Genomic DNA, 57,671 nt, shown 5'->3' with positions numbered 1-57,671 from the left:
GCGAAAGCCAGGTCTACCACTGGCGGAGCCGGACCCCGCTCCGGTCGTACTACGGCGAGGTCGACGAGGTCGTCCCGCCCTTCATCGCCACCCTGCCGATCGGCTTCCAGGACCTCATGGGCGGGGCCGAGACCCGGGCGATGCCCGCCGGCAGCCTGGCCGATCACCGCGGCACCTTCGTCCATGCCGTGCTCGATCAGAAGGCGTGGTTCGACGCGTCCCTCGCGGCCGGCGAAAAGCACGCGGCGACCGCCCCCGGGGAGTGAGCGCCGGCCATCGCCCTTCCGCGGCGGCGGGGCCGGGGAAGCCGGGCTCGCCGGGGCCTTGATCGGCCCGCTACGATGGTTGCGGGACGGTCCGGGACGCGCCCCGGACGTCGACGCATCATCCTGCGAGCCCGAATGATCATGATCGCCGCACGCCGACTCGCCCGGGCCTCGTGTTCCGCCGCCGTCGTCCTGCTCGGGCTGATCGCCGTCGCGGCGTCGGCCCGCGCGCCCGACGACGCGGCGACGGCCTGGACGTCGGGGCCGCTCGACGTCGTCGTCGCGCTGCCCGGCCCCGCCGACCCGGCGGCGGTCGCGGCGCTCGTCGGCCGGACGATCCCATATTACGAGGAAGGCGTGGGGACGCCCGACGCCGCGGCGGAGCCCCTCGGCGCGCTGAAGGTCGCCGGGGCCAGGGCCGAGGACGACGGCCGGACCCTGATCCTGGCGACCGACCCGCACCCGCGGCCGGCGCGTTACGTCCTGCCGCTCGACGGCCTGGGCCGGCTCGGCAAGGTCGTCTACACCCTCGACGGCGTCGAGGCCTCGTGGTCCGCGGGCGCCGAGCCCGGGCCCGAGCCGACCTGGAAGGACGGGCTGCCCGACCTCGACGTCCGCGGATTCGGCCGGCTCGCGACGAGCCCCCGACGGGCCCGCCGGGCCGCCGACCTCCGGAAGCCGGGCCGGCTCCGGCTCGACGCCCAGGTCGTCCTCGACGCCGGCAAGGTCGAGGGGACGATCGGGTCGCCCGCGGAGATCGTCGAGTGCCTCTTCGGCGACGGCGAGAACACCATCGAGAAGACCGAATCCGGCGGGAGCCGGGTGAAGTTCACGATCGCCGACGCCTCGCAGCCGGTCTTCCTGTCGCTGACCGTCGCCACCGGCCCCGACGTCCCGGCCGGCCCCATCCGGATCGATCTCGACGGGGCCGCGCCGGCCGGATCGAAGCCCCCGCGGTTCCTGCTCCCCTGGGTCTCGTCGGCCCTGGCGACCTCGAAGCCCGAGCCGCTGGCGATCCCCGACCTCGCGGGCGGCGACCCGGCGAAGGGGGAGGAGGCCTTCTTCAGCAAGGAGGCCCTCTGCTCGCAGTGCCACGTCGTCCGGGGCAAGGGGGGGCAGGTGGGGCCCGACCTCACGACGATCGGCCGCAAGGGGGTTGAGCACCTGTACCGCAGCATCGCCGTCCCCACCGAGTCGATCACGCCCGACTTCGTCACGTACACCGTCTCGCTGAAGGACGGCCGCGTCGCCGCCGGCGTCGTCCGCGCCGAGGGCCCCGACGCGATCCGGGTCGTCGACGCCGAGGCCAAGTCGGCGACCTTCCCCCGCGCCGAGATCGAGGAATTCCGCCCCGGCACGACCTCGATCATGCCCGTCGGCCTCGTCCCCGTGCTCGGCGAGGCCAGGCTCCGCGACATCGTCGCCTACTTGATGAAGACGTCCGGGAAGTGAGGCCGCGCCCCCGGTCCGAAGGATTACGCTGGCCGGGGTCGCGGGGCGTCTGTTAAACTCCTGTTCAAACGAACGGGGCGAGGGATGGGGGACCGGACATGACGGCGGGCCACACGCACACGCGGGGATTCGTCCGCCGCGAGGTCTTGCAGGTCGGCTTCTCGGGCTTCCTGGGGATGAGCCTGCCCCAGGTCCTCTCGGCGCGGGCGCTGGCGGATCCGACGGCGAAGGCGACGGGCAGGCGGACGGCCGGCGCGCCCCGGGCGAAGTCGATCATCATCGCCTTCATGTCCGGCGGCCTGAGCCACATCGACTCGGTCGACATGAAGCCCGACGCCCCCGACGGCATCCGCGGCGAGTTCAAGCCGATCGACACGGCCGTCGCCGGCATCCAGTTCTGCGAGCACATGCCCCTGCTGGCGCAGCGGGCCGGCGACCTGGCCGTCGTCCGCTCGCTCTCGCACAAGTACACGAACCACCTGAACGCGACCCACGAGCTGCTCACCGGCCACTCGCAGCCCGGCGCGTTCTTCGACAAGATCGCCTCGCGCGACGACTACCCCTGCTACGCCTCGGGCCTGGACTACCTCCGCCCCCGGACCGACGGCGTGCCGACCGGCGTGATGCTGCCGACCTACCTGATGGAAGGCCCGCTCACCTGGCCCGGCCAGCACGCCGGCTTCCTCGGCCCCCGCCACGACCCCTGGCAGATCCGCCAGGACCCCAACAAGCCCGGCTTCCAGGTCGAGAGCCTGGCGCTCCCCGTCGGCTTCAGCGTCGAACGGCTGGGGCGGCGGCAGGCGCTGCTCGACCAGGTCAACGCGGGCATGCTCCCCCAGACCGACCTGGGCCGCGACCCGATGAGCGACCAGCGGGCGCGGGCGATGTCGCTTTTGACGTCGGGACGGGTCTCGGGGGCGTTCGACCTCGACAAGGAAGACCCGGCCGTCCGCGACCGCTACGGCCGCCACATGTTCGGCCAGTCGCTGCTGCTCGCCCGCCGCCTGGTCGAGGCCGGCGTGCCGATCGTGCAGGTCAACCTCGGCCGCGTGCAGCAGTGGGACACCCACTCGGCCAACTTCAAGAACCTCAAGAACAACCTGCTGCCGCCGACCGACCGGGGGATGTCGGCCCTGCTCGACGACCTGAAGGCCCGCGGCCTGCTCGACGAGACGCTCGTCGTCCTCGCCGGCGAGTTCGGCCGGACCCCGCGGATCGGGTCGAGCACGGGGAACAACAACACGGCCGACGGCCGCGACCACTGGTCCAAGGTCTTCTCGGCCCTCTTCGCCGGCGGCGGCGTCCGCGGCGGCCAGGTCGTCGGCGCGTCCGACCGCATCGGCGCCTACCCGGCCAGCCCGCCGTACTCCCCCGGCGACTTCGCCGCGACCCTCTACCACGCCCTCGGCGTCGACCCCGCCTCCGAGCTTCGCGACCGCCTCGACCGCCCCATCCGCCTCTGCGACGGCTCGCCCATCGCCCCCCTGTTCGGGACCTGAGCGCGGTGCCGGGTCGCGTTGACCCCGAGACGTCCTCGCGACTAGGATCGATCGCCAGCGGCCGCCCGCCCCGGGCCGGCCCCACCCTTGCCGCGAGCGCCTTGCATCATGATCCCATGCGCCTCACCGTCGCGTCGCCGCGTCGGGCTGATCCTCTTATCCTGCGTCGTCCTGATCGCCGGGACGAGTTGCGAAGAGCCGGACGACTCGATCCGCGGTGCCGGGTCGATCGACATCCCGGCGGAATCCCTCCAGATCCCACGCACGCCCGACGTGACTCTGGAAACACCCCAGACCGCGCCTTCGCCCCCGACCGCCCCCGTTTCCGCGCCATCCCCATCATACCCGTCTGCCCTGCCTGCCAAGGCCGAAGCCGATCGTGAGGCCGTTTCGCCCCGGGGCCCGGTCCCGGCCGGTCCGCATTCTCCACATAACGGTGGAAGCGATTGACCAAGATGGTGCGATGTAATTAAGATGTATGCGTGCGGACCCCGGGCCGCGCCCGCCGTCAGGGGGCGCGGGGTGGGTTTCCGCCTCATCCCGCCTGGATGACTGCTGGAGACCGTCGCCGTCGCGAAACGAGACGAATCCTCCCCTATCATCTCCCGGGCCCTCGGGCCCGACACGATCCGCCTCCCTCGTCCTGATCCTCCCTCCCGTCAGGGCGACGAAGCGGCGACTCGAAGTCGACCCGCTGCCGAATCATCACCAAGACGCCGATGTTTCTCGCCATTCCATGGCCCGCGTACCGGGACCGACGTACTGGTCCGCGCCGCGACGGAGTTGAAGTCATCCCCATGAATCGTCACGACCTCCTGTCGCGCCGCCGTGCGGCGCTCGCGCTCCTGGGCGGAGCCTGCCTGGCGGCGGGCGTCGGCTGCCAAAAGGACGAGACGGTCCGCGGCGCCGGCTCGATCGACATCCCGGCCGAGGACCTGAAGCTCAAGGTCACGCCCAAGGGCAAGGCGCAGAAGCCCAAGGGCTAGCCCGCCCTTCCGAATCGAACCGATCCGATCCAACGCCCCCCGGCCGCGCGGCCGGGATCCGGCGCGTCGTCCGTCGACGGCGTTCCCGCGCCGGCCCTCACCAGTCGACCCGTCATTCATCAAGGAGTCGGAAATGGAAACGAGCCGCCTTCCGCGCCGAGGGTTCACCCTCATCGAGCTGCTGGTCGTCATCGCCATCATCGCGGTACTCATCGCCCTGTTGCTGCCCGCCGTGCAGTCGGCCCGCGAGGCCGCCCGCCGGATGCAGTGCACGAACAACCTGAAGCAGATCGCCCTCGGGGCCGTGAACTACGAGTCGGCCACCGGCGCCCTGCCGCCGGTGCTGATGGTCCAGGGCGCCGGGTTCCAGACGAACCTCGGCTTCGCGTCGCTGGTCCGCCTCTGCCCGTTCATCGAGCAGAACGCGGCGTACAACGCGGGGAACTTCATGCAGGCGTTCTTCCAGCCCGAGAACTGGACCATCCCGGGCATCGCCATCTCCACGTTCACCTGCCCCAGCGACCCCTCGACCGGCGAGGCCGAGAGGCTCCAGTTCGGCCCGGACACCTTCCGCCAGGTCCACAGCCACTACTCGGGCTTCGTCGGCCCGTGGAACGCCTTCGGGCTGTCCGGCGGCCCCAGCGGCCTCTTCATCGTGCCCGGCCTGAATCAGTACGCCAAGGGCCCCATCATCGCCGACCTCGTCACCCTGGCCTCGATCACCGACGGCACCAGCAACACGATGATGTACTCGGAGAACGGCCACGGCGTCTTCGGCCAGACGACCCGGCCCCAGTTCCACATCTGGAGCGGCAACGACGCCAGCGGGGCCTCGCTGGAGACCCGCTTCGCCCCCAACTGGGGCCGCAAGTACTCCGACCCGACCGGCGACCCGAGCAACCAGGCCCTGCGCAACTGGGCCATCAGCAACGCCATGAGCTTCCACCCCGGCGGCGTCAACGTCGCCCTGTGCGACGGCTCCGTCCGCTTCCTCAAGGACTCGATCGACTCCTGGACGATCACCTCGCCCCAGATCAACGGCCTGCCCACCGGCGGCACGCCCGCCTCGCCCTACGGCATCACCCTCGCCCCGGGCTCGAAGTTCGGCGTCTACCAGGCCCTCTCCACCCGCAACGGCGGCGAGGTCATCAGCGCCGACCAGTATTGATGTGATCTGAAGTATCGCATGCCCCGGCCGGCCCTCGCATCCCGCGACGGCCGGCCGGTTCGCGTTTCGAAACCCGGCCGAATCTCCTTGACGCGCCGATTCTATTTTTATAGAAACCGAATCATCGCGGAGCGAGTCCGGTTCAACCAGGAGCACCCCAGGGGGAAAGGAGGCCCGTGATGGCGAGGAGCCCGAGCGGCCAGCCGACGGATGCGGAGCTGGCGATCTTGCAGGTGCTTTGGGAGCACGGCCCGTCCGGGCTGGGCAAGGTCCACGAGGCCTTGCAGGCGCGTCGGTCGGTGGCGCTGACGACCGTCGCGACGACGCTCAAGGTCATGCTCACGAAAAAACTCGTCCGCCGCGACGACGGGGCGAAGGGGTACGTCTGGGCCGCCGAGACCACGCGCGGGGCGGCCGCCTCGGGGCTGCTCGGCAAGCTCGTGCAGCACGTCTTCGACGGCTCGGCCCGCAGCCTCGTCGCCCACATGATCGAGGAGGGGACCCTCGACGACCGCGACCGCGAGGCCATCCGCGCCCTGCTCGACGAGGCCGACGACGCCGGGCCCGCCCGCAAGCGGAAGGGGGCCGGGAGATGAACATCCCCACGACCTCGCCCGCCTGGACGGCCCTCGGCTGGACGTTCCTGCACATGCTCTGGATCGGCGCGGCCGTCGGCCTGGTCGCCTCGCTGGCCCGCCGGCTGCTCCGCCGCGCCGCGGCCGAAACCCGCCACGCCGCCGCGCTGACGGCCTTGATCGGCCTGGCGATCGCGCCGTTCGCCGCCTTCTTCGCCGTGTACGACCCGGCCCCGCCGACGGCCGCGGCGAGGCCCGCCGAGGTCGTCCCGAGGATCGCGTTCGCGGTCGACGCGAATTCCCGCGTCGCCTACGAATTCGCCCCGTCCCCCGCGCGGCCGACCGGGGCCCCCGAATCGATCAGGATGTTTCGATTCCTCGATCCATGGGTCGCGATCCTGCCCGGCGTCTGGTTCGTCGGCTCGCTGCTGACCCTGGCCTCGCTGGCGACGGGCCTGGTCGGCGTCGAGCGGCTCCGCCGCGCCGGCCTGCCGCTCGAATCGGGGCCGATCGTCGAGCGGTGCCGAGAGCTGGCGCGGTCGCTGGGGATCGCCCGCGAGGTCGGGATCGCGGCCTGCGACCGGATCGCCGCGCCGGTGCTGATCGGGATCGTCCGCCCCCTGATCCTGCTGCCGACCGCCGCGCTGACGGGCTGGGATCCCGACCAGGTCGAGATGGCCCTGCTGCACGAGCTGGCCCACCTGCGACGCCGCGACAACCTCACAAGCCTCTTCCAGAAACTCGTGGAGGCGCTCTTATTCTTCCACCCGACGACGTGGTGGCTCTCGGCCTGGGTCCGCCTGGAGCGCGAGACCTGCTGCGACCGCCTCGTCGTCGCCCGCACCGGCCGCCCCCGCGCCTACGCCGAGCTGCTCGCCGCCCTGGCCGGCGCCCGCCCGGCCGCGCCCGCCGCCGCGTCCCTGACCGAACGCCCGATCGCGACGAGGATCCGTCGCATCCTGCTCAAGGAGGACCGCCCGATGACGATGAAGCCCACCGCCCCCGAGGCCCTCGCGCTGTGCGCCGCGGCCTTGCTCGCCGCCGCCCTCGCGCTTCCCACCCGCGCCGAGCCCCCCGACCCGAAGGCCCAGGCCGACCACGACGTCCGCGCGACGCTGAAGCGGCTGGCCGAGGCCGCAGCGGTCACGCCCGCCCCGAAGGAAGACAACCAGCTGCGCTACACGCTGCTGACGATCGCCGAATCGCAGCTCGGCCGGGACGACCGGCCCGGCGCGTTGGAGACGCTCGGCCGGGTCGTCCCCCCGAAGCTCCCCGATCGGGCTGCGCCGTTCAGGCCCCGGGACCGGGATGTCGTTGAATCCATCGTCCAGATCGCCATCCTTCGCGACAAGGCGGGCGACGCCGAAGGATCTCGGGCCATGGTGCGAGAGTTGATCGGGGCGATCCAGCCGACGGACGTCATGCCGAGCCCTGGGGCCGCCCGGTTGCTGGAAGCGCAGGTCAGCGAGGCGATGAGTCGCTCCATCGGCGTGGCCCCCGACGGCTCTCCCGTCGTGGTCGAGATCCGTCATGACGAGGAAGTGCGTCGGGCCGGCGGGGGCGAGGAGCCCGACGCGACCGCCAAGGAGCTGAACGATCGGATCGAGGCCCTGTTCTCGGTGATGCAACAGGCTCCGGAGATCGTGGGGGCCGGCGAGACGAGACGACTCGTCGACCAGGCCCTCAAGATCTTTGAGCCGGTGCAGGGCCCCGCGAGGCCCGTGGTCCTCGCCTCATACGGACGCTTGCTGCTCCAGGCGGGCGACGTCCCCCGCGGCCGTGAGAGGATCGCGGAGGCGCGACGGCTAGCCCTCGCCCTCCCCGACGCCCGCGAGCGCGACTCCGCGATGCACATCCTCGCGTCCGTGGTGGGCCAGGGCGGCCCGGCCGCGTTCGACGACGGCCTGGCCCTGGCGTCTTCGCTCCAGCCGCCCGCCCGCGCCGCAGCCTTGACGGAGATCCTGAACGGCCTGTGCCACCTCGACACCGCCCTTCCGACCGATGCCGGCTCGATCCTGATCAGCCTCGACGCCCCGCTGAGGCCTTACTCCAAACCACTCGCCCGCGTCTCGCTCCCCAGGCTCGCCGACGCCGCGCGATCGGCCGGCGACGCCAGGTCGCAGGCTCGCCTGCTGTCGACGGTGGCGCGGCTCCAGGCGATGCGAGGGGACGTCGCGGAGGGCCTGGCGACCGCCGAGTCGATCTCCGACGTCCGCCGGGCCGACGACCCCGGCCCGAGCGACGGCGACTACGACGCGGTCAAGCCCGCGACGTTCGCGCACATCGCGCAGGCCCGGTCCGAGGCCGGCGACCGCGCCGGCGCCGACGCGTCCTTCACCCGCTCGGCGGAACTGGCCCGGGGCGTCGTCGCGGCGGACCAGCAGCTCGTCGCCTGGTACGTGCTCGCCCGGAGACTCGAAGCGACGGGTCGCCGGGACGCTGCAAGGGCGGTCGTGGCCGAGGCGATCCCCAAGGCCCTCGCCCAGCCCGAACCCCGTCGATCGCGCCTCCTCTGCCTGTTCGCCGAGGTCCAGATCGAGACGGACGGCGTCGCCCGGGCGACCCAGACCGTCGAGGCGATCCGCGACGAGCCGGGGCTCGAGAAGGCTCGCGGGCTCCGTTCCCTCGCCGTCAGGCTCCGCAAGGACGGCGACGATGATGGATACCAGACGCTCACCCGCCGCGCCCTCGTCGTGCTCGAACCCCGCCCCACCGATCCGCCGCGCGACAAATCGGTGAAGGGCTACGCCTTCACACCCATGGCCTACTACGACCTGGATCGGGAGGTCCCCCCCCGGCTGATCGGCGTCCTCCGCGAATTCATGGCTCACCCGATGAAGGCGACCCTGGAGGCGGAGAAGGCCCCGGCCCCCGACCCCTCGACGCTCTCCCCCGGTCAGCGCGATCAGTCCCGCGCCGCGGCGATCCTGCAGGCCTATCGCCGGTCCGGGACGGCGCCCTCGCCCGAGCAGATCGAGGCCTTCGAGACGCCCGCCGGCCGCCTCGTGGCGCTCCAGTCTCTGGCGTCCAGCCTGTCGTCGGACGTCACGAGGAAGTGAGTCGTCGTCGGCCTGACGGCTCCGCGACTTGAGCAAATCCGGCTTCCCGAGGCGCGGCTCCTGGGATACCATGCCGCGCCTCGGGGAAGGTCCGCGCACGAGGCGCGGGCGGACACGAAGCATGGAGGGGCACGCATGACGTACTACGACATGGCCATGGCGGCGGTCCTGATCGCCGGGATGATCCGAGGGGCGTGGCGGGGGATCACCTGGCAGCTCGCGAGCATCGGGTCGCTGGTGCTGGGATACCTGTTCTCGTACCAGGTCTCGGCGGCGATCGCCCCCATGCTGCCCGGCACGCCCGAGGCGGCCCGCGCGATGTCGATGGCGGGCTCGTACCTCGTCGTCTCGGGCGCGGTCTTCGGGCTGGCGTGGATGGTCCGCAACGTCATCCGCAAGCTGAGGTTCGACGCCTACGACCGGCATCTCGGCATGATGCTCGGCGGCGTCGAGGGGGCGGCCGTCGGGATCCTGGCGACGATGCTCGTCGTCAGCGTCGCGCCCGGCACCCGCCAGCCGATCTTCGCCAGCCCCACGGGCAAGGTCGTCAACAGCCTCGTCAGCAACGTCGGCCCGATCCTGCCGGGCGAGGTCCGCAACGCCCTCGCCCCGTACTGGCCCGGGGCCGTCGCCGCCGCCGAGAGCGAAGCCGCGCCGGAGCCGGAGGCGAGAGATCAGGCCGTCGCCTCGCGCGCCTCCGCCCGGCTCGACGCCGCGGTCGGCCCGCGCCGCGAGGGGGACGCCGACAACTACACGGCCACGGCCGCGCCGGCCTCGACGCGCGACGTCGTGGACAGGCTCGTCGAGCAGGGACGCGGCAAGGCCGAGCAGGCGCTGGTCGAGACGCTCGACCCCGACGGCAAGGCGAGCACGATCCGCGACCTGTTCGAGAAGGACAAGGGCCGCCTCAAGGAGGCCGTCGCCGGCGCGGTCGACGAGACCCGGCGCAACCTGGCCGATCAGATCCAGGACCCCGACGGCAAGGTGCAGGGCAAGGCCGGCGAGGTCGCGAAGCGGCTCGGCAAGTACCGCGACCGCATCGCCCGGGTGCAGGACGACGTCAAGAAGGCCCGGCAGCGGCTGGAGCAGGGGACCGACGGCACGATCGAAGACAGCCGTCGCAAGCTGGAGAAGTCGCTGAGCGACGCCATCGACAAGGGGCTCGACAAGCTCGGCCTGCCCGATCCCGCCCCGGCGGCGGCCCCGCGATGAGCGAGGGCGAGCGCCAGGAGATCCGCCTGGACGTCGGCGACCGCGAGATCAACCTCATCCAGGTCCTCAAGCGGGCCGGCTGCGTGATGACCGGCGGCGAGGCCAAGAACCTCGTCGCCGAGGGCCTGATCCGCGTCAACGGCGAGCAGGAACTCCGCAAGCGCCGGCAGATGGCCCGCGGCGACGTCGTCGAGATCGACGTCGAGGACGGCCCGCGGATCATCCTCGATTGAGGAAGCTCGGCGGGCCGCCGCATCGCGCCGGCGTCCGTCAGGGCTGGCCGGCGTCGCGCATCCCTCGGGACGCCATCATGTCGAGCTGCTGCTTCTGATCCTCGGTCAGCATCTGGTCGAGCGCGCCGTCGACCTTGGCCTGCAAGGCGCTGAGCTGCTTCCGCTGCGCCGCCGTCAGGGCCAGCGCGTCCTGCGCGGTCGTCGACAGGATCTCGGCGGGACGCGAGGACGTGGAGGCGGACGGATTCGTCGTGTTCTGGCCGGCCTGATTCCAGCCGCCGTTCATGCCCATGCCGTTCATGCCCATGGTATTGCTCGTGCCGCTCGTGTTCGTGCTCGCGCCATTATTCATACCCATGCCGCCGTGTCCGCCGCCCATGCCCATCCCATTGTTCATGCCCATGCCGCCCATGCCCATCCCGCCGTTCATCCCGCCGCCGTTCATGACCATACCGCCATGTCCGCCGCCTTGCTGAGGCGGGGCGCCGGCGAAAGCGAAGATCTCGCGAGGTCCGCCGGAGCCCGAGGACGGCCCGGCATCGGGAGCGTACGCGTCGGAGGTCGGTCGGTAACGGGTGGTGCGCGACGACCGGGCCCGCGACGTCGACCGGGCGGCGGCGCCCTCCTTGGCGGCGAGGGCGGCCAGCTCGGCCTTGGTGACGACGCCGTCCTCGTCGGCGTCGGCGCGGGCGAGGACGGCGGCGAGGCGCGGGTCGGCGACCTCGGATTGGGTCAGTCGCCCATCCCCATCCTTGTCGAGGGCCTTCATCCGGGCGAAGACGTCGCGGGCGGAGGCGGTCTTCGGGAGCGAGCGGCCGCCGCCGGGCGACCCCTGGGCGAGCGTCGTCGCCGCGAGCAGGATGCAGATCGTGGTCATGGCGGCCCCTCGGGTCTTCGGCTGCGTGATGGGTAGATCGAGCGTCGTCGCGACGCCCTTCGAAGGGATCGTTCGGGATCCCGCGGAACGCGCGCGGAATCTCGTCGACGGCCGCCCCTCGCGCCCCGGGGGCCGGGCGATTTCGACGATCCTCGCGATTTCCCCCCCAACCCGTCCGGCGTGACCTAGCCTTGCCTGGGCGTGGGCTGTCAGGCCGAGGGGAATATCGAAGGGGGGATTCACCTATGGATTCGATGCCGGTTTACAAGGGCGGGCGGCGGTTGGCGTTGACCGCGGTTGCGGCGGCCGTCGCGGGGATCTCGCTGGGCGTCTGGGCGGCCCGGACGAGCCTCGCCGGGGGGGCGGACGAGCCCTCGAAGAACCGCGCGGTCTCGGAGAAGGTCTGGGTGACGGCCCGGGACGTCGAGTCGCGGTACACGCCCGAGCAGTCGCGGGCCTTCATGCGGCGGGCGATCGCGAATTCGCGGACGGCGGGGGTCGAGAAGCGGACGGGCGGGGCCTTCGGCGCGGTGATCGTCGACCGCCAGGGCGAGATCGTGGGCGAGGGGTCGAACCACGTCGTCGCCAACCACGACCCGACCTGGCACGGCGAGATGGAGGCGATCCGCAACGCCTGCGGCTCGCTCAAGGTGCTCAAGCTCGACGGCTGCGTCCTCTACACGTCGTCCGAGCCGTGCCCGATGTGCCTGGCCACCGCCTACTGGGCGGGGCTCGACGGCATCGTCTACGGCGCGGCCGTCGAGGACTCCAAGCAGTACGGCGGCTTCGACGACGCCTTCATCTACGAGCAGTTCGCCGCGCCCGTCTCCGAGCGGAAGATCCCCGAGGTGACCCTGCTGCGCGACGAGGCCGTCAAGGTCTGGAAGGAATACGCGGGCCTCAAGGACAACGTCGCCTACTGAGCGGCCGTTCCAATGGGCCGGCTGGGTCCGCGGACGACGGCCTTCCCCCCTCGCGGGGGAAGGTGGCCCGAAGGGCCGGATGAGGGGGTGACGAGCACGAAAGCCGCCGCTCCGACATCCGGCCTGCCGGTGGATTCCGAAGGGGCCTCGCGCGGGCTCCCGCTCATCCGACCCCTGCGGGGCATGCCTTCCCCCGCGAGGGGAAGGCCGATCAGCGGGGGCCTGGCCGTCGTCGGCCCGGGCCGCGGCCGGGGGGCGGTCCGCCGGGGCCGGGGCCCGGCCGCGCGGCGGCCTTCAGCTCCGCCTTCTGGGCGTCGGTGAGGATCTCGGCCAGGGCGGCGTCGACCTTCGCCTGGAGTTCGTCGATCTTGCCGCGCTGTTCGGGCGTCAGCTCCAGGGCCTGGCGCAGGGGAGGGGAGAGGACCTCGCCCGGACGCGATGGGGGCGCGCCGGGGAAGCCGTCGAAGCCCGGTCCCCCGCCCGGGGGCGGGCCGAAGTCGAAGTCGGGGGCGTCGGAGTGCTCGGCCTCGGCCAGCGCGGTCAGCTCGGCCTTCGTGACCGCGCCGTCCTTGTCGGCGTCGGCCCGGTCGAACAGGCCGAGCAGCCGCGCGTCGGAGACCTCGCCGCGGGCGAGCTTGCCGTCGCCGTCCTTGTCGAACGCCGTCATCCGCGCGACGACGTCCTGGACGTCGGCCTCCTTCGAGAGCGACGGCCCGCCCCCCGGAGGCCCCTGTGCGAGCGCGGCCGCCGCGACGATCAAAAATCGGATCATGAAATCACCTCGCAAATTCTGGATGTCGAAGACGTGCCGGTTCAGGCGTTCCGCGGCCGTGCGTCGCGGAGGGCGTGCAGGGCGTGGTCGTCGGGCGTGCGGCCGAGGATCACGTCGAAGGCCGCGGCCAGCTCGCCGGTCTTGGAGTCGGGGATGGGCTTGAACTCGGCCATGAGCAGTTCGCGGTCGAAGACGCCGATGCCGCCGAGGACGACGCCGTCGACCTTGTTCCCGGGATGGCCGGCGATGTTGATCTGCGAGGTCAGGAGCGTGCGGTCGCCCTTCTTGATCTTGAAGTGGATGTGAGGCGCGGGGCGGCCGGGGTAGGGGACCGGCTTGATCGTGCGGAACCGGTACTCGCCCGTCGCGCCGGTGGTGAACCGGCCGAAGCCCTGGAAGTTCTTGTCCTGCTTCTCGGCGTTGCGGCCGCTGTCGGCCGAGTGCAGGTAGACCTGGTTCGCGTCGCACTGCCAGATCTCGATCGTGGCGTCCTTGATCGGTCCGCCCGAGGCGTCGAGGATCCGGCCGTGGAGCTGGGTGATCTCGCCCACGGCGGGCGTGAGCGAGTCGCCCAGGACGATCAGGTCGTTGTCCTGGTCGAGCGGCAGCTTGTCGGGGTAGAACGGCCCCTCGGTCCGCGCGGGGGTGCGCGCCAGCTCCTCGGCGAAGAGCCCGCGGGTCGTGAAGAAGGCCGCGCCCATCGAGAGGGCGCCGAGGAAGGCCCGGCGGTCGGCCGGCCGGATGGGGGAGGGCATGGCGAGGCTCCTGGAAGGCCGTCGAGACGTGATGGGACGGGGATCGGCGACGCCGCGACCCTGAGGCGGCCGACGTCTCTAAGGGTAGGGGCCCTGGCGCGGGGAATGAAGCCCTTTCGCCGCCGTTTTCGGTAACAGATTGTAACGGGCCCTCGGCTCAGCCCGGGGGCGGGACGGTCGCCTCCCGCGCCAGGGCCTCGACCATCGCCGCGGCGGACTGCCGGCCGAACAGCTTCTGCGACCGTCGCATGTAGGGGTATCCCAGGCGGGTCAGCCACAGGTGGGGCTGGGAGAACGACGAGACGTCGTACCAGACCTCGTCGGTCGCGCCGTCCCACTCGACCTGGAACCGCTCCTCGCCCGAGCCGACGTGGCCCGGGAGCGTGCCGAAGGCGACCCCGAAGCGCGCGGCGGCCTCGCCGTCCTCGTCGACGACGTAGACGACCCGGCAGGCGTTGAGCCACCAGAGGCCCAGGCGGCGCGCCACGATCGCCACGACGGCCCCGGGGCGGACGACCGCGTCGGCCGGCCGGATCTCGGCCCAGCCGATGCGGAACTGGTCCCAGCGCCGGAGGGCCGCCCGGGCGCGTGCGAACGCCTCACGGCCCGCGCCGATCCGTTTGCGGGTATGATTCAGGCGGTAGTCGGCGGGGGGCACGTCGGCCGTCGCGCCGACGGGGGCGTAGGTGAAATCGAGGTCGTCCTGGCCGTCGAGGAACTTGCGGACGGTTTCGGCAGACGGTTTGCGGAACGTGAACATCGACTTCACCGGGGAAGGCCGCGATCCAAAGACTCCAGGATACCCCATGTCGCAAGCGAATCCCGAACCATCTCCGCTCGTTCTCGTCGCCGGGGCCAGCGGCTACATCGGCGGCCGGCTGATCCCGGCCCTCAAGGCCCGCGGCGCGAGGCTCCGCTGCCTCGCCCGCAAGCCCGACGCGATCCGCGCGAAATTCGGCCCCGACGTCGAGGCCGTCGCGGGCGACGCGCTCGACCGGGCCTCGCTCGACGGCCCCCTGGCCGGCGTCGACACGGCGTACTACCTCGTCCACCTGATGACCGACTCCGACGACTTCGAGGCCCAGGACCGCCGCGCCGCGAAGAACTTCGCCGAGGCCGCGAAGGCCGCCGGCGTGCGGCGGATCATCTACCTCGGCGGCCTGGGCGACGACGCCGACCCCGACCTCTCGCCGCACCTGAAGAGCCGCCACGAGGTCGGCGAGATCCTCCGGAGCACGGGCGTCGAGACGATCGAGTTCCGCGCGTCGGCGATCCTCGGCCCCGGCAGCCTGTCGTACGACATGGTCAAGTCGCTGACCGACCGCCTGCCCGTGATGATCTGCCCCAAGTGGCTCTCCACCCCCACCCAGCCCATCGCCGTCGAGGACGTGGTCGCCTACCTGGACGCGGCCCTCGACCTCCCCCCGGGCGCGAGCCGGGTCGTCGAGATCGGCGGGGCCGACGTGGTGAAGTACCGCGACCTGATCGAGGAATACGCGCGCCGGAAGGGCCTGCGCCGGGTCTTGATCTCGGTCCCCATCCTGACGCCCTGGCTCTCGGGCCTCTGGCTCGCCCTCGTCACCCCCAACAAGTTCGGCGTCGGCCGCCACCTGATCGAGGGCCTCAAGAACCCGACCGTCGTCCGCGGCGACGACGCCCGGAAGCTCTTCCCCCGGATCCACCCCGTCGGCGTCCCCGAGGCCATCCGCCGGGCCGTCGCCCAGGCCGAGGCGGCCGCGGTCAAGCCCGCCGCCTGAGGCCCGGGGGGACGCGGATCGGCGTTGCCCGGATCGCCGTCTTAATGTATTGGTGGGCCGTTCCCAGCATGGGGAAGGGGGGCGGCATGGACGACGCGAACTCGCAGAAGGGCTCGGCCCCGGCGGCCGAGCGGACGGTCTCGCCGCTGGGCGTGGCGCGGCTGGCGCTCCTGTTCGGGCTGCTGACGGGGGCGCTCGAGCTGACGCAATGGCTCGTGCGGAACGCGGTCTCGGGCGGGGTGTCGCTCGGCGACTTCCAGATGAGCCGGCACTTCTTCTGGATGATCCCGGCCTCGAACCTCGTCATCTTCGGGGGCTCGGGGGCCGTGCTGGGGCTGGTCGCCTGGCTGCGGCCGCGGTGGGCGGGGCGGGTCGCGCTCTGGGCGATGGGGTTCCTCTGCGGCCTGGCCCTGCTGCTGACGGTCCCGGGGCTCTACGCCTTCGCGGCGGTGGCCCTGGCGGCGGGCGTGGGGGCGATGACGTCCCGCCACGGCTCGACGCACCTGCCGAGGTTCCAGCGCCTGCTCGTCGTCGCGCCCCTGGTCCTGGGCGCCGTCGCCGCCAGCCTCCACGGCTGGGACCGGATCCACGCCGCCCTGGCGGAGCGTCGCCCGGCCCCGGCGCCGGCCGCCGTCAAGGAGACGCCCAACGTCCTCCTGCTGGTGCTCGACACCGTGCGCGCCGAGAGCCTCAGCCTGTACGGCTACGACCGCGACACGACCCCCAACCTCAACCGCCTGGCCTCCCGCGCCGTCCGATTCGACCAGGCGCGGTCGACGGCCCCGTGGACGCTCCCCTCGCACGCGAGCATGCTCACGGGCCGATGGCCCCACGAGCTGGACGTCGGCGAGCGCAAGCCGATGGGCCGGGCCTTCCCGACGCTGGCCGAGGCCCTCGCGGCGCACGGCTACGCGACGGCCGGGTTCATCGCCAACACGTTCTTCTGCAACGCCTGGTTCGGCCTCGGCCGCGGCTTCCAGCACTACGACGACTTCTACGAGGAGCAGACGGCGGTCTCGATGGAAGAGGCCCTGCGCTGCTCGTCGCTGGGCCGGCTGGCCGTCCGGATGCTCTCCGACCCCTTCGGCGGCGTCGAGCGGAGGCGCAAGGACGCCGGGCGGATCAACGCCGCGTTCCTGAACTGGCTCGACCGCAAGGGCGAAGACGACCGGCCGTTCTTCGCCTTCCTCAACTACTTCGACGCCCACGGCCCGTTCGTCCCCCCCGCGGACGCCGACCGCCCCTTCGGCCGACCCCCCGCGGACGCCGACGAGGAGGCCCTGATCCGCGAGTGGGACGTCCGCTCGCGCGTCGGCCTCTCCGACGAGCAGCTCGCCCTGGCGCGGGACTCGTACGACGACTGCCTCGCCTACCTCGACCGCCGAATCGGCGAGCTGTTCGACGAGCTGGAGCGGCGCGGGGCGCTCGACGACACGCTCGTCATCCTGACCTCGGACCACGGCGAGGGCCTGGGCGAGCACGACCTGATCGGCCACGGCCGCAGCCTGTACGACCAGGAGACGCGGGTGCCGCTGCTCGTCTTCCTGCCCCACGGAGCCCGCGGCGGCCAGTCGATCGGCGCGCCCGTCAGCCTCCGCGACGTCCCCGCGACGGTCCTCGACGTCCTCGGCCTGGATCCCTCCGCCTTCCCCGGCGCGTCGCTCGCGCGACGGCCGTCGGACGAGGCCGCCGTCCTGACCGAGGTCCGGATCAAGGAGGAGGTCTCCAGGAACCTCGCCCGCCCCCCCGCCTGGCGCGGGCCGATGGCGGCCCTGGTCGCCGAGGGCTTCTCGTACATCCGCAACGCCGACGGCCGCGAGGAACTCTACGAGGTCGCCGCCGACCCCGGGCAACTCCACGACCTGGCGCCCACCCCCGGGTCCGCGGCCACCCTCGAACGCATGCGCGCCCGCCTCGAAGCCCTCGCTCCCGACGAGGACGACGACTGAGCCGACCCCGCCGCCGCGCCCTCATCCAGGCTCGCGAGGCCCGATTCCGGTCCGCCCCCGAACGGATCGTGCAAATCGGCGCATCCTATCCTGGGAGGGTTCGCCGAACCCACACCTCGGCGGGCCGGGGCCGGCGGATCGACGGGATGATCGGAGACGCACGATCGCCTTTCTTGCAGAAAATCGAGCGCTGCGATTTGTGCGGAATTGCCGGTTTTTCGGGTCTTAAAATTATGCGGCTTAGTGGGTTGCGTCCGATGGGTTCATTGGTCGCGGGTGCGGACGAAGCCGATTCGAAGCCGATCCTCGATCATTCTCGATCGACCTCGATCGGACGGCGAGCGAGAGGCCCGGCCGCCGGCAGGCGTTGCAAGTCGCGCCGGCCGGCCCTATCCTCTCGCCAGGCCCGTTCCTTCCCCTCGGAGGTTTCCCGCCATGACCGCCGTTCGAGCCGCCCTCTTCCTCCTTCTCGTGGTCCTCTCCTCGTCCTGCCCGGCGTCCGACGACTGGACGCCGCTGTTCAACGGGAAGGACCTCGCCGGCTGGAAGTTCCGCAACCCCGACGCCAGGAAGCTCTGGGTCGCCTGCGACGAGGTCAAGCTCGACCCCTCGAACCCCGGCCGGCTGCTGCCTGTCGGCGAGGGCGGCGGGGCCGGCGCCGTCTTGCTGTGCGGCGAGGACGGCCGCGCGTCGGACATCATGACCGTCGAGGACTTCGGCGATTACGAGCTGCACCTGGAATTCACGGTCCCCAGGGGCAGCAACTCCGGGGTCTACAATCGCGGCCTCTTCGAGATCCAGATCTTCGACAGCTTCGGCGCGGCGAAGCCCGCGTTCCACGATTGCGGCGCGCTCTACGAGCGGGCCTCGCCGCCGGAGAACCTGGCCCGGGCCCCGGGCGCATGGCAGACCTACGACGTCACGATGAAGGGCAAGACGATCTCGCTCACATGGAACGGCAAGGTCGTCTATCGCGACATGGACGTGCGTTACGGCGAGACCGACGAGGACGCCTTCGAGCGACTCACGAACGAGAACGAGGGCAAGCCCCCGGAGCTTCGCGTGCGGCTCGAACGGAAGGACGGGAAGTACGTCGGCTTCTTCGGCGAGGGCTGCACCCGCTCCGGATTGGACGGCCCCGACCGTCCCGGGCCGATCCTGCTCCAGGGGGATCACGGGCCGGTGGCCTTTCGCGACATCCGGATCCGGCGGCTCGACTGACGGACGTCGCCCGGGGCGGGCTCGCGGGCGGTCACGCCTCGAGTCGCCGAGGGTCCGGGCCCGAGGCCCGAGGCCGGCTCGACGTTCTTCCGCCGCCGCTCCCGCCCGGCCCGCCCGTCGGCGGGAGCAAGTCGGCGGTCGAGGGGATTCGTCGTCACCCGGCTCGTCGCGTCGCGCCGTCGCGGCTTCCGTGAAGGAGTCCCCGCCGTGACGCCCCGCGAGCGCGGAACGGGACCCGGGCCGAAATCTGTCGCCGACGAGGGCTCGCGCTTTATACTGTTCCGAGCGGCTTGAGGGACCTCGCGGAGGAGGCCGTCGTCCACGACGGGGCGAATGGGCATCCGCCCGTACCAGTGCAAGACTCACCGTCATGACCGAACACCCGGGCCTCGCCCCCGACTTCCAGGCCCTCTTCGAGGCCGTCCCGACCCCGTCGCTCCTGGTCCGCCCCGACGACCGGTTCACCATCGTCGCCGTCAACGCTTCGTATCTTCGGGCGACGCGCGCGACGCGGGAGTCGCTCGTCGGTCGGGGGCTCTTCGAAGCCTTCGCCGACGATCGCGAGCATCCCGGGGCGACTGATGGGCGGGACCTCCGGGCCTCGCTCGACCGGGTCCTGGCCACGCGCGCCCCGGATCACATGGCCGTCCGGAGGCGCGACGTCCCGCGGCCCGGCGGCGGCTTCGAGGAGCGTCACTGGAGCCCGCTCAACGCGCCGGTCCTGTCGGCGGAGGGCGCCGTCGCCCACATCCTCCACCAGCTCGAGGACGTGACGGAGGTCGTCCGCCTGCGGCGAGAGGCTGGCGAGCGGGACGTCGACGCGAGCGCCGCCCCCATCGTCGACGACGACGGCCGGAACGCGGGGGTCGTCGTGACATACCACGACGCGGGCGAGGGGCGGCGTGCCGAGGAGACGACGAGCCGGAGCGAGCAGCGGTTCCGGGCCCTGGTCACGGCCTCCTCGGACGTGATGTATCGCATGAGCCCGGACTGGTCGGAGATGCAGCCGCTCGACGGCCGCGGCCTGGTCGCCAGCAGCGACGCCCCGCTCCGCGACTGGATGCAGCGGAACCTCCCCGCCTCGGAGCACGCCCTCGTCCGGGGGGCGATCCGGGAGGCCGTCTCCGCCAGGCGGATGTTCGAGCTGGAGCACCGGGTCGTGCGAGCCGACGGCTCGATCGGCTGGACGTACTCGCGCGCCGTGCCGATCCTCGACGCGGGCGGCGAGGTCGTCGAGTGGTTCGGCGTGGCGAGCGACGTGACCGCGCGCAAGCAGGCCGAGGAGGAGAACGACCGCCTCGAAGCCGAGGCCGAGCGGCAGCGGCGGATCTACGAGGCCGCCCTGTCGAACACGCCCGACCTCGTCTACGTGTTCGGGCTCGACCACCGGTTCCTCTACGCGAACGAGGCCCTCCTCCAGATGTGGGGCCGGACCCGGGAGGACGCCCTGGGCAAGAACTGCCTGGAGCTGGGGTACGAGCCGTGGCACGCCGAGATGCACGACGGCGAGATCGAGCGGGTGGCGGCCACGAGGCGGCCGATCCGCGGCGAGGTGCCCTTCGCCGGGACCAACGGCCGGCGCATCTACGACTACATCTTCGTCCCCGTCATCGGCAAGGACGGCCGGGTGGTGGCCGTGGCGGGCACCACCCGCGACGTGACCGAGCGGCGGCAGGCCGAGCAGGAGATCCGCGAGCAGGCCGAGCGGCTCCGGGAGAACGACCGCAGGAAGGACGAATTCCTCGCCATGCTCGCCCACGAGCTGAGGAACCCGCTGTCGGCCATCGGCAACGCCGTGACGCTCACGACCCGGAGCGGGCTCCAGGAGCACATCGGGTGGTCGATGGGGGTCGTCACGCGGCAGATGCGGCACCTGACGCGGCTCATCGACGACCTGCTGGACGTCTCCCGCATCAACCGGGGCAAGATCGAGCTGCGACGGGAACTCGTCGACCTGACGTCCATCCTCGCCGCCGCCGCCGCCACCGCGAAGCCGTCGATGGAAGAGAGGGGGCACACGCTCGAAGTCGCGACGAGCCACGGGGGGTTGTGGGCCGACGTGGACCCGACCCGGATCGAGCAGGTGGTCGTGAACCTCCTGAGCAACGCGGCCAAGTACAGCGAGAACGGCGGGCTCATCGCCCTGCGGGCCCGGAACGAAGGCGACGAGGTCGTCGTCTCCGTGCGGGACCGCGGCGTCGGCATCCCGCCCGAGACGCTGCCGCAGATGTTCGAGCTCTTCGCCCAGGGGGACCGCTCGCTCGCCCGCTCCGAAGGGGGCCTCGGCATCGGCCTCACGGTGGTCAAGAAGCTCGTCGAGATGCACGGCGGGACGGTCGACGCCCGCAGCGAGGGCCGCGGCAAGGGGAGCGAGTTCACGATCCGGCTCCCGAGGGCCGCGAGGCCGGTCGCCGCGGCGCCGGAGGGGACGGCCCCGGCCGAAGGCGGGAGGATTCCCTCTCGCATCCTCGTCGTCGAGGACAACGTCGACGCGGCCTGGGGGATGGCCCAGCTCCTGAAGCTCCTCGGGCACGACGTGGCCGTGGCCCACGACGGCCCCCAGGGCATCGAAAAGGCGAAGGAGCATCGGCCCGAGTTCGTGCTCCTCGACATCGGCCTGCCCGGCATGGACGGCTACGAGGTCGCCTCCCGGCTGCGGCGGGAGCCGAGCTGCAAGGACGCCGTCATCATCGCCATCTCGGGATACGGCCGGGACGAGGACCGCCGCCGGTCGAAGGAGGCCGGGTTCGACCACCACCTCATCAAGCCGCTCGACCACGACGTCCTGATCACGCTCCTCGCGGCCCCGGGCCGATAGCCGCGCGGCCCGCCCCCGAACCTCGAAGGGGTCGCGAGGCTCACCCGGATCTCGACCGTCCCCTCGTCGCCCCCCAGGAGCAGGCCGCCGCCCACGACGTCGCCGGGGGCGGGCGCGACGGGCATCAGCCCTTTCGGCTCGAAGGACCCGGGAGGGGCGGCGACGCCGTGCAGGAGGTCGGCGAGATCCCGCCGCCGCAGCCGTGGGCGGCGTCGGCCCGGCGGAGCAAGGGGTCGGCGCACCCGGCGACGCGACGGTCCCGCCCCGGATCGGCGGCCGAACCTCCACGACGGACGATGCGGGCGCGAGGGCCTCCCATCGTTCGGCGCCTCAGGTGGTCTGCGTCCTGCCGGCGAGGCTGGCGACGACGGCCAGCAGCTCCTCCGGGTCGACCGGCTTGGCGACGTGGGTCTGGAACCCGGCGAACAGGGCCCGCCTGCGGTCCTCGGGCCGCGCGAAGGCCGTGAGCGCGGCCGCCGGCAGCTCCTTGGGCGAGCGTCTCGAGCGCACCTGACGGATGAAGTCGTATCCGTCCTCGTCGGGCATCCCGACGTCGCTGACGACGACGTCGGGGCGGAACGACTCGACGAGTTCGAGGGCCTCGCGGACCGAGGCCGCCTGCGCGACCTCGGCCCGGCAGGCCGAGAGCACGCGATGGATCAGGTGCCGGGCGTCGGGCTCGTCGTCCAGGACGAGGACGCGCACGCCGTCGAGCATGTGGTCCTTGCAGAGTCCCTCGGCCCCGCCCCGCGGCTTCGGCGCGGATTCGGGCGGAGTCGGCCGCCCCGGATTCACGGCGGCGATCGGCAGGGAGACGGTGAAGGCGGATCCCCGGCCCTCGCCCGGGCTCTCGGCCTTCAGCGACCCTCCGTGCAGCTCGACCAGCTGCCTGGCGATCGCGAGGCCCAGGCCGAGGCCGCCGTACCGCCGCGTCGTGCTCGAGTCGGCCTGGCGGAAGCGGTCGAAGACGTGGGGCAGGAAATCCTCGCTCATGCCGATCCCGGTGTCGACCACCTTGATCTCGAGGTGCGAGTCGACCCGCCCCAGCGACACCCGCACCGAGCCGCCCTCGGGCGTGAATTTCACGGCGTTGGAGACCAGGTTCCAGACGACCTGCTGCAGCCGCGACGCGTCGCCGATCGCCGGGGCCGCGAGGGGATCGATCATCCTGAGCAGGTCCACCCCCCTGGCGGTCGCCGCCGGGATGGCGGCGGCGACGGCCGCCTCGACGACGTCCTGGACGCGCACCCGCTGGGCCTCGATCCGGAGGTTGCCCGAGACGATCCGCGAGACGTCGAGGATGTCCTCGATGATCCGCGCCTGGGCGACCGAGTTGCGCTCGATGACGGCCAGGCCCTCCTGGATATGCTCCTCGCCCACGCGGCCGGACTTCAGGATCTTCGCCCAGCCCAGGATGGCGCTCAGCGGCGTGCGCAGCTCGTGGCTGAGCGTGGCGAGGAAGTCGTCCTTCATGCGGTTGGCGGCCTCGGCCTCGTCCCGGGCGCCGCGCACGGCGGCCTCGGCCCGCCGCCGCTCCGTGACGTCGTCGTGGACCACGACGACGCGCACCGGGCCCGGCCTGACGAATCGGCTGACTCGCATCGTGAACCAGCGGCATCCGCCGGGCGGGTGGCACGGGTATTCGCAGGCGAAGTCGTCGCGCCGGCCCTCGATGACGTCCAGGATGCCCGCGACGGTCCCGCCGTCCTCGGCCGGCGAGCCCGGCGCCGGGAGGCAGGAGTCGAGGTAGTTCCGTCCCACCCCGGAACCGTCGCCGACGAGGCCGTTCTGCTCGCCGAACCGACGCCAGGCGGCGTTCACGAAGAGGATGACCCCCCGCTCGTCGAGCACGGCGATGTGGCCGGCGAGGGCGTCCAGCGTCTCGGCGAAGAATCGGGTCGTCTCGTCCAGCAGCTCCCGGCTCCGGCCGGCATCCCGCTCGGCCCGCCTGCGGTCGGTGACGTCCTCCATGGCCAGCAGGATCTTCCTGCCGTCCCGGTGGAGCTTCCGCGCGTTCAGGAGCATGGTCTTGAAGCCGAGGCGGCCGAAGTCGTGCTCGACGGCGAAGTCCTTGACGGAGGAATCGCCCGGCAGCACGTCCTCAAGCAGGGTCTTCAACTCCTCGATGTCCCACTGCCGATCGCCGAGGTCGTAGATGAGCCGGCCCTCCACGGACCGCGGCTCCAGGCCGAACGCCTCGTAGAAGGCGTCGTTGGCCTGGTCGACGGTCAGGTCCGCGTCGAGGATGACGAGCGGCTCGCGGACGATGGCGATGACGCTCTGGGCGAGTTCCAGGACCTCGCCGACCGAGGGGTCCTCATCATCCGGGCCTTCGGCCATGGCGTGACCACCTGCTTGAAGAGCGGGACGCGATCCCCTGGTTTGTGGAAGTCTCGATCGTTTTCAAGAAGCTTAACCTTCCTGAAGCAAATCCGGGACCGTCGTGCGGCGAAGCGAGGGCGCCGGTCGTCCCGCCGGGACGGGGAGGGAAGCAGGAAGATCGCATAGGGCCTTCCCCTGGTCGCCCGGCCCGATTACGGTGAGGGTCGAAGCCGGATCGACGTGCGATCGGAACCATGGGGAGGCGACGGGGACCATGGAGACGGCCCAGCGAGGCTTTCGCGCCGGGATGGCCCAGATCCTGGTCGAGGGGGGACGGCCCGACGCCAACCTGGGCCGGGCCGTCCGGGCCGTCGGCGAGGCCGCCTCCCGGGGATGCCGGCTGGTCGTCCTGCCCGAATGCCTGGACCTGGGCTGGACCGACCCGTCGGCGCGCGATCTGGCCCGGGCGATCCCCGGCCCCCACGCCGAGCGATTGGCCCAGGCTGCAGGTGAGCACCGCATCCACGTCGCCGCCGGGCTCGTCGAGCGCGCGGGCGACCGCCTGTACAACGCCGCCGTGCTGATCGGGCCCGAGGGCCGGATCCTGCTGCACCACCGCAAGATCAACGAGCTGGACGTCGCCCTGGGCCTCTACGCCGTCGGCGATCGGCTGGGCGTCGTCGAGACGGACCTCGGGACGATCGGCCTGGCGATCTGCGCCGACAACTTCGGCCGCTCGCTGGCGATCGGCCACGTCCTCGCCCGGATGGGGGCGCAGGTCATCCTCTCGCCCTCGGCCTGGGCGGTGGACGCCGACCACGACGAGGATCGCGAACCTTACGGGGGACTCTGGCTCGACTCCTACGCCGAGCTGGCCCGCCTCTACGACGTCGCCGTCGTCGGCGTCAGCAACGTGGGCCGGATCTCGGGCGGCCCCTGGAGCGGCCGCAAGGTCATCGGCCGCTCGCTGGCGATGGGGCCGGGCGGCGTCGTCCTGGCCCGCGGCCCGTACGGCGAGCGGGCCGAGGCGCTCGTGGACGTGGAGATTTCGCCCCGGCCCCCGATCGCCCGGGGGACCGCGATCGCCGAGGCCCTGGAGGCCCGGGGCTATCGCGGCGTCTGAGGCCGCCTCGCCCGGGGGACGCTGGTCCACGAGAAGGCCCGCGGCCGCCGCGTTCGGGTCGTTCGGTACGCGGCCGAAGTGGACGGCCGTCTGCTCCATCGGTCGATATCCATCGGGGGGACGAATCGCCCGAGCTGATCGACGGGGTCAGGCGCCTGCTGGAATGGTACCGCCTCCAGGGGAAGCGGGCGAGCGAGGTGGAGGCCCACGCCCGGCTGGCCGCCCGGGCCGGCGGAGTCGCCCGCCGCCTGGCCGTCGGGCGAGGGCGTCCGCGCTGAACATTAGGGTCCGGGGCGGCCGGCGCCGTGACCAGCGCGATGTCTCGGATGGACGCTGCGTAGGCTCTTGCAGGTTTCGCAGGCGCCGTCGCGGGCCCCATCCGCGGGGATTCGGTCCCGGCGCCCGCGGCGACCCGGCCGGGCCCGCGACCCTCGTAACCCCCGGAAACGGGACTGTCGAAGCCGACGTCCGATGTCGCGACGTGGGCTTCGTCCTCCTCTCGGAGAGCCTGCGGTCGTCGCTCGCCTGCTGCATTGCGGCGTACGAGGCGATTGAGACGGCGGGGTCGGACCGACCGGCCGGGCTCAGAGCGGCAGTCGGAGCTGCCGACCGTCGCGGGGCTCCGAGTCGACTTCAAGTGACGACAACGTCACGCCGAGCAGGCGGATCCCCTTGCCGGCGGGGAAGAGGGGCTCGAGGAGGGCGGATATGATCTCCTCGAGCACGGCCCGCGACGCGACCGGGGCGTCGACCGTGCGGCTGCGGGTGACCTGTCGGAAGTCGGCGTACTTGGCCTTGAGCGTCGCCGTCCGCCCCCGGAGCGTCGAGGCCTCGCAGTAGGACCAGACCTTGCCGACGAGCGGCTCGATCGCGGCGCGCGCCTCCTCGGCCGTGAAGAGGTCGGCGCCGAACGTCGTCTCCGCGCCGATCGACTTGCGGACGCGGTCGGCGGAGACGGGGCGGTCGTCGACGCCCCGGGCGAGCCGGAAGTAATACGGCCCCGCCTTGCCGAAGTGTTCCTGCAAGAACGACGAGGTCCGGGCCTTCAGGTCGCCGCCGTTCCGGATCCCGAGCGCCTCCATCTTCGCCCTCGTCACGGGGCCGATGCCGTGGAACTTCCCCACGGGCAAGCCCTCGACGAACGCCGGCCCTCGCCTCGGCGTGATGACGAACAGGCCGTCGGGCTTGCGTTCGTCCGACGCGATCTTCGCGAGGAACTTGTTGTACGAGACGCCGGCCGACGCGGTCAGGCCGGTCTCGGCGCGGATCCTCGCGCGGATCTCCTCGGCGATCGCGGTCGCCGAAGCGATCGCTTTCAGGTTCTCGGTGACGTCGAGATAGGCCTCGTCGAGCGAGAGGGGCTCGACGAGGGGCGTGTACTCGGCGAAGATCGCGCGGATCTGCTGCGACACCGCCCGATAGACGTCGAACCGCGGCTTCACGAAGATGAGCCCCGGGCACTTCCGTTTCGCCGTGACCGAGGGCATGGCGGACCGGACGCCGAACTTGCGCGCCTCGTAGCTCGCCGCCGCCACGACGCCGCGCTCGCGCGAGCCGCCGACCGCGACGGGCCTGCCGCGGAGCCCCGGATCGTCGCGCTGCTCGACGGACGCGTAGAAGGCGTCCATGTCGATGTGGATGATCTTCCGCCGCCGTTCAGCCCTGACCACGTTCACGCCCCTCGAACTCGACGACCAGGATCGGTCGGCCCGCCGGAGAAACGGCGCCGGCGGTGTCGAATCGTCGCGACCATGAGTTAGACTTTTTAGGAATCTACCACATGGATGTCCACCCGTGTACGAAAAATCACGACGGCCCCGTTCACGTGCACGAGTCCCACCCGACCGCGAGGCGCATCTCGACCGATGAATGATCACCTGAGCCTCGCCGAAGCCAGGCGCATCGCCCTCGCGGCCCAGGGCTTCGGCGCGCCGAGGCCGGAGCGGGCCGACGGCCGCCACCTCCAACGCACCATAGGACGGCTGGGCCTTCACCAGATCGACAGCGTCAACGTGCTCGCCCGCGCCCACTATCTGCCCGCCTTCTCGCGGCTGGGCGGCTACGATCGATCGCTCCTGGACCGCGCGGCGTGGGGCCGCCCGCGAGAACGGCGGCTGTTCGAGTACTGGGCCCACGAGGCCTCGCTCCTGCCGCTCTCGCTCCATCCCCTGCTCCGGTGGCGGATGGCGCGCGCGGATCGGGGCGAGGCCGGATATCAGGGCATTCGGGTGTTCGCCGGCGAGAGGCGGCCCGAGGCCATGCGGGTGCTCGACCGCATCAGGGAGGAAGGGCCGCTCTCGGCGTCCGACTTCGAGCGGAGCCGCACCGGCTGGTGGGAGTGGAGCGAGTCCAAGCGGATGCTCGAGTGGCTGTTCTGGGCGGGCCGCATCACCACCGCCACGCGCCGCCCCAGCTTCGAGCGGGTGTACGACCTCGCCGAGCGCGTCATCCCCGCCGAGATCTCGACGCTGCCGACGCCGGACGAGGCGGAGGCGCAACGCCGTCTCGTCGAGCTCTCCGCCCGGGCCCTGGGAGTGGCGACGTCCATCGAGCTCCGCGACTACTTCCGGCTCCGCCCCGCCGACGCGGCTCGCGCGATCGCCGCGCTCGTGGAGCAGGGGACGCTTCGGCCGGTCAGGATCCCGGGCTGGACGGCCGCCTTCCTCCACAAGGACGCCCGACGCCCGCGAAGGATCGAGGCCCGGGCGCTCCTGGCCCCCTTCGACCCGCTCGTCTGGGAGCGGGCGCGCACGGAGCGGTTGTTCGGCTTCCGATACCGCATCGAGATCTACACGCCGGCGGAGAAGCGGCGGTACGGCTACTACGTGCTGCCGTTCCTTTTGGGAGAGCGGCTCGTCGGACGCGTCGACCTGAAAGGCGATCGGGCGACGTCGAGCCTGCTCGTCCACGCCGTGCACCTCGAGCCGGACGCGCCGCCCGAGACTCGGGACGAACTCGCCCAGGAGCTGCAGGCGATTGCAGCTTGGCTCGGACTCGAACGGATCGTCGTCTCGACTGCGTGAGGATCGCTCGGACCGCCCGGCGTCCACCTTCTTCACAAGCTCCGCGATCCGCCTCAGGTACTCCTCGTACTCGACGGCCCTCGCCCTGCGGGCGGAGATGATCTCGTCGAGCAGCTTCGACATCCGCGCGTAGGACGCCGGGTCGGTGAGCTGCTTCTTGACGATCGTGCTCCGGACGTCGTTCTCGATCGTCTCGGCGATCGCGGTCGAGTTCCCCTTGAGCCCCGACAACTGCTGGGCGATCGCGTCGGCGATCCCGGTCTTCACGATGAGGTCCAAAAGCCCGATGCCGTCGAAGGGGGAGATCTTCCGCGGCTCGGACGCCTCGATGTCGGCGTCGAAGGGCTTGAAGTCGAGGACCTCGCCGCTCGCCTGGCGGACCACCTCGCGCACCTTCAGGTAATGGTCGAGTCGTCCCCGGATGCGGGCGATCTCCGCGTCCGTGTAGCCGGCGCCCGACGACTCGTCGGCGATGTTGGAGTAGGAGCGGAGCAGGAAGACCGTCGCCTTGTACAGGGCCGCCCGCTGGGGCTCGCGGTCCTTCAGGTCCGTCGGCACCTCGGTGTTGCCGCAGAAACAATGGATGTGCTCGAGGTCGCCTTTCGGTCGATCGATCGGCTCGCGGAGCAACTCGAGGGCCTCGATGGCGCCGTCGAGGCGTTCCTTGCCCTTCGTCAGGCGGTCCTGCAGCAGCACTTCCGGGTCGGAGCCGCCGGCGCTGCGGTCCAGCTCGGAGGGGTAGACGGCGATCGCCTTCTCGACCTTCTTGAACAGGTCCTTGAAGTCGAAGACGACGTCCGCCACCACGCGGTCCATCCGCGACTACGAGCTCAGCACCTGCAGCATCGTGCCCCATTTGTTCCTGAGCTCGAGCTTCTGCCAGTCGTTCAGGCCCTTCGACTTGGCCTCGAACCAGGCGTCGATCTTCGTCTGGGAGCCCAGATTCTGATCGATGTCCCGCGCCTCGTAGACGAGGTCGAGCACCACCTCGTCCTCGACCGCCTCGCTGAACTCGTAGGTGTGGATGTAGCCGCCGAAGACCTCAAGGCTCGTCTCCCGGTCCGTCTTCGAGAGCGGCGTACCGGTGAAGCCGATGCGATGAATACGGCGTCGGGCGTCATCGCCTTCATCACCTTGTGGAGCCGGCCGCTCTGGGTGCGGTGGCACTCGTCGACGAACACGAAGTCCTCGCCGACCGTGAGGCTCGGCTGCTCCTGGAGGTCCTTCAAGCACTGGTCGAACTCCTGGTCGGGCTTTTCCCCCGCTTGCCGAACTTGTGCACGAGCGAGCAGAGGAGCCGCGGCCTCGCCAGGCCGAGCTGCTTCATCAGGTCGCGCCCGCTGCCGGTGCGGTAGATCTCCTCGCCCACGGCGGCGAAGACGCCCTCGACCTGCTTGTCCAGCTCGTCGCGATCGTTCACGACCGCCACGCGGGCCTCGGGGTCGTTCTCGAGGGTCCACTTGGCCAGGAGCACCATCACGATGCTCTTGCCGCTGCCCTGCGTGTGCCAGACGATGCCGCCCTTCCTCAGGCGGACGTGCTCCTGGGCGGCCTTGACGCCGAAGTACTGGTGCACCCGCGGGACCTTCTTGACGCCGCCGTCGAACAGGACGAAGTCGTGCATCAGCTCGACGAGCCGGTCCTCGCGGCACATCTTCCGCAGGTACTTGTCCAGCTTGCATCCGCCGTCGTCGGCCTCGTCCTCCTTCCATCTCGGGAAGAACTTCTCGGGCGTCGGGACGGTGCCGTGCTGGAGGCCGGAGGTGTCGTTGCCGGCGAAGATGAACTGCATGGTGCTGAAGATCCAGGCGTGGAATTCGGGCTGCTGCGTCGCGCAAGGCCGCGAGGGGCTCGGCCTGCTCGCGGGCGGAACGCACGAGCATGGCCCGGCAATTGGCGACCTTGCCGAAGACGAACGATCGGGCCAGGCCGGCCGAAGCCCTCGGGTCGTCGGCGAGGCGGTACTGGCGGCGGCGGAGCAGGACGTTGCCCGATTCCTCGCCCTCGACGCGGGCCGGGAATCGGCCGTTGACGTCGAGGAAGGAGAACCCGATCCCGCGCTCGACGCAGGCGGCCACGAGCTCGGGGCTGGCGGACACCGGCCCGAAGCAGACCACGCCGCCGAGGTGGTGCATCGGGACCTCCAGGCAGGTCCGATGTTCGACCCGCACCGCGACGTTCTCGTGGTCCTTGGCCAGGTAGGCGCCCGGCGTCGTCACGTAGAGCGTATTGTGGTAGCTGCTCAAGGGGCGTCCTCCGGGAGTTCAACGTAATGGGTTTGGGCCGTCGCGCCGGGCTGCGAGGCGGTGGGTCGTCCCGTCACCTCGGGCAGGCAGCTCTCCAGGAGCGAGCAGCGGTCGCAGCCCTTGTGACGCGCCACCCGGGGCGTGGTCCGGGAGTCGAACAGCTCGCGGCATCGCCGCGCGGCCTCCTCGACGCGCGATCGCAGCGTGGGCGTGAACTCCACCGGCTTGCGGCGGCGCGTCTCGCCGTAGAAGAGGGAGCCGCGGGGGACGTCCAGGCCCAGCATCTCCTCCAGGCACATCGCCTGGGCGCATAACTGCACCTCGTCGGCCCCGCGGGACTTGGGGCGGCCCCGTTTGTACTCGACGGGGAACTCCCGCCGGAACTCCTCGCATTCAAAGAGATCCCGCATCGACCGTCGGGCCCAGCCAGGTTCCCAGGACGCATCCAGGTCGAGCCATGACTTCATGGCGGTCCCCTCGGACGGGGATGGGTCGACGAACTCCCACCATGACCTACAGCCGAGAGGCTGGCTTTGCCGTCAAGCTAATTGGAACGCATATCAGGTGAAGAATCCTGTCCGCATCGCGCAGCAATCTCTCATCGTCTCGACCGCAATCCTAGTCGCTCCGTCATCCCGGGAAGGCGTTGACGCCTCGAATCATGCGGTGATGGATACGCTCTTGCGGCCAGGCTAGCAATCTCTGGTTCGATATACAGGGCATCGCGGAGTTTTCTGAGATTTTCAATCTTGCGAAGTGATCAAACTCGCGGGATCGGCCGGAATGATTCGTTCCACCTCCAGGCCGAACGTGGGGTGATACTGGGGGCCGATGGCGACGAGCCAGTTCACCTGGTCGTGGATGGCCTCGATCACGCCTCCGCGGACGAGCGTCGTGAATTGCGATTGCGGTACGTCCACGATGTAGGGTTGTAGGTCGCGGAGCGTCGATCGGCAGGGCGCGCAGCGGTAGGCTTCGACCCGCTCGGCGGCGTCGCCGTACGGGACGACGATCGACGCCCGGCCCTGGTCATCGATCATGCGGAAGCGTATCTCGGTCTCGGGGAAGTCGCGGGCGAGGCGGGCTTCCATCACTTTGAGAGCGTCGGGAGTGACGTCGGCGAAGTAACGCGAGAAGTAGGTGCGGTAGGTGGAGGGATCGAAAAGGTCGAGCCGGCCCTCTTGCTCCCTGAGGAGGCTCGCGGTCGTATCGTCGCCGGGACGCAGGCCGGGGGGCGGTTCCGAGGGGGAGCGGAAGACGATCAGTCTCCCCGGGATCGGACGGCCATGCTCGTCGGCGAGCCGCCCCTCGCGGTTGCAGCGGCCGGCGGCCTGGGCCAGGGCGTCCACGCCCCCGAGGTCGCGGTAGACGACGGGGAAGTCCAGGTCGACGCCGGCCTCGACGAGAGTCGTGCTGACCACCCGGCAGGCCCCCCCGCCTCGCAAGGCCCCGGCGATCCGCGCCAGGACCTCGCGGCGATGGGCCGCGCACATCAGGGCCGACAGGTGGAACGCGCCGGGTCCCAGGAGTTCGCAGAGCGCGCGGGCGTCGTCGCGACGTTGGACGATCACGAGGACGCGTCCCCGGCCCGGCTCCCGAAGCTCTGCGGCCAGGTCCTCCCAGGTCGTCGGATCGAGGGCTCGCGAGCAGTCGACTTCGACCCTTTCCTTGACGGCGTCGAAGGCGGCCTGGACGTCGTCGACGACCTCGACCACCCCGGGGAGGTTCGGGAACGCCCGTCGGTTGCTCCTCGCCAGTTCGAGGGCCGGCTGGGTCGCGGTGCAGAACAGGGCGGAGACGCCGTAATGGTCGACGAGCCGGTTCAGGACGTCGAAGATCGGGGTCCGGAGGTGGTGCGGCAGGGCCTGGACCTCGTCGAAGACCACGACGCTCCGGGCGATGTTGTGCAGCTTCCTCGCGGCGGTCCCGCGGGCGGAGAAGAGGCTTTCGAAGAACTGGACGCTCGTCGTCACGATCACGGGCGCGTCCCAGTTCTCCGAGGCCAGACGGTTCTCGTAGGTGTCCCGCGACGGCTCGAGGTTGCTGTGATGTTCGACGAGGGCGATCCCTTCCCCCGCATCCCCGAACGCCTCGCGGTAGACCGCGGCCGTCTGGTCGATGATGCTCGTGAAGGGGATGACGACGATCACCCTGCGCAGGTCGTGGCGGATCGCGTGGTCGAGGGCGAAGGCGAGGGCCGACAGCGTCTTGCCCCCGCCGGTGGGGACGGTCAGGGAGTGTCGCCCAGGAATGCGCTCGGCGGCGCGACGGCAGGCGGCCAGCACGTCGGCCCGAAGCTTGAGGACCGCCTCGGCCCGCGCCCGGGCCGCATCGGGCAGCGCGGCCGTACGCACGTGCGCGGCCCGGGACACCGCCTCCAGCCGCCGCCCGAGCTTCTCACGAAGCTCTTTCAGGATGTCCGCCCCGGCCTTCGACGCCTGGCGCGCCTCGGCCCGCTCGCGATCCTTGAACCGCTCGGTGTCGAGGCGGTCGGCGTCGATCAGGGCCGAAAAGAGCATGCGGGTCCAGAATTCGTGCCGCAGGAGGGACTCTTGAAGGCGCTCGCGGCCGGTCCATGCCGCGAGCGCCTCCGGGCGCAGCGTCGCGGGAGCACCCGGCAAGGCGTGCCCGAGCAGGGCGGCGATCTCGGCCCCGCCGCCGCGACAGGCCTCGTCGAGGCGGGTCTTCTTCTCGGCCCTGGTCAGCCGTTCGGGCTCGAAGTTCAACTTCGGCGGCAGGCCCGAGTGGTGGCCGGCGACGAGCATCGCCAACGCCGCCTCGGCCGGGGGCAGCTCGCCCTGGCGGACGAGGCGGCCGGCGCAGCCTTCGAGAACGTGGACGGCCCCGGCGGTGGAGTGGTCGACCCGTCCCGGGCGGCCGTCGACGACCGAAGCGTCGAGGACGGCCGGGGGCCGCCGCGGAGCCGAGGAGGTAGTCCTGGAAGTCGACCGCGTACTTGCCCAGGTCGTGCCAGAGACCGGCCGTCCGCCCCCACTCGCACGAGTCGAAGGCGGACGCGTGGGCCGAGGCCAGCTCGGCCACGCATCGCAGATGCTCCATCAACGGCTGCCAATGTTCCGGGGCCATGTCCTTCAGGGTCTGGGCGTACCAGGTCGTCCTGATGGCTGACATCAGCTCTTTCCTTTGGACACGGCCGTCGAGGGATCGCGCTGGGCCCCGGCCCCGTCCGCTCGGCGAGGAAGCCGGCGCCCTCGACGAACCGCGGCAGGCGGTCGACCGGGACGTCGTCCGCGGCCAGCCCACTCCGGTGTTCGTCGCCGTACATCGCCCCGCCCCCGCTTCTCGTTCCACGACTGCACAGTAACCCGGTGGGAGATCGATCGCCGAGGGGGACGCGCCAGGATTCATCGCCCGTCGGGGCGCGAAACGGCATGGCGCCGGCGATCTCGCGAGGCAGAGGCCCGACGCGACGTCGGTCCGACGCCAGTGCGGGGGGACCAATTTCAGACGGTCGATGACAATCGGGGTTTCGGGTGTTGGGGCCGCTCCATTCGTGGCGAACCGGACGCGGAACTCCGGAACGAAGTCATGGATTTCATATTTGTATACATGATCGATCTGAATTTTCTTGGGCCGGCGTGTGCGGGTGCTTCCTTGCCAGGTCGAGGCGACCGCGTCGCAATCGGGTTCGATCCATCGATCAAGCTTCCACGCATGATCGAATCGATGTCGCGTTTCGGGACGATTCCCCGTTCGTCCCGTCCTGGACAGCGCGGGACGCCGTGCTATTATTCGTAGAACAACCAATTTCCTATACTGCCAAACGGATATTCAGCGGGCTCCATGGCTGTCGCGATCCCCGACGAACTCCTGGAACGTGTGGCCGAGAAGTTCCGGATGCTGGGCGACCGCACGCGGCTTTCGATCCTCCGCGCCCTGCTGGCCGGCGAGAAGAACGTCGGGGCCGTGGTCGTCGAGACCGGGCAGAACCAGGCGAACGTCTCGAAGCACCTGAAGATGCTGGCGGAGGCCGGGATGGTCTCCCGCCGAAAGGAAGGCCTGCAGGTGTTCTACTCGGTGGGCGACCCCCTCGTCGAGCAACTCTGCCGACTGGTCTGCGGCAACATCATCGAGGAGGCGCAGGCGGAGGTCGATCGCAACCGCAAGCTCCTCAAGACCTGGCAGAAACGGATCTAGGACCGCTCCCGCCGCGCGGTGGCGGGCGATGATCTCGCCGTTGGCGAGTTCGCGATCCAGGTCGTCGGCCTTGATTCGGTGCACGACGGACGTGCGCGCCGCCGGCTTCGCACGTCAAGGCTCGACGACCGCACCGACGTCGCGCGAGCCGGCCGGCGGGCGGCTCGCGACGCCGGATTTCTCGGCGTGGAGCAGCCAGTACGACACCGGGATCACGAACAGGGTGAAGATCGTCGACGCGAACAACCCGAAGATCAGCGACCACGCCAGCCCCGAGAAGATCGGGTCGAGCGTGATGGGGATGCTCGAGAGCATCGCCGCACCCGCCGTCAGGAGGATCGGACGCATCCGCACGACGCGGCTCTCCATGATGGCGTCGAAGAGCGGGCGGCCCTTCTCGACGGACTGGCCGATGAAATCGACCAGGATGATCGCGTCGCGGGTCACGATGCCGGCGAGCGCGATCATGCCGATCATGGCCGTGGCGGTGAAGAGCACGGGGTCGGCGCGCCCGCCGACGACCTGCCCGTTCATGGCGTTCAGCAGCCAGAAGCCCGGCATCACGCCGAGTACGGTGAGCGGGATGGCGAGCATCACGACCAGCGGGATCAGGAACGAGTTCGTCTGCATCACGAGGATCACGTAGATCATCACCATGGCCGCCGCGAACGCGAGGCCGAGGTCGCGGAACACGTCGAGGGTGATCTTCCACTCGCCCTCGCCGCTGAACCCGACTCGCACGCCGGCGGGCACGGCCCAGGGGATGCCTCCGCCGTTGCGGAGGAACGTCCGCTCGGAGAGCTTCCGCGGCTCGGCGTCGGACACCCAACCTTGATCCGTCGAGGCGCCCGTCGGCGAGGTCCCGTCGGGCCGCCGGTCGAAGGTCACGTCGAGGACGCACTCCGCCGGGGTGCGCCCCAGCGTCTCGGCGGTCACGTAGACCACGCGCTCCAGATTCTTGTGGTAGATCGTCTGGTCGACGCGGGTCTCCTCCCAGCCGCCGAGCTCCGACAGCGCCGTGAACTGGCCCGTCCGGCCCTTGACCCGCACGCTCGCCAGGTCCTGGCGGCTGGATCGGAGCGAGCGCGGCAGGCGGAGCTCGACGCGGAGCGGGTTCCGTTCGCCCGCGAGTCGCACCGTGCCGGCGTCGCCGCCGGACAGGACGAGGCGGAGGGTCCGGGCGATCTCGTCGACGGAGACCCCGTTGAGGGCGGCCTTCTCCTGGTCGGCGACGAACACGAGCTTCCGGGCGGGGGCCTCGACCGTGTCGTCCACCTCCGCGACCCCCGGCTCCGCCCCGAGCCGCCGGGCGACCGTCGCGGCCGCGGACGTGAGGTCGTCGTACGAGTGCTCCGGCCGGCCGCTCACCTCGGCCACGAGCGAGGCGAGCACGGGCGGCCCCGGAGGCAGTTCGACGACCTTGAGCCGCGCGTGGCGCCTGCCGGCGAGCGCGGTCAGGCGGTCGTGGAGCCGCAGGGCGATCGCGTGGCTCTGCGCCGCGCGGTGCTTCTTGCCGACCAGGTTCACGCGGACCTCGGCGTTGTGGGGCGTCTGCCGCAGGTAGTAGTGCCTGACCAGGCCGTTGAAGTCGATCGGGCTGGGGAGGCCGACGTAGCTGACGTAGTCGGTGACCTCGGGGACCGTCGCCACCTCGGCCTCGACCTCCCGGACCGCGGCGTTCGCGCGCTCCAGGGTGGTCCCTTCGTCGAAGTCGAGGACCAGCAGCAACTCGTTCTTGTTGTCGAAGGGCAGCATCTTCAAGGGGACCATCCGGAGCGCCGCGAGCCCTGTCGCGGCGGCCGTGAGCAGGGCGATCGACGTCAGGAACGTCAAGGCCGCCCGCCGCGAACCGATCAGGGGGGCCATCATCGGTCGGAACAGGCGGTAGAGGAACGTGCGGCGGAGCGCCTCGAGGTCCTCCTCGTCCGTGTGGGGGCGGCCCGCATGGGCGCCCGAGTTGAACTTCTTGTGGAGGACCTGGTAGGCCATCCAGGGCGTGATGGTGAACGCCACGAGCATCGACATCAGCATGGCCACCGGCACGTTCAGCGCCATCGGGGCCATGTAGGGGCCCATCATGCCGGTGATGAAGAACAGCGGCAGGAAGCTCACGATCACCGCCAGCGTCGCGCTGATCAGGGGCGGGCGGATCTCGGCGACCGCCTCGAGCACGATGTCCCGCGTCGCCCGGCCGCGCATCTCGAAATGCCGCGCGATGTTCTCGACGTCCACGATCGGGTCGTCGACCAGCAGGCCGAGCGAAAGGATCAGGGCGAACAACGTCACCCGGTTGATCGTGTAGCCGAAGAGCAGATTGACCCCGAGCGTCAGACCGAAGACCACCGGCACCGCGACGGCGACGATCATCGCCTCGCGCCAGCCGAGGCTGAGGGTCAAGAGCGCGATGACGATGACGATCGCCACCCACAGGCCCTCGACGAGCTCGTCGACCTTCTCGTCGGCGGTCAGCCCCGAGTTGCGGGTGACGACGAGCTCCATGCCCGAAGGGACGACGTCGCTCCTGAGCTCCCCGGCCGCGCGGAGGACGGACTCCGCGACGGTCACCGCGTTGGTCCCCTTCTGCTTGGCGATGGCCACCGTGACGGCGGGCCTCGCGGCGACGACGCCGGCCGTCGCGCGTCGGGACGCACCGGATCCGCCGCGTCCGGCGACCTCGACGCCCGGGAACCCCTCGGGCGCCTCGAACCCCCGCGCCGGGCCCCAGCCGTGGCGGAGGTAGCTGGTCGCCTCGTTGGGCCCGTCGCGTACGGTGGCCACGTCCTTGAGGAAGACCGGGCGGTTCTGGAAGACCCCCACGACCAGGTCGCGGATCCGCTCCGGGCGGTCGGCCGCGACGCCCCCCTCGACCCGGACGACCGCGTCGCCGCGGGTGAAGTCGCCGGCGGGACGGGTGACGTTCGCCCCCTGGATCGCCGTCTGGACCTCCAGGGGGCCGAGGGCGTACGCCTGGAGCCGCTCGGGGTCGAGGTCGACCCGCACCCTGCGGGGCTCGCCCCCGACGACGTAGGCCCGCGAGACCCCGGGCAGCGCCGACAGGCGCTGGACGACCTCCTCGCCGACCCTCCTGAGGCCGTAGCCGTCGCCCTCCTCGCCGGCGAGCGTCAGGGAGACGACCGGGACGTCGTCGATCTCGACCGGCTTGACGACCCAGCCGGAGACGCCGGGCGGGATGACGTCCTGGTTCTCGTTGATCTTCTTGAAGAGCTTGACGAGGCTCCGCTCGCGGTCCTGGCCGACGTAGAACCGGACCGTGATGACGGCCTGGTTCTCGCGCGACATGCTGTAGACGTATTCCACGCCGTCGATCTGATAGAGGATCTTCTCCAGGGGGTTCGCCGCGAGCTGTTCGACCTCGGCGGCCGAGTGGCCCGGCATGCTCACCATGACGTCGGCCAGCGGCACGACGATCTGCGGATCCTCCTCCCGGGCGGTCACCAGCAGGGCCGCCAGGCCGATCAGGACGGAGACGACGATCAGGATGATCGAGAAATTATTGTCGAGGAAGACGTGGACGATCCCGTTGAGGAAATCGTGCCGCTTCGGCCCGACGCCGTTCGGGCCGGCCCCTGAATCCCGCTCGCCCATCATCGGCCTCCCGCCGATCGACCCGGGGAATCCTTCGGGAGCACGACCTGCTCGCCCTCCTCGAGGCCCGAGAGGACCTCGAGGCCCTCGTCGAGCGTCCGCCCCAATTGCACCGCCCGGCGACTGATCGCCGCACCTTCGACGACGTCGAGCTCGTCGAGCTGCCCGACCCGGCGCACCGCCCCCGCGGGGACGATCAGGACGTCCTCGTCCTCGAGCGGGATGAAGATCCGGCCGAACATGCCGCTGTAGACGTTCGGTGGGCAAGGCCCGGTCACCTTCACCTGGAACGACCGGCTCTCGGCCTGCGCCTCGGGGACGATTTCGCTGACCACGGCCTGGCAGACGTGCTCCAGCGCGTCCAGCCGCGCGGGGACTTGCTGGCCGACCTTCAACCGGAGGGCCAGCGACTCGCGCACCGTGGCGACCATCTGCATCCGGCCGGGGTCGTACATGGTCAGCAGCATCTGGCCCGGGACGACGGTGTCGCCGGCGTTGACCTTCTTGTCGACGACCCGGCCCGACATCGGGGCGCGCACGGTCGCGTACGCCTCGACGATCCGGGTCTCCTCGACGGCCTGCCGGGCCCGATCCCACTCGGCCTTCGCCGACTTGAGGGCGGTGTTCGCCTGGTCGAGTTCGCTCTGCGTGATCGACGCCCGGGCCGCCAATCGCTGGGCGCGGCCGAATTCGGTCTCCGCCTGGTCGTACTTCGCCCTGGCCGAGGCCTCCCCCGACGTCGCCTGCTCGTTCCTGGATTTCAGGTCGGCCTTGTCCAGGACGACCAGCACGTCGCCCTGCTTCACCTCCTGCCCGGCCTTGACCTGCACCTGCTCCACCCTCGCGAGGATCTTCGAGGCGACGACCGCCTCGTAGACGGCCCGGATCGTGCCGACCGCCGACTCCTGCCGCGGCCGCCGAACTCGCTTCACGACCCCCAACCGCCGGTCGACCGGCGCGGCGGCCCCTCGGACATCGCCGCCGGATCGCGCCACCTTCACCTTCGGCTCGAAAGCCCCGGCCAGGACCATCATCAGGACGACGATCCCCACCGTGGACAGCGCCGCGAGCGCCGAGCCGAGGAGGAGCCGAACCCCTCGGCGGGGCGTCCCGGCGTCTCGCTCCGCGACCGAGGTCATGGACCACCTCCCTCGTGCCAAGCCATCCCGCGAGGTCGATCCATCTCGACCTCCAGTTCGAGCGGGCGCGGCCGTCGCGACTCGACCACCCGGCCGCCAAGGCCCCATTCCTAAATAAACTATATAGCCAATCAGTTGTTTGGTCAAGCGGAAGGTCTCCGCTCCCGCCTCGGGCCGGGGGTTCGCTCGAAGTTCGCGTCCGACCGGCCCACGGCCGCCGGACGTGTCGTCGGAATCGGGCGGGAGCCGCGATTGAGTCCATCCACTCGAAAGCCGTCGGGCGGCACCGGCGCGTCATGCGGTCGGCCACGAGCGACTGGGCGGGTTAAAGCCGCAATGTTGACCGCGCCGATAAGGATGAACGCGACGCCTGGGCCGCCCCCGGACGGATTCGACGGCAGAGGAGGCGAGATGGGTCGAATACGACACGACGGGATGGTCCTGGGCCTTGTCGCGGCTTGCCTGATCGGCGGGCGACCCGGCGCGGCCCATTCTCAGGACGTTTCACCGACTCGCCGGCCGGCCGCCGAGTCGGTCGCGATCCCGGAGGCCGCGCCCCTGGGCGACATGGCGAAGGGCCGGCGCGACGAGATCGTCCGGCCCCCCTCGCCGCCGAGCCTCCTGGAGCCGGAGGTCCGGCCGATCGACCTGAACTCGGCGCTGCGGCTGGCGGGGGCCCAGAACCCGCAGCTCTTGATCGCCCGGCAGCGGGTCGTCGAGGCGTCGGCGCTGCAGCAGCTCGCCGCGGCGCAGTTCCTGCCGTCGCTCAACGCGGGCGGGAACTACGACCTGCACACGGGCAACCTCCAGCAGTCGAACGGCAACATCCTCTCCGTGAACCGCTCGGCCCTCTACCTCGGCGCCGGCAGCGGGGCGGTGGCCGCGGGCACCGTCAACGTCCCGGGCGTGGTCCTCGAGGGGAACGTCGCGGTCGCCGTGTTCGGCTACCTCGCGTCGCGGCAGGTCGTGGCCCAGCGCGGCTTCGACGCCTGGGCCGTCCGCAACCAGGCGTTCCTGCAGACGACCCTCGCCTATTCGGAGCTGCTGCGGGCGGAGGGCCGCCGCGCGATCGCCCTGCAGGTGCGCGACGAGGCGAAGCGGGTGGCCGACCTGACCGCGTCGTACGCCAACGCCGGCCAGGGCCGCGCCGCCGACGCCCACCGGGCGCAGACCGAGCTGGAGAGCCGCGAGTACGACGTCCAGGCGGCCGAGGAGGCCGTGCTCGTCTCGTCGGCGCGGCTCTGCTTCGTGCTGAACGTCGACCCCTCGATCCGGCTGCACCCCACCGACGCGTTCGTCGTCCCGCACCCGATCGTCCCCGACCCGACGCCGGTGGCCGAGCTGATCGCGCTGGGGCTGCTCCAACGTCCCGAGCTGAAGGACCGCCAGGCGGCCATCCGCGAGTCGCTGATCATGCTCGAAGGGGCCCGCGCCCTGCCGTTCTCGCCGACCGTGCTGATCGGCTACAGCGCCGGCGGGTTCGGCGGCGGCAGCAACCTCGTGCGGCCGGTCTTCGGCGGGTTCGGCGGCCGGTCGGATTACGACGTCGTGGCCTACTGGACCCTGCGCAACCTGGGCGTCGGCAACGCGTCGCTGATCAACCTCGCGAAGGCCCGGCTGGGCGTGGCCAAATATCAGGAGATCGCGATCCTCGACCGGGTGCGGGCCGAGGTGGCGGAGGCCTACGCCAAGACCCACGCGCGTTACGCGCGGATCGGGACGTCGCAGAAGGCCGTCGCGAGCGGCGTGAAGGGGTTCCGCGAGGACCTGATCCGGATCGAGAACACGGTGGCCCCGGCCATCGAGACGGTCGACAGCCTCCGCCTGCTCGCCCGAGCCCGTTACGCGTACCTGGACGCGATCATCGACTACGACCGCGCCCAGTTCGAGCTCTACGTCGCCCTGGGCCAGCCCCCCGCCGACATGCTCGCCCACCCGGCCCCGGTCGACGGCGTGGGGCCGACCGCCGCAGCCTCCGCGGCGAACCCCGGCACCCCCGCATCGAACCCTGCCGCGCCCGCGAATGGCCCGCCCCCCGGTCCCTGACCGTCGCGAGGTTCGAGGGAGAGGCGAGGATGGAGCCGGGGAGGAGGGGCCGAAGGATGGCGAAACCAGGACGTCGACGAGAGCGGGCGATCACGCCCCTAACGCCCCTGCGATGGACCTGCGCCTCGGTCCTGCTGGCCGCACTTGTCCCCGGCTGCGCCACCTGCCGGGACGCTTCGGGGCTGCCGGCCGCGGTCGGCGGATCGGCGCCCGCGACTTCGGGCGCCGCCAGGGAGGCGGCGTCGCGAGGGGCCGGCCGTCGGGGCCGAGCCGGCACTCAACAGGTGGCCGCCTCGGCCGCGGGCCCGATCGATCGCGAGGTCGTGCCGGTCTCGAACGCCGCGCCCCCTCCGCCGGCCGATTTCGAGGCCCCCTCGATCCCGCCCAAGGATTCCGAATTCGCGATCGACCTGACGGCGGCCCTGCGGCTGGCCGAGGCCGAGAACCCGCTCATCGCCGAGGCACGGCAGCGGATCGGCGAGGCCGCCGCCGCCTTGCAGGGCGCCCAGGTCTTGCTGCTCCCGTCGCTCAACCTGGGGACGACCTACCACAACCACCTCGGGAACCTCCAGCGCTCCTCGGGGCGGATCCTCGACCTGCGGGAGCAGTCGCTCTACTTCGGCGGCGGGTCGGACGTCTTCGCCGCCAGCACCGTGGAGGTCCCGGCCGTCAGCGTCTTCAGCCCGCTGACCGACGCCATTTTTGAGCCGCTGGCCGCGCGGCAGCAGGTCGTGAGGACCCGGTTCGACGCCAGGGCGACCGCCAACAGCATCCTCCTGGAGGTCTCGCAGCAGTACTTCGAGCTGATGGCGACCGAGGCCTTCCTGCGGGTCCGACGCGAGACCGCCGAGCAGGGGACCGAGGTCGCCCGGCTGACGCGGGCCTACGCCGACGCCGGGGAAGGCCGCGACGCCGACGCCGAGCGGGCCGCGACCGAGCTTGCGTTGATCGTCGTCGAGGTCCGCCAGGCCGAGGAGGAGGCCGCCGTCGCCGCGGCCCGGCTGGCGCACCGCCTCCACCTCGACCAGTCGGTGCGGATCCGGCCGGTCGCCCCCGCCGCCGAGGTCGTCACGATCGTCGATCCGGCGCGGACGCTCCCCGAACTGCTGGAGGCCGCGCTGGCCGGACGGCCCGAGGTCGGGGCGCGATCGGCCGCGATCGACGCGGCGGAGTATCGCCACAAGCAGGAGCAGTTCCGGCCGCTCCTCCCCACGCTCTGGGTCGGCTTCAGCGCCGGCGGGTTCGGCGGCGGCGGCAGCCCCTTCGGCACCCAGCTCGGGAACTTCGGCGGACGGAGCGACTTCGACGTCTCCCTCTTCTGGACGGTCCGCAACCTGGGGATGGGCAACCTCTCGCTCCAGCGCCGTCGCGAGGCCGAGGTCGGCCAGGCCGTCGGCGAGCGGGCCCGGACGATCGCCGGCGTCCGCGCCGAGGCGGCTTCCGCCTACGCCTCGGTCGCCGCGTCGCGACGCCAGGTCGACGTGACGACCTATCAGCTCGCCAGCGCCGAGAAGGGCTTCCGGGAGGACCTGGATCGGATCCGCAGCACGGTCGGCCGGCCCATCGAGGTCGTCAACAGCCTCCAGCTGCTGAACGACGCCCGCATCGCGCGCATCCGCGCCGTGACCGATTACAACCAGGCCGAGCTTCGGCTCTTCGTCGCGCTCGGCTCCCCGCCCCCGCTGAGCGGCCCGGCCGACGCGCCCATGCCCGCCGCCCCCATCGCCTCGCCGCCGCTGCCCCCGCTCGCCGGCCTCGTCGCCCCGGGGCCGCTCCCCCTCCCGCGCCAGGTCATGCCGACGAGGCGGGAAGCCGCCCGCTGATTCGGCCTGCCGAGGTGCATGCGACGATCCGAGCTACGCCTTGAGGCGTCCCAGGAGCCGAGCGATCTCCGCGATTCGTCCCGGCCGCTGTTTCGAGATCGGCGATCCTGGCCCATGATCATATTGGGATCGCTTGCGCGGGCGAGCGTCATCGATGATCGGGCGAATGGCGACGAGTTCCGGAGACCCTCGAACGGGCGGAAAATCACGAGAGGCGCGCAAGCCGATCCAGGACTGAAAATCGATCTTACGCTTATGATGTGATTGAACTTGCGTCCGATGGCTTCGTTGGTCGCGACGACGAAGGAAGCCGAACCGAAGCCGATCGACCTGGCGGAGGTCTCGTCCGCGCATGGGGCGGGCGACGCCCCTGGGGAGGAGGGCTTACAGGTCCCTGGGGTGGGCGGCCTCGTACTGGGCGAAGTCCAGCCAGTAGATCGGGAAGGCTCTCAGGACCTGGCGGCCGAAGGGGTCGACGACCTGGAAGTCGAGCTGGTTGATGCCGTCGGTCAGGGTCGTGGAGTAGCGGAAATAGCCGTGCTCGTCGGCCACGACGGCCGGCCCGCGGAGCTTGAGGTCGGTCGCGCCGACGCCCGAGAAGACGAGGGCCCCGGGCGTCGTGCGGCCGACGACGGTCGGCGTCCGACTGTGCGTGGTCCCGCCGCTGTTGCTCGGCAGCGAGCCCCGGGCCTGGTCCTCGGGGGCGAGCTTGACCTGCAGGTTCAGCGGGATCCTGGGGCTGATCGGCGGCAGGATCCGGAGCAGGATCCGGCCGTCGTCCTGGCCGATCTGGTCGTTGTGGTTCAGGTCGTAGGCGGGATCGTAGCGCGGGCCGCCGGCCGAGCTGAGGTAGGCCGCGACGAACCCCTGGAGGACCTCCAGCGTGCCCGCCGACCCGAAGGCGGTCGTGGCGGCGACCGGGGACGCGGGAGCGACTTCCGCCGCTCGGGGGCCCTGGACGAGGCGGGTCGAGCTGGGCAGCCGCCGGGCTTCGAGGGCCTCGAGACCGAGGGCGACGCCTGGGGATCGGGCGGCCATGGAATCCTCCTTCGCCTGGAACGTGGGGCGACGCCCGACCTGGCGCGCCATAAGGGTTCGATCGGCCCGCCATCCGGCTTTCTGCAGGAATACCGAGCGTGGCGCGAGCGTCGACCTCCCCGTCAGCCGTGGTGCGGGCCTCCGCCCGCGGCAGCCTGAGAGTCCGCCTGGCGGGTCGGTCCCGCTGCCGGAGCGACCCGGACCGGCGTCCCGTCGCCGACGGCGCCCGTGTTGAGGATGGCCTGGTCCTCGGGGCTCATGCCCGAGAGGATCTGGACCCGGAGCCCGTCGTCGGCGCCGATCTCGACGCGCGTCTTGCGGGCGACGCCGTCCTTGACGACGTAGACGTCCGCCTTGCCCCCCTTCGACTCGCCCACGAGGACCGAGGCGGGGAGCGTCGAGCCCTTCGACTCCCGGTCGAGCAGGATGGAGGCGACGCCGTACATGCCGGGCCGGATCTTCCCTTCCGGGTTCGGCAGGTCGATCTCGGTGTGCATGGTCCGGGTGGTCGGATCCTCGGATTGGGCGAACCGCGAGACCGTCCCCTTGAAGACCTGGCCCGCGAGCGCGTCGAGCGTGACCTCGGCCGCGTCGCCGACGTCCGTCCAGGCGACGTCGCGGTCGGGGACCTGGGTGACGACGCGGACCTCGTCGATCCGCGCGATCGCCAGCAGCGGCGTCACCCCCCCCTCCTCCGCCGACCGGATGAACGCCCCCGGGAAGACGTTCCGCCGGGTCACCACGCCGTCGAACGGCGCCGTGATCTTCGTGTAGGCGACGAGGACCCGGGCCTTCGCGAGCTTCGAACGGGCGACGTCGACGTTGGCCCTCGCCTCCACCACGTCGGCCTGGGACTTCTTCACCCGCGCCGCCGCGGCGGCGAGCTGGGCCTCGGCGTTCAGGACCCCCTTGCGCGAGCCCAGCTCGGAGGCCCGCGCCGACTCGTAGCCTTCCTCCTCCTCGTCGGCGATCTGCTGCGGGATCGCCTGCTTGGCCACCAGGTCGCGGTACCGCGCGAACTTCTTCTCGTGGTAGGTTCGCATCGAGGCGTAGCGGTCGACCTCGGCCCTCGCCTGCTCCACGGCCGTCGCGAAGGCCGCGCGGTCCGCGGCCGCCGACTCGACGAAGGCCTCGGCCTGCACCACGGCCGCCTCGGCCTGCTCGAGGTCGGCGGCGGCCCGGTTCGCCTCCTCCACGATCTCCGGGTCGTCGATTTCCGCCAGCAGCTGGCCCGCCTTGACCGAGTCGCCGTAGTCGACGTGCAGCTTCGCCAGGTAGCCCGAGACCTTGGCGTACAGGTCGGCCTCCTGGTACGGCTGCACGGTGCCGATCTGCGAGCTGGTCCGCTGGATGCCCCCCTCCGAGAGCCGGACGACCCGGACGGCGACGGGCTCGACGCTCGCCCGGGATTCGTCCTGTGTGGGAGCCGGGCGCACCTCGCCCCGGCGGCTCGCGAAATGCCAGCTCAGGGCGGCGCCCGCAAGGCCGATCGCGGCGGTCGCGAGGATCGGCTTCCTCCAGGAACGCTTGCCGCCCCGCGACGCCTCGCCGGCCTCGACTTCGACTGTGCTCGACACGGCCCCACCCCTTCCCGTCGGATCGTTCGCTGGAATACCCTAAAGCCGGCGATGCGTCGGTCATCCCCCGGACGCGCTCAACCGTCGTCGCCGGGGCCCTCGTCGTCGTCATGCCCGCCCTCGCGGTCGCGGACGAGCAGCGCGTAGAGGCAGGGGAGGACGAACAGGGTCGCCGGCTCGCCGGCCGCGAGCCCCCCCAGGATCGCGCGCGCCAGCGGGGCGTTGGCCTCGCTCCCCCGCTCCAGGGCCAGGGCGCTGGGGATCAGCGCGAAGAAGGCGGCGACGGCCGTCATGGTCACGGGCTTCACCCGGATCGAGGCCGACTTGAAGATCGCCTGGGTCGGCGTCAGCTTCTCGGCGTGCCGCAGCTCCTGCGCGAAGTCGGTCATGAGCACCGTGTTCGCCACCTTGATCCCGACGACGAAGATGAACCCCAGCAGCGACTGGACGTTCACGGCCGTCCCCGTCAGGTAGAGCGTCGGCAGGATGCCGATCAGGCAGAGCGGCACGATGAGCATGACGGTCAGCGGCACGACCCACGACTTGTCGAGCGCGACCATCAGGAAGTAGATCAGCACCGACGCCGCGACGAGCCCGTATCCGAGGTTGCGGAAGGTGTCCTGCATCCGCGCGTACTCGCCGCTCAGCACGATCTTCGAGCCCTTCAGCAGCGAATGGCCCTTCTTCCCAGGGTCGAAGGGCACCCACGAGCCGTCCGACCGCCGCTCGCCGAAGTCCTCGAGGGCCCGGGTCACCTCGTCGGAGACGTGGCCGAGGTCGCGGCCGTATACGCCCATCGAGAGGTCGATCGTCGGCTGGATGTTGTCGTGCGTGACCTCCGTAGGCACCGTGGTCCGCCGCAACGAGACCAGGTTGCTCAGCGGGATCGCCTTGCGCTGGTCCTTGCTGGTGATCGGGATGTTCAGCAGGGTCTCGATCGACTTGATGTCCCCCTCGGGGTACTGCACGCCCACGAAGTACTGGTTGCCGCCCACCGGGTCGATCCAGAAGTTCTTCTTGTTGAACTGGATCGACGAGTTGAGCGCCGCGACCACGTTCTTCATGACGTCCGACTGCGTCAGCCCCAGGTCGGCCGCCTTGGCCCGGTCGACGTCGATGACGTACTCGGGATAGTCGAGCCGCTGGATGATCCGGGCGTCGACCACGCCGTCGACCTTCACGCAGCGGGCGCGGATCCGCTCGGCCAGTGTGCAGGCCGTCCGCTGGTCCTTGCCCGTTACGCGGATGTTGATCGGCGTCGACTTGCCCTCGTTCATGGCCCCCCGCACCAGGCCCCCCGAGTCGAACCCGAAGTCGCAGTCGGTGAATCGCGGGTCCTTGGTCACGCCGGTGCGGACGAGATGCACATACTCTTGTGCCGACTTGCCGCGATGCTCGTGGAGCTGTACCTTGACGACCGCGTCCATGGGCCCGGCGTTGGGCGTGTACGCGGCCGACCAGTCCGCGTTGACGCCGATCTCCGAGACGATCTGCTCGAGGTCGTGGTGGGGGATCGTCGCCTTGATGAACTCCTCGAGCTGGGCCACCTTCTCCTCGGTCTTCTCGATCCGCGTCCCGCTCGGGGCGCGGAGGTACATCTCGAAGGCCCCGCCGTCGACCTCGGGGTAGAACTCCCGGCGCATGATCGGCCACATCAGGATCAGCGTCGCGGCGAGGAGGCTGAAGGCCGTCCCGACGACGAGCAGGCGGCGCCGCAGGACCAGGCCCAGGAGGCGGGCGTACGCCGCGAAGGCGGCGTCCATCCCCCGCTCCCACCGCGCGAAGGCCCGCGCCACGAACCCCGGCCGCGGGCCGTCGTCGCGATCGTCCCCCTCGCCGCCCGGGGCGCCCGACTCGCGGCCGTGGCCGTGGCCGTGGCCGCTGAGCCAGGCGGCGCTGCACATCGGGACGAGGGTCCGCGAGAGGATGTAGGACGAGCACATCGCGAAGGCCACGGCGAGCGTCATCGGCATGAACAGGAACTCGCCCATGCCCGGCATCAACGCCAGCGGGGCGAGCACCAGGAAGGTGCAGAGCGTCGAGACCAGCTCCGGCAGCGCGACCTCGCTCGCCCCCAGATACGCGGCGTCCTTCGGCGTCGCCCCCAGGCCCAGGTGCCGGTGCGTGTTCTCCAGGCAGATGATCGCGCTGTCGATCATCGGCCCGATGGCCAGCGTCAGGCCGGCCAGCGTCATCACGTTGATCGTCTGGCCGGCGTAGTAGAGGAAGATGCACGCCGAGAGCACCGCGATCGGCAGCGTCATCACCGCGATGGCCGTCATCCGGATCTGGCCCAGGAACAGCAGGATCGTCAGCGAGCAGAGGATCGCGCCCAGCACCCCCTCCTGCACGAGGCTGGAGATGGCCTGCCGGACGAACACCGACTGGTCCATGACCAGCTTGAGCTGGATGCCGCCCCGGGTGAGGCGGGCGGTGAACTCGTCCAGCCTGGCGCGCACGCTGTTGACGACCGCCAGGGTGCTGGCCCCGAGCTGGCGGAAGATCGGGATGTAGACCTCGCGGCGGCCGTCGATCCGCACGACGTTCGTCTGGATGAACGAGGCGTCCTTGGTCGTCGCCACGTCCCGGAGGTACGAGACGTTGCCGACCTCGGAGCGGAGCGGGATGTCCCCCATCTCGGCGGGGTAGTCGAACATCGAGTTCGAATCGAGGGCGTAGTCGACGTCGCCGAGCTTGGCGTCCCCCGTCGGCAGGAAGACGTTATACTGGTCCATCGCGTTCATCACGTCGAGGGGCGAAAGCCGGCGGGCCTCGAGCTTCTGGCGGTCGAGGTACGCCATGACCGCCCGGATCTTGCCGCCGTACACGACCGGGGCGATCGCGCCGTTGATGCTCATGACCATGTTGCGGACCTCGTACCGCCCCACGTCGTAGAGGATCGACTCGTTCTGCGAGCCGTCCGGGCTGTCGACGGCGAGGATGCCCACGGGGGTCGTCCCCGTCGGGTCGAACGGCAGGATCACCGGCGGCAGCGTCCCCGGCGGCAGGCTCGGGACGGCCGCCGTGGCCAGCGAATTGACCTGCGTCAGCGCCCCGTTGGGGTCGACCCCGCTCCGGAAGAAGTCCCGGACGACGCTGGCCCCGACGATCGACCGCGACTCCTGCCGCAGCGTGCCGTTCGCCTGCCCGACCCAGCGTTCCATCCGATTGGTGACGTCCTTCTCGACGCTCGCCGCGGGCATCCCCGAGTAGAACGTCAGCACCTGCACCGCCGGGCTGCGGAAGACAGGCAGGATGTCGATCGGGATCAGATAGATCGAGACGCCCCCGATCATCACGAGCGTCAGGCAGAAGACCACGATCGCGTGCGGATTGCGCAGCGAGGCGCGGATCAGTCCATTCATTCGGAGGTCTCCCAGGACGGGCGAGAAGGCGCGCCGGCTCGGGCCGACCCGGCGAGGGCGGCCGCGGCGCGAGGGCGTGGAGACGACGGCGTGGACCGGCTTGAGGCCGCCTCAGCAGCGTAGGCGGTCGGGGACGTGGACCGGAGCGAGGCCGGTGCGGGCGAGGAGGCCGGAGCGATAGGTCGAGGCGGCGATCGCCCCGCCTTCACGACGTCCGGCCGACGGCGTGGTCCGGGTCGAACCCGGCGTTTCGGCGGGATCGACGCGACGTTGCAGGACGAGGGCGGGTCGCCCGGCCCTGGGAGCCGGCCAGACGCAGACGCGGACGATGAAGCGGACCTCGGACCGGGCCGCGGCGTGGCTGGCGGCGATCGGGCAGGCGACGACGCGGAGCACCAGCAGCGTCATCAGGAGCCTGCGGATTCCTGCCGATGCCCGCATGAGGTCCTCTTGAGTTAAGAGCCCCTTCCAGCCGCCGGGCGCGCCCGGCCGAACCAGGGGAACTTGACTTCGGAGCCGAGGAAGCGTGGTTTCCGCAGAGACTGCCCGTCCACCCGTGGAGGCACCAAGGCCTTTCGAAATGCGTTAACTTTCATTAATACGGACGCCACCCCGGCAGTCAAGACTTGGCGGCTACGATTTTCAGCCCAAGGGTTCGCACCGGCGGCTTGCTGGGGGCGCCCACGACCTTGCACGCGCCCCTCGCACGCCGTCTCGACCGCCCGAGAGGACGTGCCACTCACGGGCACCGTGAGATCTACAATCGAAGATGACGCCGACCGCTGAGTGTAGATACATGGCGACATCGCATTTAGAGTTTAGACCGGTTTCCTTGAAGATATGGCGCCCTATTGACGCGGAGGACGGCCGAAGACGCGGCAGGACTCTTCCGCCTACGGGCGAGGCTTCTCGTCCCGTCGGGACGACGGCTCGATCAGCTCGTGCTCCGGGCCGCTGGGCGACCGGGCGATCCGCCGTGCCGCGCCGGCCTTGCGGACGAGGCCGTCGCGGTGCGGCCCCTCGGCTTCCGGCCGTGACGACGGCGCGGCCGAGTCGCTCAAGGTGTGAGCCCTTTCGGTGCCGAGGGGCTCGGGCCGCTGGACGCCCCGCAGCTCGAGGGCTCGGCCCGGCCTTCGCCCGCGCAGAGATCCGGCCGCGGGGCCGCCGTCGCCGGCCCGTCGGCTTTTCGACGAATCCTTGAGGAAGGTGGGGCCGCCTTCCTCGGCCGGGGCCCGCCCACGCCGCCGCGATCGCCCCAGGCGGGCCAACCGCTGGAGGCGGATTCGGCAGCTGTGGTCGAGGCGATCGGCGTCCCATCGAGTCGGAGATGGGCATTCGATCCGCCTTCGGGGGCGAAAGCGCGCCCCTGGGGACACGGCGGGACGAGGGAGCCCCCAACCCGGCGCCCCGATGCAGCCGGCTCCCTGGCGGATCGTGTACTGGTACTTCATGCGGTGGAAGGCCGACGGCGCCTTCGACCGGCTCAACGAACTGCTTCGGGGCGACCTTCGGGTCGCCCACGGGCGGCAGAGGCAGCCCTCCGCAGCCATCATCGACAGCCAATCGGCCCGGACGACCGAAAAAGGGGGCCGCAGGGCTACGACGCCGGTAAGAAGGTCGACGGCCGCAAGCGGCACATCCTGGTCGACGCACTGGGGTTGATCCCGTCAGTGGAGGTCCATCCCGCCGACGTTCAGGACCGCGACGGGGCGAGGCTGGTCTTGGAGCCGTTGCGGCGCCGCTTCAGCCGGCTGCGGTTGGTCGTCGCCGACGCGATCTACAACGGCGGGATCGCCGAATGGCTCCGCGACCTGCGGCCGCGGAACAAGGTCCGGCTGGAGGTGATGACGAAGAAGCCGGGGGCGAAGACGTTCGTGGTGATCCCCTTCCGATGGCGGGTGGAACGCACCTTCGCCTGGCTCGGTCGGTCGCGCCGGCTCAGCAAGGGCTACGAGGAAACGACGGGCAGCAGCGAAGCGTTCGTGGAGCTGGCGATGATCCACCTGATGACCCGCCGGCAGGTCCGGAAACCGACTTTCGAGACACGCCGTCAGACGCGGCGTCCGCGTCCGACGGCTGACCCAGGAGGGCCAGCACGCTCTCGCGGTACGCCCGCTTGACGCTTTCGGGGACGGCGGGCGGGGCGACGATCCGGCGGCCGACGACGCTGCGGGGCATGGCGAACAAGAATCGGGCCGTGAGCCCGCGACCCCGCGAGCCTGGGATCCGGCCCAGCCCCCTGACGACCTCCGGCTGGACGGCCAGCCCGAGGGTGAGGGCGGGCCGGGCGACGTACTCCGACGGCCGGCCTTTCCGGTCGACGCGGAGGGCGTCGCCGGCGTGCCCCTTGAGGAAGACGCCGTACTTCGCCGCGTCCTTGTTCGCGGCGTAGCGGCCGGCCATGAGGTCGAAGATCTGCCCCCCTCCGGGCTGAAGACGCCCATCATGCCCCCGTTCTCGGCCAATAAGGAGCCCAGGCTCTCGGCGGTGGCGTCGTCGGCCAGCAGGCGCGGCGGGCGGGGTGGGGCCGCGGCGAGCCGGCGCGCGAGCTCGTCCGCCTGGGCGACCAAGGACTTCCGGTCGGGGCCCTTCGCCTTCGCCGCCCTCCGCTGCAGATCTTCGAGCGCCCTCTCGTCGATCGCCTTCAGGTTGCGGGCCTCGGCGATCGCCGGCGCCGACCGCGCGTCCAGGTCGCGCTCATGCTCCTCGATCGGGGCGGCGACGTCGCGGAACACCGCGGTCTTGCGGCTGGCTGAAGGCTGGGCGGTGACCGTGAAGATGTTGACGGGTTCTTCGTAGCCGCCGTTGACGCCGACGACAACCTTCCCGGCGCAGGCGGCGGCCGTGACGGACAGGACCAGCATGGCGGCCAGGTCGGGCGGCGTCTGCGTGGCCGTGGCCTCGGCCTCAATGAAATCCCGCTGCCAGCCGGCCAGGGCGTCGGTCGGAAAAGGGGGCGGGTCGACGTCGTGGAAGGGGAGGGGCGGTTCCCACGCCTCGCCGGGGCGGGCCGCGCCGAACCGCTCGGCGAGGTGGTCGAGGACGACCCGCTCGTCGGGGAACGCTTCGGGTTTCAGGCGCGTGGCCAGTGCGAGGAACGAAAGACGGCCCCCCGCGCCGAAGTCGTGATAGACGCCGGTCTCCACGTTGAAGCCGGCCGATGGCCGGGCGTCGTCGCGGTCGACGGCTCGGCATTTCAACCAGCCCCGTTCATTCGGGCTTTCGGAGACGACCCTCAGGCCGAACTCGATCGCCAGCGCGGCGAAGTGCGGCCGGGCGGCCTCCAGGACGTCTCCTTCGGCCCCGCGGCGCGACGCGGCGGCGTCGGTCGGGGCCGTTTCGCCCGGGGTCGCGCTCGCCGGGCCCGGGTCGGCCAGGGCGGCCGCGGCCAGGCGTCCCAGCTCCCCGACCGAGCCCCCGGCGTCGAGCCAGTCGCTGAAGTCGCCCTTGGGCGGCAGGTCGGGCAACAGGAGGTGGCGGCGGCCGGGGTCGTCGTTGTCGGCGAGGACGACGACCTCGCGATCCCTCAGGGCCTCGTTATACCGGTCCCGCCACCGGCCGGCCCCCATGGGATTGGTCGTGGCGAGCAGGCCGAGGCTCGCCAGGCGCGGTCGCAGTCCTTCTCGCCCTCGGGCACGTAGACCAGGCGGGAGGGGGCCGCGGCGAGGAGTTCCGGGAGGCGATAGAGGGTCGGCTCGACGCCGGCTGCATCCCAGATCCATCGATGCGGGGCGGCGGGGTCGGGACGACGCTGGCGGAAGCTCTTGCCCGGCCCTCGGACGACCTGGAAGAGAAGCCTCCCCCCGGCGTCGCGATATTCGTGGACGGTCTTCGATCCAACGCCCGTGACGTCTCGGCCGAAGTTCTCCCGCAGATCGTCCCCCGCCGATCCATAATCCACCGTCGGGAGGGTGGCGACGACGCCCGCCGCGTCACAGGCGGGCCCTGCCGAAGCCGCACGTCGCTCGAGAAGGCTCGAAGCGGCCGTCGACGTCTCGAGGGCGATAGGTACGCCCGTCCCGCCTTCGAGCCGCGGACCCGAGGGCGGCGCCGAGGTCGGCTCCCCCGTGCTCCGTCCCCGTGCGACTCCAGGCTCGCCGGGCCGGCAGCCCCCATCGGGGGATCGGCTCGCCGTCTCGGGAGCCGATTCGGCGCGGCTACACGCGTCCTCTCGTTCGGCGGCGTCGCCCTCGGCGACGAGCCGCAGCCCCGACGATTCCCGGATGATCCGGGGTCCCTTATCCACGACGGCTCCCGACGCCACTGCGTCCAGCTCGGATGTACGAAGAAGCGGAAGTTCGACGCGGAGGAGGCTACGTCGGGAGTCGCCCCTGCAGGTAGACGGCTTTCGAATCCGCTCGCCCTCGACTCCCCTAGGCCTTGGCGCCGCAGGCTGCGACTCGGGCGCCGGAGACGTCGTGCGAGGCCGGTCGTCGACTGAATCACGTGATCCAGAATCCGTCGCCCCGGCCGCGGCGCGCCCGGGCTTGCGGAGCGGACATCGGATCGATTCGTCGGACTTCCGGGCCTGGAGAGGGCCGCTTCTTCCCGCACGCCTTGAAGGAGGTTGGACGGAGCTGCGGCGTCAAGGAATCGCACCCTCCGATCGCCGGCGGGGCCGTCGAGACGCTCCGTGTCGTCGGCTCGACGAGCGGAGTCGAGGTCGCGAGCGGTTCCGCTCGACACGCCGACCTCGCTCGTCGCGCGACCCGGGCCCGTCGAGACGCCGCGGATCACACCCTTCGGGACCGCGAGGGACTTGCCGCCTCGCGATCCCGGTCCGGAAGCCGGCCCTCGACGCGGTGATGCCCGCAGGCCGTCCCTCGGAGCGGGTGAACCATCCCGGCGCGCTCGATTTCGCCGGGTCCTTCGGCGCAACCGGCGGGAACGCGGAACGAGACGAAACCGTACAAGTCGCCTGACGTCCCGATCGCGAGTCGATCGGTGGGTCGCTCTAATCTGCCGGACGCCCACCGAGGCCGTCCTCGCCCGCGTGGGAGTCCGGAGATGTTCCCGGAGCCTGGATTCGGCGCCGGCCCGGCCCGAGGACGATGCGATCGCCGCGGGCCCCGGGCCGATCGGGGAGTCCGGTCTCGCCGAGGCGGGCGACTCCGCGCAGCCTTGGAGCGTACCCGGCCCCTGGTCGCTCCTCCAGGACCCCACCGTCCGTCGACCCCTGGGGACGACCGCGACGGCACTCCAATCGCCCCGTCGCCGGAGGGCCCGAAGCCGCGACCGGTGGGGCCATGACCGGGCCGGCCCATCCTGTGAGCGGCCGACGCCGGCCGGAATTAAACGAATCGTCAGCCCTCGGTTCTTCACGCGCAACCCGAAATACCAGCGGGGAGACGGGGAGGATGCGGCCGCGTCGAAATCGCGGCCGATGGGACCCCCGCCCGGCGTCGCCGCGGGCGACCCGACTGCGGTGGATCTGCAGCCTCGCGTCATGGAGGGCCGTCGCGGCCTCGCTCGGCGTAGGTCGGCGGCTGGGAAGGAGCCAAAACGGATCGGCCCCCCAAAGCCGGACGCCCTTCGTCGCCGAGATCGAACCCCGCCGCGACCATCCGTCGTTCAGACGCCGCCCGAGACGCGGCTCGTCCGCGTCGCGATCGGGCCGCCCCTCGTCATCGAGGCGATCGACCGCGTGGTCGACGGCCGGGCGTCCGACGTCCTCGTCGAGGACGCTTCGCGGCCCGTCCCGGCGAGGGGCCGTTCCTGTTACGCGGCGGCCCTGACGGTCGGGCGGTCGCAGGCCTCGGCCGTCCTCGTCGCGGTCGAGGGCGACTTCCTGGGCGTTGCGGAGCCTGGCACGCGTGAGGATTTCGAGGAGACGATCAGGGATCGGCTCTGCGCCCTGCTCGGCGTCGCCGGGCGCGTCGCCTCGCGACGCCCGCGGCGTGGTGCCGCCGCGTGGAGAAAATCCGCCAAGCTCCTCTTGGTGCGCCGTCGACGGGCCCGCGATAGTCGTGGGCATCGACCCCGCGCTTCGCGAGGCGACCCCGAGGAGTAGCCGAGGCTGATGGCCACGACGGCGAGGGAGGCGGAGACCTGGGATGTTATGGAGGCCCGGATGGGCCGGATCGAGGAACTGCTGCGATCCCTCGTCGAGCGCGAGGCCGTCCAGGATTGGTACTCGACCGTGCAGGTCGCCAGGGGGCTCGGCAAGTCCGAGGTGACGGTCCGGGAATGGTGCCGCCGCGGTCGCGTCCGGGCTCGGAAGCAGGTGAACGGCCGCGGCAAGTTCGCAGGCTGGTCGGTCGCCCACGAGGAGCTGGTCAGGTTCGGGCGGGAGGGCCTCCTGCCGGACCTGGCCCTGGGAAGACCGTCCGGATGACGTCGCGCTGCAGGCCGGGGTGGGGGTGGGCGTAGCGGCGCTGCATGTCGGCCGTCATGTGGCCGGCCCACTCCTGGAGCATCCGCTGGTCGACGCCCCGGCTGGCGCAGGCCGAGATGAACGAGTGCCGCCAGACGCGTCAGCCCCGGATCACGGCCCACCGCGAGCCGGCCAGCGTCCTCTTGAGGTGGTCGTGGGCCTCGTCGCGCGACAACGGCGAGCCCGCCCGGCCGCGGGTCTTCCGGCCCCTCGTGCCGCTGCGGTCGACGACCGACGAATGGCAGAAGAGCCAGGGCCCGCCGGGGTGGGCGGCCAGCCACTCGCCGAGGACGCCGACCAGGAGAGGGGTGAGGGGGACTCGCCGCGTGCTGTCCCGACCCTTCACCCGCTTCTTCTCGCGGACCAGCACGGACCCCGCCGTGAATTCCACGTCGCTGGTCCGCATCCGGATCGGCTCCGACCGTCGGGCCCCCGCGTGGGCCGCCATGCAGGCCATCGCGTAGATCCAGGCGTGGTACGCCCGGGCCTTCACGATCTCCAAGGCCTCGACGATCCCGTCGGTCTTGAGATACAAGGCCTCCCACGCCCCCGCGGCCTGGCGGTCGGTCAGGCCGCCCTCGGCCAGTCGGCGCTCGATCTCCGCGCGCGTCATGAACGGCGATTTCTCGCTTGATCGAGGGAAACGGAGCCCGTCCGACGGGAAACGCCCCGCGACCAGGCCCATCCTGACGGCCCAGTTCCAGGCCGTCTTGAGCGACACGAACTCCTTGCGGATCGTCGCCGGGCTGATCGTGCGCCCGCGGTGCCGCGCCCGGGACCGGGCGTCCACGTAGCCTTGCAGGTCGGCCAGGCCCAACTTGCGGATCTGGAAAGCGTCGCCCAGCCGAGACGCGATGTGCTTGAAATGGAGCTCGATGCCGGAGACGGTCCGGGGCTCGAGCGACGCGCGATGCGTCTCGAGGGAGCGGTCCCTGAACGCGACGAGGGCCGGGCTCTCGGGTTCTCGAGGAGGAGCGGCCCGGCCGTCGCGGAGAAGGAACTCGACGACGTCCTCGCCCGGCGGGACCTCGATCAGCCCCTGCCGCAGCCGCAAGAGGAGGTAGTCGACCTGGGCCGCCTTGGCCCTCGCCTCGGCCTCCGCGACCCGTCCCAGGGTCAGCGTCCGTTGGCTCCCGCCTCACCGAAACCGCAACCGCCAGCTGCCGTTTCTGAACGGGATCCCGGCCACCTGCGTACCCCCCCGCGGGGTGTTGCCAATTTGTTGTCAAATGGATCTGGCTCGACTCGCCCGGTTCGCCGTAAGTCGTTAGTACCGAAGGTGGGACTTGAACCCACACGGGTGTTACCCCACCGGATTTTGAGTCCGGCGCGTCTGCCATTCCGCCACTTCGGCCCGGTACGATCAGCATGAGGCGGACGCGGGCGGCTGTCAACCCCCCCCGACGCGACGGGCTCGGCTCATTGAGCGAGGTGGAAGACGACGTCGGCGGAGCCGGTCGACTTGGGGAGGTTGACCACGGCGTTGTTGGAGATGTTCAGCTTGTTGACGATCAACTGCGTGCCGTAGGTGTTGTTCGAACCGCCCGCCACGGTCATCGTCGCCCCGGGGGCGTAGATCTTGCCCGAGATCGTGTTGCTCGTCCCGTTCGCGATCGAGATCGTGTGGGGGGTGTAGTCGCCGGTGGCCACGTTCAGCGGCGAGCGCTGGAAGATGGTGACGTTTTGGTAGACGCCGCTCGTCGGGGCCGTCAGCGAGATCCCCTGGCCGCCCTGGATGTCCACGTTGCCGTTGTACAGGTAGATCATGACCCCCGCGCCGGTGACGCGCACGCCGTTGCTGACGGTGAAATTGCCGCTCTTGATGTAGTAGACCCCCGGGCTCATCGTGTAGTTCATGCCGCCCGAGTTGAGCGTGAGCCCGCTGTTGTAGAGGCCCGGAGAGATGGGGAAAGGGTTGGTGGCGTTCCACCCCGAGGGGCTCTGCCGGGTGGCATAGCCCGTCGGGTCGGGCTGGGCGAGGCTCGCCTGGGGGTCGACCATGGCGGACGGGTCGCTCGCGGTCTTGATCGCCGTGCCGGCCTCGATCTTGCCCCCGCTGGAGAGCTGGTAGTTGCCGGCGACCTTGAGGGTCGGCGCCTTGACGGACCCCATGTTGTTGATGTCGCCGGCCTTGGCGTTGTTGGACTTCACCTGGATCTCGCCCGCGGCGATCACCTTGGCACCGCCGGCGACCGTGAGGCTCCCCTGGTCCCTGGAGTTGAGCAGGATGATCGAGGGGGGGGCGTTGGTCACCCTCACGGAGAGGGAGCGGCCGGCCGCGTCGACGCGGCCCTGGCCCCAGATCGCGCT

The 57,671-nt window shown here is 71.1% G+C and carries 37 protein-coding genes, 1 tRNA gene and 4 pseudogenes (2 of these 42 only partly in view); 21 read left to right on the top strand and 21 right to left on the bottom strand.

Annotation, left to right across the window (positions count from 1 at the left end):
- The 9 genes from PZE19_RS13485 to PZE19_RS13445 all read left to right on the top strand — a co-directional run.
- On the top strand, window positions 1-266 hold the final stretch of the coding sequence (locus PZE19_RS13485; RefSeq protein WP_277861147.1) for an alpha/beta hydrolase family protein. Its footprint begins 1,006 nt before the window's first position; the window shows 266 of its 1,272 coding nt (coding positions 1,007-1,272); the start codon falls outside the window, past its left edge; its stop codon occupies window positions 264-266.
- A gap of 141 nt (window positions 267-407) precedes the next feature.
- Window positions 408-1,718 carry a c-type cytochrome gene (locus PZE19_RS13480; RefSeq protein WP_277861146.1) on the top strand — a complete coding sequence of 437 codons (1,311 nt, stop codon included), beginning with the start codon at window positions 408-410 and terminating at the stop codon, window positions 1,716-1,718.
- 98 nt (window positions 1,719-1,816) lie between these two features.
- Window positions 1,817-3,217 carry a DUF1501 domain-containing protein gene (locus tag PZE19_RS13475; protein ID WP_277861145.1) on the top strand — a complete coding sequence of 467 codons (1,401 nt, stop codon included), beginning with the start codon at window positions 1,817-1,819 and terminating at the stop codon, window positions 3,215-3,217.
- A gap of 797 nt (window positions 3,218-4,014) precedes the next feature.
- A complete protein-coding gene (locus PZE19_RS13470; RefSeq protein WP_277861144.1) occupies window positions 4,015-4,203 on the top strand; it encodes a hypothetical protein in 189 nt (62 codons plus the stop codon).
- 133 nt (window positions 4,204-4,336) lie between these two features.
- Window positions 4,337-5,371 (top strand): DUF1559 family PulG-like putative transporter, encoded by a 1,035-nt coding sequence (locus PZE19_RS13465; protein WP_277861143.1) that lies wholly within the window; start codon window positions 4,337-4,339, stop codon window positions 5,369-5,371.
- A 179-nt stretch (window positions 5,372-5,550) separates the two neighbouring features.
- Window positions 5,551-5,967 carry a BlaI/MecI/CopY family transcriptional regulator gene (locus PZE19_RS13460; protein WP_277861142.1) on the top strand — a complete coding sequence of 139 codons (417 nt, stop codon included), beginning with the start codon at window positions 5,551-5,553 and terminating at the stop codon, window positions 5,965-5,967.
- Window positions 5,964-9,005 carry a M56 family metallopeptidase gene (locus tag PZE19_RS13455; protein ID WP_277861141.1) on the top strand — a complete coding sequence of 1,014 codons (3,042 nt, stop codon included), beginning with the start codon at window positions 5,964-5,966 and terminating at the stop codon, window positions 9,003-9,005. Before PZE19_RS13460 ends, PZE19_RS13455 begins: the two co-directional genes overlap by 4 nt.
- 135 nt (window positions 9,006-9,140) lie before the next feature.
- On the top strand, window positions 9,141-10,217 hold the full coding sequence (locus PZE19_RS13450) for a CvpA family protein (protein WP_277861140.1): 1,077 nt from the start codon (window positions 9,141-9,143) through the stop codon (window positions 10,215-10,217).
- Complete coding sequence (locus PZE19_RS13445) at window positions 10,214-10,450, top strand: RNA-binding S4 domain-containing protein (protein WP_277861139.1); 237 nt, start codon at window positions 10,214-10,216, stop codon at window positions 10,448-10,450. Before PZE19_RS13450 ends, PZE19_RS13445 begins: the two co-directional genes overlap by 4 nt.
- A 37-nt stretch (window positions 10,451-10,487) precedes the next feature.
- Here the strand turns inward: PZE19_RS13445 and PZE19_RS13440 are convergent, their stop codons facing one another.
- Window positions 10,488-11,327: an EF-hand domain-containing protein gene (locus tag PZE19_RS13440; protein ID WP_277861138.1), complete on the bottom strand. Its 840-nt coding sequence runs from the start codon at window positions 11,325-11,327 to the stop codon at window positions 10,488-10,490.
- Between the two features lie 245 nt (window positions 11,328-11,572).
- Between PZE19_RS13440 and PZE19_RS13435 the strand changes: the two genes are divergently transcribed.
- Complete coding sequence (locus PZE19_RS13435; RefSeq protein ID WP_277861137.1) at window positions 11,573-12,250, top strand: nucleoside deaminase; 678 nt, start codon at window positions 11,573-11,575, stop codon at window positions 12,248-12,250.
- 211 nt (window positions 12,251-12,461) lie between these two features.
- On the opposite strand, the gene PZE19_RS13430 is transcribed toward PZE19_RS13435, so the two are convergent.
- The 3 genes from PZE19_RS13430 to PZE19_RS13420 form a co-directional block, all read right to left on the bottom strand.
- Window positions 12,462-13,022, bottom strand: coding sequence for an EF-hand domain-containing protein (locus PZE19_RS13430; RefSeq protein WP_277861136.1), 561 nt, complete (start codon window positions 13,020-13,022; stop codon window positions 12,462-12,464).
- Window positions 13,023-13,063: 41 nt separating this feature from the next.
- A complete protein-coding gene (locus PZE19_RS13425) occupies window positions 13,064-13,777 on the bottom strand; it encodes a dioxygenase family protein (protein ID WP_277861135.1) in 714 nt (237 codons plus the stop codon).
- Between the two features lie 157 nt (window positions 13,778-13,934).
- A complete protein-coding gene (locus PZE19_RS13420) occupies window positions 13,935-14,537 on the bottom strand; it encodes a DUF1990 domain-containing protein (RefSeq protein ID WP_277861134.1) in 603 nt (200 codons plus the stop codon).
- Window positions 14,538-14,583: 46 nt separating this feature from the next.
- On the opposite strand from PZE19_RS13420, the gene PZE19_RS13415 reads away from it, so the two are divergent.
- The 4 genes from PZE19_RS13415 (at window position 14,584) to PZE19_RS13400 (ending at window position 21,522) form a co-directional block, all read left to right on the top strand.
- Entirely contained in the window at window positions 14,584-15,534 is a 951-nt protein-coding gene (locus PZE19_RS13415; protein ID WP_277861133.1) for an NAD(P)H-binding protein, read from the top strand.
- Window positions 15,535-15,620: 86 nt separating this feature from the next.
- Complete coding sequence (locus PZE19_RS13410; RefSeq protein WP_277861132.1) at window positions 15,621-17,483, top strand: sulfatase; 1,863 nt, start codon at window positions 15,621-15,623, stop codon at window positions 17,481-17,483.
- 435 nt (window positions 17,484-17,918) lie between these two features.
- Window positions 17,919-18,704 carry a 3-keto-disaccharide hydrolase gene (locus tag PZE19_RS13405; protein ID WP_277861131.1) on the top strand — a complete coding sequence of 262 codons (786 nt, stop codon included), beginning with the start codon at window positions 17,919-17,921 and terminating at the stop codon, window positions 18,702-18,704.
- A gap of 370 nt (window positions 18,705-19,074) precedes the next feature.
- Entirely contained in the window at window positions 19,075-21,522 is a 2,448-nt protein-coding gene (locus tag PZE19_RS13400; protein ID WP_277861130.1) for a hybrid sensor histidine kinase/response regulator, read from the top strand.
- Between the two features lie 330 nt (window positions 21,523-21,852).
- On the opposite strand, the gene PZE19_RS13395 is transcribed toward PZE19_RS13400, so the two are convergent.
- Window positions 21,853-23,862: a hybrid sensor histidine kinase/response regulator gene (locus PZE19_RS13395; protein ID WP_277861129.1), complete on the bottom strand. Its 2,010-nt coding sequence runs from the start codon at window positions 23,860-23,862 to the stop codon at window positions 21,853-21,855.
- 256 nt (window positions 23,863-24,118) lie between these two features.
- Here PZE19_RS13395 and PZE19_RS13390 point away from each other — a divergent pair, with 256 nt between their 5' ends.
- Entirely contained in the window at window positions 24,119-24,967 is an 849-nt protein-coding gene (locus PZE19_RS13390; protein ID WP_277861128.1) for a carbon-nitrogen hydrolase family protein, read from the top strand.
- 584 nt (window positions 24,968-25,551) lie between these two features.
- Here PZE19_RS13390 and dinB read toward each other — a convergent pair.
- Window positions 25,552-26,643, bottom strand: a complete 1,092-nt coding sequence (dinB, locus tag PZE19_RS13385; protein WP_277861127.1) for a DNA polymerase IV — start codon at window positions 26,641-26,643, stop codon at window positions 25,552-25,554.
- Window positions 26,644-26,832: 189 nt separating this feature from the next.
- Between dinB and PZE19_RS13380 the strand changes: the two genes are divergently transcribed.
- Window positions 26,833-27,990, top strand: a complete 1,158-nt coding sequence (locus PZE19_RS13380; protein WP_277861126.1) for a winged helix-turn-helix domain-containing protein — start codon at window positions 26,833-26,835, stop codon at window positions 27,988-27,990.
- Window positions 27,991-28,272: 282 nt separating this feature from the next.
- Here the strand turns inward: PZE19_RS13380 and PZE19_RS32965 are convergent.
- From PZE19_RS32965 to PZE19_RS13350, 4 genes and pseudogenes are all read right to left on the bottom strand, one after another.
- Window positions 28,273-29,644: pseudogene (locus PZE19_RS32965) on the bottom strand (DEAD/DEAH box helicase family protein); the annotation flags it as partial.
- Window positions 29,645-29,858: 214 nt separating this feature from the next.
- Window positions 29,859-30,161, bottom strand: a pseudogene (locus PZE19_RS32960) (CRISPR-associated endonuclease Cas1); the annotation flags it as partial.
- A gap of 71 nt (window positions 30,162-30,232) precedes the next feature.
- Complete coding sequence (gene cas4 / locus PZE19_RS13355) at window positions 30,233-30,703, bottom strand: CRISPR-associated protein Cas4 (protein WP_277861121.1); 471 nt, start codon at window positions 30,701-30,703, stop codon at window positions 30,233-30,235.
- A 276-nt stretch (window positions 30,704-30,979) separates the two neighbouring features.
- Window positions 30,980-33,001 carry a CRISPR-associated helicase/endonuclease Cas3 gene (locus tag PZE19_RS13350; protein ID WP_277864350.1) on the bottom strand — a complete coding sequence of 674 codons (2,022 nt, stop codon included), beginning with the start codon at window positions 32,999-33,001 and terminating at the stop codon, window positions 30,980-30,982.
- 1,039 nt (window positions 33,002-34,040) lie between these two features.
- On the opposite strand from PZE19_RS13350, the gene PZE19_RS13345 reads away from it, so the two are divergent.
- Window positions 34,041-34,394, top strand: a complete 354-nt coding sequence (locus PZE19_RS13345) for an ArsR/SmtB family transcription factor (RefSeq protein WP_277861120.1) — start codon at window positions 34,041-34,043, stop codon at window positions 34,392-34,394.
- 114 nt (window positions 34,395-34,508) lie between these two features.
- Here PZE19_RS13345 and PZE19_RS13340 read toward each other — a convergent pair whose 3' ends face one another.
- Window positions 34,509-38,000, bottom strand: coding sequence for an efflux RND transporter permease subunit (locus PZE19_RS13340; protein ID WP_277861119.1), 3,492 nt, complete (start codon window positions 37,998-38,000; stop codon window positions 34,509-34,511).
- A complete protein-coding gene (locus PZE19_RS13335; protein ID WP_277861118.1) occupies window positions 38,000-39,139 on the bottom strand; it encodes an efflux RND transporter periplasmic adaptor subunit in 1,140 nt (379 codons plus the stop codon). The genes PZE19_RS13340 and PZE19_RS13335 overlap by 1 nt, the downstream gene beginning before the upstream one ends.
- Window positions 39,140-39,550: 411 nt before the next feature.
- Here PZE19_RS13335 and PZE19_RS13330 point away from each other — a divergent pair, with 411 nt between their 5' ends.
- Window positions 39,551-41,185, top strand: coding sequence for a TolC family protein (locus PZE19_RS13330; protein ID WP_277861117.1), 1,635 nt, complete (start codon window positions 39,551-39,553; stop codon window positions 41,183-41,185).
- Between the two features lie 56 nt (window positions 41,186-41,241).
- The gene (locus PZE19_RS13325) at window positions 41,242-43,008 is read left to right on the top strand and encodes a TolC family protein (RefSeq protein WP_277861116.1); all 1,767 of its coding nucleotides are present in this window, start codon (window positions 41,242-41,244) and stop codon (window positions 43,006-43,008) included.
- A gap of 384 nt (window positions 43,009-43,392) precedes the next feature.
- Here PZE19_RS13325 and PZE19_RS13320 read toward each other — a convergent pair whose 3' ends face one another.
- The 4 genes from PZE19_RS13320 to PZE19_RS13305 form a co-directional block, all read right to left on the bottom strand.
- Window positions 43,393-44,046: a hypothetical protein gene (locus PZE19_RS13320; RefSeq protein ID WP_277861115.1), complete on the bottom strand. Its 654-nt coding sequence runs from the start codon at window positions 44,044-44,046 to the stop codon at window positions 43,393-43,395.
- A gap of 122 nt (window positions 44,047-44,168) precedes the next feature.
- The gene (locus PZE19_RS13315; protein WP_277861114.1) at window positions 44,169-45,623 is read right to left on the bottom strand and encodes an efflux RND transporter periplasmic adaptor subunit; all 1,455 of its coding nucleotides are present in this window, start codon (window positions 45,621-45,623) and stop codon (window positions 44,169-44,171) included.
- Window positions 45,624-45,700: 77 nt separating this feature from the next.
- The gene (locus PZE19_RS13310; RefSeq protein WP_277861113.1) at window positions 45,701-48,988 is read right to left on the bottom strand and encodes an efflux RND transporter permease subunit; all 3,288 of its coding nucleotides are present in this window, start codon (window positions 48,986-48,988) and stop codon (window positions 45,701-45,703) included.
- Window positions 48,989-49,099: 111 nt separating this feature from the next.
- Window positions 49,100-49,429: a hypothetical protein gene (locus tag PZE19_RS13305; RefSeq protein ID WP_277861112.1), complete on the bottom strand. Its 330-nt coding sequence runs from the start codon at window positions 49,427-49,429 to the stop codon at window positions 49,100-49,102.
- Between the two features lie 623 nt (window positions 49,430-50,052).
- On the opposite strand from PZE19_RS13305, the pseudogene PZE19_RS32955 reads away from it, so the two are divergent.
- A pseudogene (locus PZE19_RS32955) lies at window positions 50,053-50,934 on the top strand (transposase); the annotation flags it as partial.
- On the opposite strand, the gene PZE19_RS32950 reads toward PZE19_RS32955, so the two are convergent.
- Together PZE19_RS32950 and PZE19_RS32945 are read right to left on the bottom strand one after the other, a co-directional pair.
- A complete protein-coding gene (locus tag PZE19_RS32950; protein ID WP_368411297.1) occupies window positions 50,927-51,391 on the bottom strand; it encodes a DUF3987 domain-containing protein in 465 nt (154 codons plus the stop codon). The pseudogene PZE19_RS32955 and the gene PZE19_RS32950 overlap by 8 nt on opposite strands.
- A 32-nt stretch (window positions 51,392-51,423) precedes the next feature.
- Window positions 51,424-52,557: pseudogene (locus tag PZE19_RS32945) on the bottom strand (DUF3987 domain-containing protein); the annotation flags it as partial.
- A gap of 2,450 nt (window positions 52,558-55,007) precedes the next feature.
- Here PZE19_RS32945 and PZE19_RS13295 point away from each other — a divergent pair.
- The gene (locus tag PZE19_RS13295) at window positions 55,008-55,322 is read left to right on the top strand and encodes a helix-turn-helix domain-containing protein (RefSeq protein ID WP_277861110.1); all 315 of its coding nucleotides are present in this window, start codon (window positions 55,008-55,010) and stop codon (window positions 55,320-55,322) included.
- 139 nt (window positions 55,323-55,461) lie between these two features.
- Here the strand turns inward: PZE19_RS13295 and PZE19_RS13290 are convergent, their stop codons facing one another.
- The 3 genes from PZE19_RS13290 to PZE19_RS13280 all read right to left on the bottom strand — a co-directional run.
- Window positions 55,462-56,415 (bottom strand): tyrosine-type recombinase/integrase, encoded by a 954-nt coding sequence (locus tag PZE19_RS13290; RefSeq protein ID WP_277861109.1) that lies wholly within the window; start codon window positions 56,413-56,415, stop codon window positions 55,462-55,464.
- A 217-nt stretch (window positions 56,416-56,632) separates the two neighbouring features.
- Window positions 56,633-56,715: transfer RNA gene (locus tag PZE19_RS13285), tRNA-Leu, on the bottom strand.
- A 65-nt stretch (window positions 56,716-56,780) separates the two neighbouring features.
- On the bottom strand, window positions 56,781-57,671 hold the 3' portion of the coding sequence (locus PZE19_RS13280) for a pilus assembly protein TadG-related protein (RefSeq protein WP_277861108.1). It continues 390 nt past the right edge of the window; 891 of the gene's 1,281 nt are visible here — the last part of the coding sequence; its start codon lies off the right edge, out of view; the stop codon is at window positions 56,781-56,783.

This window comes from Paludisphaera mucosa (assembly GCF_029589435.1).
In the GTDB taxonomy this organism is placed as follows: Bacteria; Planctomycetota; Planctomycetia; order Isosphaerales; family Isosphaeraceae; genus Paludisphaera; species Paludisphaera mucosa.
The sequence above is the reverse complement of the archived record's forward strand: the minus strand, read 5'-3'. Positions and strand labels throughout refer to the sequence as shown.

Bases quoted from the DNA above. Each gene is read 5' to 3' on its own strand.
- PZE19_RS13480 (WP_277861146.1), top strand. From the start codon at position 408: ATGATCGCCGCACGCCGACTCGCCCGGGCCTCGTGTTCCGCCGCCGTC.
- PZE19_RS13475 (WP_277861145.1), top strand. From the start codon at position 1,817: ATGACGGCGGGCCACACGCACACGCGGGGATTCGTCCGCCGCGAGGTC.
- PZE19_RS13470 (WP_277861144.1), top strand. From the start codon at position 4,015: ATGAATCGTCACGACCTCCTGTCGCGCCGCCGTGCGGCGCTCGCGCTC.
- PZE19_RS13465 (WP_277861143.1), top strand. From the start codon at position 4,337: ATGGAAACGAGCCGCCTTCCGCGCCGAGGGTTCACCCTCATCGAGCTG.
- PZE19_RS13460 (WP_277861142.1), top strand. From the start codon at position 5,551: ATGGCGAGGAGCCCGAGCGGCCAGCCGACGGATGCGGAGCTGGCGATC.
- PZE19_RS13455 (WP_277861141.1), top strand. From the start codon at position 5,964: ATGAACATCCCCACGACCTCGCCCGCCTGGACGGCCCTCGGCTGGACG.
- PZE19_RS13450 (WP_277861140.1), top strand. From the start codon at position 9,141: ATGACGTACTACGACATGGCCATGGCGGCGGTCCTGATCGCCGGGATG.
- PZE19_RS13445 (WP_277861139.1), top strand. From the start codon at position 10,214: ATGAGCGAGGGCGAGCGCCAGGAGATCCGCCTGGACGTCGGCGACCGC.
- PZE19_RS13440 (WP_277861138.1), bottom strand. From the start codon at position 11,327: ATGACCACGATCTGCATCCTGCTCGCGGCGACGACGCTCGCCCAGGGG.
- PZE19_RS13435 (WP_277861137.1), top strand. From the start codon at position 11,573: ATGGATTCGATGCCGGTTTACAAGGGCGGGCGGCGGTTGGCGTTGACC.
- PZE19_RS13430 (WP_277861136.1), bottom strand. From the start codon at position 13,022: ATGATCCGATTTTTGATCGTCGCGGCGGCCGCGCTCGCACAGGGGCCT.
- PZE19_RS13425 (WP_277861135.1), bottom strand. From the start codon at position 13,777: ATGCCCTCCCCCATCCGGCCGGCCGACCGCCGGGCCTTCCTCGGCGCC.
- PZE19_RS13420 (WP_277861134.1), bottom strand. From the start codon at position 14,537: ATGTTCACGTTCCGCAAACCGTCTGCCGAAACCGTCCGCAAGTTCCTC.
- PZE19_RS13415 (WP_277861133.1), top strand. From the start codon at position 14,584: ATGTCGCAAGCGAATCCCGAACCATCTCCGCTCGTTCTCGTCGCCGGG.
- PZE19_RS13410 (WP_277861132.1), top strand. From the start codon at position 15,621: ATGGACGACGCGAACTCGCAGAAGGGCTCGGCCCCGGCGGCCGAGCGG.
- PZE19_RS13405 (WP_277861131.1), top strand. From the start codon at position 17,919: ATGACCGCCGTTCGAGCCGCCCTCTTCCTCCTTCTCGTGGTCCTCTCC.
- PZE19_RS13400 (WP_277861130.1), top strand. From the start codon at position 19,075: ATGACCGAACACCCGGGCCTCGCCCCCGACTTCCAGGCCCTCTTCGAG.
- PZE19_RS13395 (WP_277861129.1), bottom strand. From the start codon at position 23,862: ATGGCCGAAGGCCCGGATGATGAGGACCCCTCGGTCGGCGAGGTCCTG.
- PZE19_RS13390 (WP_277861128.1), top strand. From the start codon at position 24,119: ATGGAGACGGCCCAGCGAGGCTTTCGCGCCGGGATGGCCCAGATCCTG.
- PZE19_RS13380 (WP_277861126.1), top strand. From the start codon at position 26,833: ATGAATGATCACCTGAGCCTCGCCGAAGCCAGGCGCATCGCCCTCGCG.
- cas4 (WP_277861121.1), bottom strand. From the start codon at position 30,703: ATGAAGTCATGGCTCGACCTGGATGCGTCCTGGGAACCTGGCTGGGCC.
- PZE19_RS13350 (WP_277864350.1), bottom strand. From the start codon at position 33,001: ATGCTCGTCGCCGGCCACCACTCGGGCCTGCCGCCGAAGTTGAACTTC.
- PZE19_RS13345 (WP_277861120.1), top strand. From the start codon at position 34,041: ATGGCTGTCGCGATCCCCGACGAACTCCTGGAACGTGTGGCCGAGAAG.
- PZE19_RS13340 (WP_277861119.1), bottom strand. From the start codon at position 38,000: ATGGGCGAGCGGGATTCAGGGGCCGGCCCGAACGGCGTCGGGCCGAAG.
- PZE19_RS13335 (WP_277861118.1), bottom strand. From the start codon at position 39,139: ATGACCTCGGTCGCGGAGCGAGACGCCGGGACGCCCCGCCGAGGGGTT.
- PZE19_RS13330 (WP_277861117.1), top strand. From the start codon at position 39,551: ATGGGTCGAATACGACACGACGGGATGGTCCTGGGCCTTGTCGCGGCT.
- PZE19_RS13325 (WP_277861116.1), top strand. From the start codon at position 41,242: ATGGCGAAACCAGGACGTCGACGAGAGCGGGCGATCACGCCCCTAACG.
- PZE19_RS13320 (WP_277861115.1), bottom strand. From the start codon at position 44,046: ATGGCCGCCCGATCCCCAGGCGTCGCCCTCGGTCTCGAGGCCCTCGAA.
- PZE19_RS13310 (WP_277861113.1), bottom strand. From the start codon at position 48,988: ATGAATGGACTGATCCGCGCCTCGCTGCGCAATCCGCACGCGATCGTG.
- PZE19_RS13305 (WP_277861112.1), bottom strand. From the start codon at position 49,429: ATGCGGGCATCGGCAGGAATCCGCAGGCTCCTGATGACGCTGCTGGTG.
- PZE19_RS32950 (WP_368411297.1), bottom strand. From the start codon at position 51,391: ATGGCCGGCCGCTACGCCGCGAACAAGGACGCGGCGAAGTACGGCGTC.
- PZE19_RS13295 (WP_277861110.1), top strand. From the start codon at position 55,008: ATGGCCACGACGGCGAGGGAGGCGGAGACCTGGGATGTTATGGAGGCC.